Origin of the sequence: Amycolatopsis camponoti (assembly GCF_902497555.1) — a bacterium.
In the GTDB taxonomy this organism is placed as follows: Bacteria; Actinomycetota; Actinomycetes; order Mycobacteriales; family Pseudonocardiaceae; genus Amycolatopsis; species Amycolatopsis camponoti.
In genome coordinates this window covers 840977-896311 of record NZ_CABVGP010000001.1, presented here as the reverse complement: position 1 = coordinate 896311, position 55335 = coordinate 840977, and the positions used below count along the sequence as shown (strand labels likewise).

The 55335-nt window shown below is 70.3% G+C and carries 58 protein-coding genes and 1 tRNA gene (2 of these 59 only partly in view); 21 read left to right on the top strand and 38 right to left on the bottom strand.

From position 1 onward, the window contains the following. The 3 genes from AA23TX_RS04325 to AA23TX_RS04315 form a co-directional block, all read right to left on the bottom strand. On the bottom strand, positions 1–1664 hold the 5' portion of the coding sequence (locus tag AA23TX_RS04325; protein WP_155541289.1) for a protein meaA. The gene continues 355 nt to the left of window position 1, outside the view; the window shows 1664 of its 2019 coding nt (coding positions 1–1664); it begins with the start codon at positions 1662–1664; its stop codon lies beyond the left edge, outside the window. Positions 1665–1748: 84 nt separating this feature from the next. Continuing rightward, on the bottom strand, positions 1749–2240 hold the full coding sequence (locus tag AA23TX_RS04320) for a hypothetical protein (RefSeq protein ID WP_155541288.1): 492 nt from the start codon (positions 2238–2240) through the stop codon (positions 1749–1751). 59 nt (positions 2241–2299) lie between these two features. After that, on the bottom strand, positions 2300–2818 hold the full coding sequence (locus tag AA23TX_RS04315; protein WP_155541287.1) for a PH domain-containing protein: 519 nt from the start codon (positions 2816–2818) through the stop codon (positions 2300–2302). 144 nt (positions 2819–2962) lie between these two features. Here AA23TX_RS04315 and AA23TX_RS04310 point away from each other — a divergent pair, with 144 nt between their 5' ends. Next, positions 2963–3586, top strand: coding sequence for a LysE family translocator (locus AA23TX_RS04310; protein WP_155541286.1), 624 nt, complete (start codon positions 2963–2965; stop codon positions 3584–3586). Next, the gene (locus tag AA23TX_RS04305) at positions 3586–4209 is read left to right on the top strand and encodes a LysE family translocator (RefSeq protein WP_155541285.1); all 624 of its coding nucleotides are present in this window, start codon (positions 3586–3588) and stop codon (positions 4207–4209) included. The genes AA23TX_RS04310 and AA23TX_RS04305 overlap by 1 nt, the downstream gene beginning before the upstream one ends. Here the strand turns inward: AA23TX_RS04305 and AA23TX_RS04300 are convergent. Genes AA23TX_RS04300 through AA23TX_RS04290 form a run of 3 tightly spaced genes read right to left on the bottom strand, consistent with a single transcriptional unit; the run spans position 4206 to position 6629 of the window. After that, the gene (locus AA23TX_RS04300; RefSeq protein WP_155541284.1) at positions 4206–5396 is read right to left on the bottom strand and encodes an alpha/beta hydrolase family protein; all 1191 of its coding nucleotides are present in this window, start codon (positions 5394–5396) and stop codon (positions 4206–4208) included. The genes AA23TX_RS04305 and AA23TX_RS04300 overlap by 4 nt on opposite strands. Continuing rightward, the gene (locus AA23TX_RS04295; RefSeq protein WP_155541283.1) at positions 5393–6211 is read right to left on the bottom strand and encodes an NmrA family NAD(P)-binding protein; all 819 of its coding nucleotides are present in this window, start codon (positions 6209–6211) and stop codon (positions 5393–5395) included. Before AA23TX_RS04295 ends, AA23TX_RS04300 begins: the two co-directional genes overlap by 4 nt. Then, positions 6204–6629, bottom strand: a complete 426-nt coding sequence (locus tag AA23TX_RS04290; protein WP_196425176.1) for a nuclear transport factor 2 family protein — start codon at positions 6627–6629, stop codon at positions 6204–6206. The genes AA23TX_RS04295 and AA23TX_RS04290 overlap by 8 nt, the downstream gene beginning before the upstream one ends. Positions 6630–6722: 93 nt before the next feature. Here AA23TX_RS04290 and AA23TX_RS04285 point away from each other — a divergent pair, with 93 nt between their 5' ends. Beyond that, the gene (locus tag AA23TX_RS04285; RefSeq protein ID WP_155541282.1) at positions 6723–7316 is read left to right on the top strand and encodes a TetR/AcrR family transcriptional regulator; all 594 of its coding nucleotides are present in this window, start codon (positions 6723–6725) and stop codon (positions 7314–7316) included. A 1-nt stretch (position 7317) separates the two neighbouring features. Here AA23TX_RS04285 and murA read toward each other — a convergent pair whose 3' ends face one another. After that, positions 7318–8592 (bottom strand): UDP-N-acetylglucosamine 1-carboxyvinyltransferase, encoded by a 1275-nt coding sequence (gene murA / locus AA23TX_RS04280; protein ID WP_155541281.1) that lies wholly within the window; start codon positions 8590–8592, stop codon positions 7318–7320. Positions 8593–8653: 61 nt separating this feature from the next. On the opposite strand from murA, the gene AA23TX_RS04275 reads away from it, so the two are divergent. Beyond that, a complete protein-coding gene (locus AA23TX_RS04275) occupies positions 8654–9226 on the top strand; it encodes a cob(I)yrinic acid a,c-diamide adenosyltransferase (RefSeq protein WP_155541280.1) in 573 nt (190 codons plus the stop codon). Here AA23TX_RS04275 and aroA read toward each other — a convergent pair. The 14 genes from aroA to AA23TX_RS04205 all read right to left on the bottom strand — a co-directional run bounded on the left by aroA (position 9223) and on the right by AA23TX_RS04205 (position 21294). After that, positions 9223–10461 (bottom strand): 3-phosphoshikimate 1-carboxyvinyltransferase, encoded by a 1239-nt coding sequence (aroA, locus tag AA23TX_RS04270; RefSeq protein ID WP_155541279.1) that lies wholly within the window; start codon positions 10459–10461, stop codon positions 9223–9225. The two genes, AA23TX_RS04275 and aroA, sit on opposite strands and share 4 nt — an antisense overlap. Positions 10462–10471: 10 nt before the next feature. After that, the gene (locus AA23TX_RS04265; protein WP_155541278.1) at positions 10472–10792 is read right to left on the bottom strand and encodes a putative quinol monooxygenase; all 321 of its coding nucleotides are present in this window, start codon (positions 10790–10792) and stop codon (positions 10472–10474) included. 56 nt (positions 10793–10848) lie between these two features. Beyond that, on the bottom strand, positions 10849–11283 hold the full coding sequence (locus AA23TX_RS04260; protein WP_155541277.1) for a DUF2550 domain-containing protein: 435 nt from the start codon (positions 11281–11283) through the stop codon (positions 10849–10851). A gap of 25 nt (positions 11284–11308) precedes the next feature. After that, positions 11309–11674 carry a F0F1 ATP synthase subunit epsilon gene (locus tag AA23TX_RS04255; protein WP_155541276.1) on the bottom strand — a complete coding sequence of 122 codons (366 nt, stop codon included), beginning with the start codon at positions 11672–11674 and terminating at the stop codon, positions 11309–11311. 114 nt (positions 11675–11788) lie between these two features. Continuing rightward, entirely contained in the window at positions 11789–13216 is a 1428-nt protein-coding gene (gene atpD / locus AA23TX_RS04250) for a F0F1 ATP synthase subunit beta (RefSeq protein WP_155541275.1), read from the bottom strand. Continuing rightward, positions 13216–14154: a F0F1 ATP synthase subunit gamma gene (locus AA23TX_RS04245; protein ID WP_155541274.1), complete on the bottom strand. Its 939-nt coding sequence runs from the start codon at positions 14152–14154 to the stop codon at positions 13216–13218. The genes atpD and AA23TX_RS04245 overlap by 1 nt, the downstream gene beginning before the upstream one ends. An 11-nt stretch (positions 14155–14165) precedes the next feature. Continuing rightward, the gene (gene atpA, locus AA23TX_RS04240) at positions 14166–15806 is read right to left on the bottom strand and encodes a F0F1 ATP synthase subunit alpha (protein WP_155541273.1); all 1641 of its coding nucleotides are present in this window, start codon (positions 15804–15806) and stop codon (positions 14166–14168) included. Positions 15807–15863: 57 nt separating this feature from the next. Then, positions 15864–16688 (bottom strand): F0F1 ATP synthase subunit delta, encoded by an 825-nt coding sequence (locus AA23TX_RS04235; protein WP_155541272.1) that lies wholly within the window; start codon positions 16686–16688, stop codon positions 15864–15866. Between the two features lie 6 nt (positions 16689–16694). Next, the gene (locus tag AA23TX_RS04230) at positions 16695–17240 is read right to left on the bottom strand and encodes a F0F1 ATP synthase subunit B (RefSeq protein WP_439328765.1); all 546 of its coding nucleotides are present in this window, start codon (positions 17238–17240) and stop codon (positions 16695–16697) included. Between the two features lie 44 nt (positions 17241–17284). Beyond that, positions 17285–17545, bottom strand: coding sequence for an ATP synthase subunit C-like protein (locus AA23TX_RS04225; RefSeq protein WP_155541270.1), 261 nt, complete (start codon positions 17543–17545; stop codon positions 17285–17287). Between the two features lie 55 nt (positions 17546–17600). Next, positions 17601–18386 (bottom strand): F0F1 ATP synthase subunit A, encoded by a 786-nt coding sequence (gene atpB / locus AA23TX_RS04220; RefSeq protein ID WP_155541269.1) that lies wholly within the window; start codon positions 18384–18386, stop codon positions 17601–17603. A gap of 532 nt (positions 18387–18918) precedes the next feature. Continuing rightward, the gene (locus AA23TX_RS04215; RefSeq protein WP_155541268.1) at positions 18919–19362 is read right to left on the bottom strand and encodes a Cg1360 family ATP-synthase-associated protein; all 444 of its coding nucleotides are present in this window, start codon (positions 19360–19362) and stop codon (positions 18919–18921) included. 49 nt (positions 19363–19411) lie between these two features. Next, positions 19412–20569, bottom strand: coding sequence for a glycosyltransferase family 4 protein (locus AA23TX_RS04210; protein WP_155541267.1), 1158 nt, complete (start codon positions 20567–20569; stop codon positions 19412–19414). Positions 20570–20643: 74 nt separating this feature from the next. After that, on the bottom strand, positions 20644–21294 hold the full coding sequence (locus tag AA23TX_RS04205) for an L-threonylcarbamoyladenylate synthase (RefSeq protein ID WP_155541266.1): 651 nt from the start codon (positions 21292–21294) through the stop codon (positions 20644–20646). Positions 21295–21475: 181 nt separating this feature from the next. Here AA23TX_RS04205 and AA23TX_RS04200 point away from each other — a divergent pair, with 181 nt between their 5' ends. After that, complete coding sequence (locus tag AA23TX_RS04200; protein WP_155541265.1) at positions 21476–23449, top strand: M6 family metalloprotease domain-containing protein; 1974 nt, start codon at positions 21476–21478, stop codon at positions 23447–23449. Between the two features lie 473 nt (positions 23450–23922). On the opposite strand, the gene prmC is transcribed toward AA23TX_RS04200, so the two are convergent. Beyond that, the gene (gene prmC, locus AA23TX_RS04195) at positions 23923–24789 is read right to left on the bottom strand and encodes a peptide chain release factor N(5)-glutamine methyltransferase (protein ID WP_155541264.1); all 867 of its coding nucleotides are present in this window, start codon (positions 24787–24789) and stop codon (positions 23923–23925) included. Between the two features lie 245 nt (positions 24790–25034). Between prmC and AA23TX_RS04190 the strand changes: the two genes are divergently transcribed. The 4 genes from AA23TX_RS04190 to AA23TX_RS04175 all read left to right on the top strand — a co-directional run bounded on the left by AA23TX_RS04190 (position 25035) and on the right by AA23TX_RS04175 (position 28441). Then, the gene (locus AA23TX_RS04190) at positions 25035–26036 is read left to right on the top strand and encodes a glycosyltransferase (RefSeq protein ID WP_155541263.1); all 1002 of its coding nucleotides are present in this window, start codon (positions 25035–25037) and stop codon (positions 26034–26036) included. Next, positions 26033–26464, top strand: a complete 432-nt coding sequence (locus tag AA23TX_RS04185; protein WP_155541262.1) for a GtrA family protein — start codon at positions 26033–26035, stop codon at positions 26462–26464. The genes AA23TX_RS04190 and AA23TX_RS04185 overlap by 4 nt, the downstream gene beginning before the upstream one ends. An 18-nt stretch (positions 26465–26482) precedes the next feature. Then, on the top strand, positions 26483–27946 hold the full coding sequence (gene wsfD / locus AA23TX_RS04180) for a glycan biosynthesis hexose transferase WsfD (RefSeq protein ID WP_155541261.1): 1464 nt from the start codon (positions 26483–26485) through the stop codon (positions 27944–27946). A gap of 75 nt (positions 27947–28021) precedes the next feature. Continuing rightward, entirely contained in the window at positions 28022–28441 is a 420-nt protein-coding gene (locus tag AA23TX_RS04175) for a hypothetical protein (protein WP_155541260.1), read from the top strand. On the opposite strand, the gene prfA is transcribed toward AA23TX_RS04175, so the two are convergent. From prfA to argS, 8 genes are all read right to left on the bottom strand, one after another. Next, the gene (gene prfA, locus AA23TX_RS04170) at positions 28333–29403 is read right to left on the bottom strand and encodes a peptide chain release factor 1 (protein WP_155541259.1); all 1071 of its coding nucleotides are present in this window, start codon (positions 29401–29403) and stop codon (positions 28333–28335) included. The genes AA23TX_RS04175 and prfA overlap by 109 nt on opposite strands. Positions 29404–29479: 76 nt before the next feature. Continuing rightward, positions 29480–29710, bottom strand: coding sequence for a 50S ribosomal protein L31 (gene rpmE, locus AA23TX_RS04165; protein WP_155541258.1), 231 nt, complete (start codon positions 29708–29710; stop codon positions 29480–29482). Positions 29711–29891: 181 nt separating this feature from the next. Beyond that, positions 29892–31889: a transcription termination factor Rho gene (rho, locus tag AA23TX_RS04160; protein WP_155541257.1), complete on the bottom strand. Its 1998-nt coding sequence runs from the start codon at positions 31887–31889 to the stop codon at positions 29892–29894. A 399-nt stretch (positions 31890–32288) separates the two neighbouring features. Then, a complete protein-coding gene (gene thrB, locus AA23TX_RS04155; RefSeq protein WP_155541256.1) occupies positions 32289–33176 on the bottom strand; it encodes a homoserine kinase in 888 nt (295 codons plus the stop codon). After that, entirely contained in the window at positions 33173–34234 is a 1062-nt protein-coding gene (gene thrC, locus AA23TX_RS04150) for a threonine synthase (RefSeq protein ID WP_155541255.1), read from the bottom strand. The genes thrB and thrC overlap by 4 nt, the downstream gene beginning before the upstream one ends. 76 nt (positions 34235–34310) lie before the next feature. Further along, complete coding sequence (locus tag AA23TX_RS04145) at positions 34311–35624, bottom strand: homoserine dehydrogenase (protein WP_439328743.1); 1314 nt, start codon at positions 35622–35624, stop codon at positions 34311–34313. Between the two features lie 5 nt (positions 35625–35629). Then, a complete protein-coding gene (gene lysA, locus AA23TX_RS04140) occupies positions 35630–37060 on the bottom strand; it encodes a diaminopimelate decarboxylase (protein ID WP_155541253.1) in 1431 nt (476 codons plus the stop codon). Positions 37061–37063: 3 nt separating this feature from the next. Further along, the gene (gene argS, locus AA23TX_RS04135; RefSeq protein ID WP_155541252.1) at positions 37064–38719 is read right to left on the bottom strand and encodes an arginine--tRNA ligase; all 1656 of its coding nucleotides are present in this window, start codon (positions 38717–38719) and stop codon (positions 37064–37066) included. A 196-nt stretch (positions 38720–38915) separates the two neighbouring features. On the opposite strand from argS, the gene AA23TX_RS04130 reads away from it, so the two are divergent. Beyond that, positions 38916–39743: a thioredoxin-like domain-containing protein gene (locus tag AA23TX_RS04130; RefSeq protein ID WP_155541251.1), complete on the top strand. Its 828-nt coding sequence runs from the start codon at positions 38916–38918 to the stop codon at positions 39741–39743. Next, positions 39740–40450, top strand: coding sequence for a DUF305 domain-containing protein (locus AA23TX_RS04125; RefSeq protein WP_155541250.1), 711 nt, complete (start codon positions 39740–39742; stop codon positions 40448–40450). Before AA23TX_RS04130 ends, AA23TX_RS04125 begins: the two co-directional genes overlap by 4 nt. Here the strand turns inward: AA23TX_RS04125 and AA23TX_RS04120 are convergent, their stop codons facing one another. Both AA23TX_RS04120 and AA23TX_RS04115 read right to left on the bottom strand, forming a co-directional pair. Then, positions 40451–41371 carry a cation diffusion facilitator family transporter gene (locus AA23TX_RS04120; RefSeq protein ID WP_155541249.1) on the bottom strand — a complete coding sequence of 307 codons (921 nt, stop codon included), beginning with the start codon at positions 41369–41371 and terminating at the stop codon, positions 40451–40453. Positions 41372–41525: 154 nt separating this feature from the next. Continuing rightward, on the bottom strand, positions 41526–41945 hold the full coding sequence (locus AA23TX_RS04115) for a MarR family winged helix-turn-helix transcriptional regulator (protein ID WP_155541248.1): 420 nt from the start codon (positions 41943–41945) through the stop codon (positions 41526–41528). Between the two features lie 106 nt (positions 41946–42051). On the opposite strand from AA23TX_RS04115, the gene AA23TX_RS04110 reads away from it, so the two are divergent. Then, positions 42052–42882: an SDR family oxidoreductase gene (locus AA23TX_RS04110; protein ID WP_155541247.1), complete on the top strand. Its 831-nt coding sequence runs from the start codon at positions 42052–42054 to the stop codon at positions 42880–42882. Here the strand turns inward: AA23TX_RS04110 and AA23TX_RS04105 are convergent. Then, the gene (locus AA23TX_RS04105) at positions 42879–43979 is read right to left on the bottom strand and encodes an epoxide hydrolase family protein (protein ID WP_155541246.1); all 1101 of its coding nucleotides are present in this window, start codon (positions 43977–43979) and stop codon (positions 42879–42881) included. The genes AA23TX_RS04110 and AA23TX_RS04105 overlap by 4 nt on opposite strands. A 150-nt stretch (positions 43980–44129) precedes the next feature. On the opposite strand from AA23TX_RS04105, the gene AA23TX_RS04100 reads away from it, so the two are divergent. Continuing rightward, positions 44130–44202, top strand: a tRNA-Arg gene (locus AA23TX_RS04100). Between the two features lie 280 nt (positions 44203–44482). Here the strand turns inward: AA23TX_RS04100 and AA23TX_RS04095 are convergent. Together AA23TX_RS04095 and AA23TX_RS04090 are read right to left on the bottom strand one after the other, a co-directional pair. Next, entirely contained in the window at positions 44483–46075 is a 1593-nt protein-coding gene (locus AA23TX_RS04095) for a hypothetical protein (protein WP_230862335.1), read from the bottom strand. A gap of 834 nt (positions 46076–46909) precedes the next feature. After that, positions 46910–47332, bottom strand: a complete 423-nt coding sequence (locus tag AA23TX_RS04090) for a MarR family winged helix-turn-helix transcriptional regulator (RefSeq protein WP_155541245.1) — start codon at positions 47330–47332, stop codon at positions 46910–46912. Positions 47333–47424: 92 nt separating this feature from the next. On the opposite strand from AA23TX_RS04090, the gene AA23TX_RS04085 reads away from it, so the two are divergent. Genes AA23TX_RS04085 through AA23TX_RS04075 form a run of 3 tightly spaced genes read left to right on the top strand, consistent with a single transcriptional unit; the run spans position 47425 to position 49365 of the window. Then, complete coding sequence (locus AA23TX_RS04085; protein WP_155541244.1) at positions 47425–48201, top strand: alpha/beta fold hydrolase; 777 nt, start codon at positions 47425–47427, stop codon at positions 48199–48201. A 16-nt stretch (positions 48202–48217) separates the two neighbouring features. Next, complete coding sequence (locus AA23TX_RS04080) at positions 48218–48973, top strand: MBL fold metallo-hydrolase (RefSeq protein WP_155541243.1); 756 nt, start codon at positions 48218–48220, stop codon at positions 48971–48973. After that, positions 48970–49365, top strand: coding sequence for a putative quinol monooxygenase (locus AA23TX_RS04075; RefSeq protein WP_230862334.1), 396 nt, complete (start codon positions 48970–48972; stop codon positions 49363–49365). Before AA23TX_RS04080 ends, AA23TX_RS04075 begins: the two co-directional genes overlap by 4 nt. A gap of 30 nt (positions 49366–49395) precedes the next feature. Here the strand turns inward: AA23TX_RS04075 and AA23TX_RS04070 are convergent, their stop codons facing one another. Together AA23TX_RS04070 and AA23TX_RS04065 are read right to left on the bottom strand one after the other, a co-directional pair. Next, a complete protein-coding gene (locus tag AA23TX_RS04070; RefSeq protein ID WP_155541242.1) occupies positions 49396–49989 on the bottom strand; it encodes a maleylpyruvate isomerase mycothiol-dependent enzyme family protein in 594 nt (197 codons plus the stop codon). Then, a complete protein-coding gene (locus AA23TX_RS04065; protein WP_155541241.1) occupies positions 49986–50864 on the bottom strand; it encodes an AraC family transcriptional regulator in 879 nt (292 codons plus the stop codon). The genes AA23TX_RS04070 and AA23TX_RS04065 overlap by 4 nt, the downstream gene beginning before the upstream one ends. A gap of 81 nt (positions 50865–50945) precedes the next feature. Between AA23TX_RS04065 and AA23TX_RS04060 the strand changes: the two genes are divergently transcribed. Together AA23TX_RS04060 and AA23TX_RS04055 are read left to right on the top strand one after the other, a co-directional pair. After that, positions 50946–51860: an MBL fold metallo-hydrolase gene (locus AA23TX_RS04060; RefSeq protein ID WP_155541240.1), complete on the top strand. Its 915-nt coding sequence runs from the start codon at positions 50946–50948 to the stop codon at positions 51858–51860. Between the two features lie 61 nt (positions 51861–51921). Then, the gene (locus AA23TX_RS04055; protein ID WP_155541239.1) at positions 51922–52197 is read left to right on the top strand and encodes a YggT family protein; all 276 of its coding nucleotides are present in this window, start codon (positions 51922–51924) and stop codon (positions 52195–52197) included. Here the strand turns inward: AA23TX_RS04055 and AA23TX_RS04050 are convergent. Then, positions 52194–52856 (bottom strand): TetR/AcrR family transcriptional regulator, encoded by a 663-nt coding sequence (locus AA23TX_RS04050; protein ID WP_155541238.1) that lies wholly within the window; start codon positions 52854–52856, stop codon positions 52194–52196. The genes AA23TX_RS04055 and AA23TX_RS04050 overlap by 4 nt on opposite strands. Before the next feature lie 114 nt (positions 52857–52970). On the opposite strand from AA23TX_RS04050, the gene AA23TX_RS04045 reads away from it, so the two are divergent. From AA23TX_RS04045 to AA23TX_RS04035, 3 genes are all read left to right on the top strand, one after another. Beyond that, positions 52971–54161 (top strand): FAD-dependent monooxygenase, encoded by a 1191-nt coding sequence (locus AA23TX_RS04045; RefSeq protein WP_155541237.1) that lies wholly within the window; start codon positions 52971–52973, stop codon positions 54159–54161. 69 nt (positions 54162–54230) lie between these two features. Beyond that, positions 54231–55217 (top strand): MCE family protein, encoded by a 987-nt coding sequence (locus tag AA23TX_RS04040; protein WP_196425174.1) that lies wholly within the window; start codon positions 54231–54233, stop codon positions 55215–55217. Positions 55218–55239: 22 nt separating this feature from the next. Further along, positions 55240–55335 carry the 5' portion of a YciI family protein gene (locus AA23TX_RS04035; protein ID WP_155541236.1) on the top strand. The gene runs 255 nt beyond the window's last position, so the window shows 96 of its 351 coding nt (coding positions 1–96); the start codon lies at positions 55240–55242; its stop codon lies beyond the right edge, outside the window.

Genomic DNA, 55335 nt, shown 5'->3' with positions numbered 1-55335 from the left:
CCGTTGGAGTGCCCGTCGAGGCCCGGCTTGCCGACCAGGATCCGCAGCCGCTCGCCCAGTTCCGCTTCGGTGGCGCGGACGCGTTCGCGCACCCGCTCGATCTCCGGGTCGCCCCCGCCGCCCGCCGCGGCCGCGGAAACCCCGGTGGGCGCCCGGTATTCGCCGAACACCTCGCGCAGCGCGCCGGACCACTCGCCGGTGGTCACGCCGGCCCGCGCACAGTCCACAGTGGCCTCGAAGAGGTTTTCCGTGGTCCGCGCGCGTTCCTTCAGCGTGGCCAGTGACCGCTCGACGGCGGCGTCGTCGCGCTGGGTGCGCCACTCCTCGATCGCGGTGACGGCGGCCTTCTCGACGGCGGGGTCGATCGTCTCGATCGCCTTCGCGCCTTCGGCCTGCAGCGGCGACGGCTCGGTCGTTTCGAACTTGTTGACGCCGACCAGGATCCGCTCGCCGTTTTCCATGCCCCGCCGGTACTCGGCGAGCGAACCGACCAGCTGTGACTTCATGTAGCCGCTCTCGACCGCGGCGACCGCGCCGCCGAGGTCCTGCACGCGGGCGATCTCCTCGCGCGCGCCGGTCATGATCTCGTCGACCTTGGCCTGGATGACGTGCGAGCCGTCGAAGATGTCCTCGTACTCCAGCAGGTCCGTCTCGAACGCGAGCACCTGCTGCATCCGCAGCGCCCACTGCTGGTCCCACGGCCGGGGCAGGCCGAGCGCCTCGTTCCAGGCGGGCAGCTGGATCGCGCGGGCGCGGGCGCCGCGCGAAAGCGACACCGCGAGCATCTCGAGCACGATCCGCTGGACGTTGTTCTCCGGCTGGGCTTCGGTGAGCCCGAGCGAGTTGACCTGGACGCCGTAGCGCAGGCGGCGCGCCTTCGGATCCGTTACGCCGTAACGGTCCCGGGTGAGCTCGTCCCAGAGCGCGGTGAACGCGCGCATCTTGGACATCTCCTCGACGAACCGCACCCCGGCGTTGACGAAGAACGAGATCCGCGCGACGACCTTCGCCATGTCGGCCGCGTCGACCTGCCCGGAGTCGCGCACGGCGTCGAGGACGGCGATCGCGGTACACAGTGCGTAGGCGACCTCCTGCGTCGGCGTCGCGCCGGCTTCTTGCAGGTGGTAGCTGCAGATGTTGATCGGGTTCCACTTCGGCACGTGGTGCACGGTCCACGCGATCATGTCGGTGATCAGCCGCAGGCTCGGCCCCGGCGGGAAGATGTAGGTCCCGCGGGACAGGTACTCCTTGATGATGTCGTTCTGCGTGGTGCCGGTGAGCTTCGCCAGGACCTCGTCCACGTCGCGGCCCTCGGCCTCGGCCTGCTCGCGCGCCACGGAGACGTACAGCGCGAGCAGCCACATGGCGGGCGCGTTGATCGTCATCGACGTGTTCGCCTCGGCGAGCGGGATGCCGTCGAAGAGCCGCCGCATGTCGCCGATGTGCGACACGGGCACGCCGACCTTGCCGACCTCACCGCGGCTGAGCTGGTGGTCCGGGTCGTAGCCGGTCTGGGTCGGCAGGTCGAAGGCGACCGAGAGGCCGGTCTGGCCCTTGGCGAGGTTGCGCCGGTAGAGCTCGTTCGACGCGGCCGCCGAGGAGTGGCCCGCGTAGGTCCGCATCACCCACGGTCGGTCTCGCTCGCGGTCCGTTGGGTACGGCACTGGGCACCTCCGGCGGTGGACGTTTCGCTGAGTGTACCGATCGGTAACTTATGGTGGCAGTGCAATCGGACACGTCCGGGTGACTCAGTCCACGTCCTGCGCCTGCACGATCAGGTCGCGAAGGCCCCCGGCGTCCGGCACGGCGAACAGGACGATCGGGCGCTGCTGGTTCCGGCTCGGCAAGCCGAAGCCGAAGATGTCCACCGTGACGACCGGCGGGTGGAAGGTGAGCGTGCCGAGGCCGCCGCGGGCGGGGGAGGTGACCGGGGTGGTCAAGTCCATCCACGTGCGGGTGTAGCCCGAGACGCGGTCGGCCACGACGACCCGCTGATCGGTCACCGCGTACACCGCGCGATGCGTCGTCCACAGCCGCCAGAGCACCGGCCCCCAGACGGCGGCGAGTGCCAGGACGACGAGCGTCAAGCCGCCCGGAAAGGTGACGACGGCGAACACCGCCGCCGGGACCGTGCCGAAGACGAGGCGGAGCCACTCCAGGCCGGTCGGGACGACCCGCTGCGGCCGGCCCGACCACAGCAGCCACTCGCCCGGCTCCAGGACGATGATCGGCTCATCCACGGCACTCTCCCCGGTCGTCTTTGCCGGGCTGACGCTCCGGAAGGCCGTGCCGGTTGCCTTCAGGCGGCCGAAGTGCCGGTTTCCGGCGGCGCCTGACGCGCCTTGGCCTCGTCGATGGCCTTGGTGAGCAGGTCGCGGACGCGCTTGGGTTCGCCGACGCCCATCAGCGTCACCGCGCCCGGTCCGAAGGTGATGGTGCCGGCGCGGGACGGCCCCGGCTTGAGGACCGGCGCCGGGAGCCCGGCCAGCTCGCTCGCGCGTTCCTTCTGCCGGAACAGCCCGGACCGCGCGATGACCCGGCTGTCGGTCACGGCGTAGGTGGTGCGCCCGAGCGCGAGGTACCGGACGGCGGACCGGCCGACGGCGCCGTACAAGCCGATCACCAGCACCACGACGGCCCCGGCCATGGCACCTCCGCTGGGCTGCTTCGCGAGCAGGAACCAGAGCGCGGCGATGGTGACGATGAGTCCGGCAGGGGCGATCACCCCGTCCGCGGCGACGTAGAACGGGCGCTGGACCGGCTCTCCCGCCCAGAGCACGCGCTCACCGGGCAAAAGCTCGATTTCCCCTGCTGACATGGCCGAACACTACTCTGCGGAGACCACTCCCGCCGAGCCTCGAGCGCGCTGTACGCACTCGCGCACGCTCCGTGCCCGCAAGGCCGGCGATGTGACGGAAATCCGCGAGACCGCACCGGTACCCCTCGATTAGCGTGGGCAGCCGTGACGTGGAGTACTTACGGAAGTTACCTGCTCATCGTGGTGCTGATCGTGCTCGCGCCGGGCCCGGACACGATGGTGATGCTCAAGAACGCGCTGTCCGGCGGGTTCCGCGGCGGGCTGCTCGCGTCGCTCGGCATCTTCGCCGGCAACGCCGTCCAAGGCAGCGCCGCGGCGCTCGGGCTGGGCGTGCTCATCGCACGGTCGCAGCCGGTGTTCCTCGCGCTCAAGTGGGTCGGTGCGGCCTACCTCGTCTTCCTCGGATTCCAGGCGCTGCGCGGGGCTTTCCGCGGGAACTACGACGTCGTCGAGAACACGCAACGGCGTAAAGCGAGCGGGTTCCGGCGGTTCCGCGAGGGGTTCCTCTCCAACATCACGAACCCGAAGGTGCTGGTGCTGTACCTGTCCGTGCTGCCGCAGTTCCTGACCCCGCGGTCGAGCATCGGGGACTCGCTGGTGCTGGCCTACACCGTCGCGGTGCTCGGCGGCCTGTGGCTGCTGGTGCTGCTGGTGTTCGTGCACCGCGTCCGCGCGTGGCTGGGCCGCCGCCGGGTCCGCCGTACGCTGGACGGCGTCACCGGCACCGCGCTGCTCGGGTTCGGCGCCGCCCTCGCCCTGGAGTCCTGATGACGTGGAGCACCTACCTCGGCTTCGCCGGGATGATGGCGTTCCTGGCGATGATGCCGGGCCCGGACACCATGGTGGTGCTGAAGAACGCCCTGACCGGTGGTGCCCGCGGCGGCGGCTGGGCGTGCGCGGGCATCAGTGTCGCGAACTTCCTGCAGGGCACGGCGGTGGCGCTCGGCCTGGGCGCGGTGATCACGCGCTACCAGCCCCTGTTCGAGACCGTGAAGTGGCTGGGCGCGGCCTACCTGCTCTTCCTGGGGGTCCAGGCGTTGCGCGGTGCTTGGCGCGGGAACTACGAAGCCCTCGACGACGTCCGCCGCGCTCGCGGCACGCGGGGACGCCGGTTCCGCGAGGGGTTCCTGTCGAACATCACCAACCCCAAGGTGATCGTGCTGTACCTGTCGGTGCTGCCGCAGTTCCTCACGCCGGCGTCGACCTTCGCCGATTCGCTCCTGCTGGCCTACACGGTCGCGGCGCTCGGCGTGGTGTGGCAGGTGCTGCTGTTGCTGTTCGTGCACCGGGTGCGCGGGTGGCTGCGGCGGCGCCGGGTCCGCCGGACTCTCGACGGGATCACCGGCGCCGCCCTGCTCGGCTTCGGGGCCGCGCTCGCCGTCGAAGGCTAGAGCGTCCGGTCGAGCCAGTCGTAGATCCGGCCGGCCGCGAGCCGCTGGGCGCCGACGTGGCAGTGCGCGTCCGCGCCTTCCTCCGCGGTGAACGTCATCAGCGTCTTCGGTGCGTTCAGGTGGTCGTACAGCCGGCGCGGCTCGGTTTCGGTCTCCCCGCCGAAGAACAGGTCGTCCGCCGCCTCGCACACGAGCGTCGGGCAGGTGATCTTCTCCGCGATGCCGTCCTCCAGCGTGTACTCGAGGTACTTCGCGATGAACTCGCGGTCGGTCGCCGCGCCCAGGACGTACCGGCCGTGGTCGCACGCCCAGCGCAGCGTCGGGCTGGCTTCGCGGCCCGCGGCGAGGATCGCGTCGAACTCCGCGTCCTCCGGGGCGTTCGCCCGCCGGACGATCTCTTCGCGCGGCCACGGCAGCAGCGAGGTCACCGCCGAACCCGCGTCGTACACACCGTCCACCGCGACGACCGCCGCCAGCCGGGGTTCGAACGCCGCCGCGCGCGGGGCGAGCACGCCACCGAGGCTGATGCCCATCAGCGCGATCCGCGACGCGTCGACGCCGTCGAGTCCCAGCGCGAAGTCCACCACCGGCGTGACGACGTGCTCCCAGTCCGGCCGGAACACCAGCTTGTCGCGCCGGATCGCGCTCGGCTGGCCCGGGCCGTCGAACGTCAGCACGTGGTAGCCGCGCTCCGCTCCGGTCGCCGCACCCATGAAGTGGCATTCCTCGGCGCTGCCGTCGAAACCGCTGTGGATGATCAGCACCGGCTTCGACCCCTCGCCCGGCGCGCGGTAGAAGTACCCCTGCAGAACCGTTCCCTCGTAAGGGATTTCGACCGGTTCCGCGACACCCGCGCGCCGGAAGCACTCGACGCTGCGGTCGTAGGCCGCCGCGATGCGCGGGTCGGCCGGGTCGCCGTGGAGGAAGAACTCCGACGAGAAGTAGTACGTCGACGCGCGCAGCAGCAGGTCCCGCGCGGTGATCGGCCCGGCGTCCGCGGCCTCGGCGTAGAGCCGATCGGCCAAGGCGCGGTAGGCGTCGTGCCAGCTGTCGTAGTCGCCGGCCGTCACGGTCGACGCCGCCGCGACGACCTCGCCGAAGTCCGAACCGCCGTAGGACGAGTGACCGAACAGGCGCAGGGTCTCGAACCAGAACTGCGGGTCTTCGGTGAACATGATCTGCTTCATCGGATCTCCTCCTCCACAAAGGTTTCGAACGGGCGGGCGGGCCGGCCGGTGACCTCTTCGACGGCCGGGGTGACGCGGTCTTCGGCACCGCGCCGGATGTCCTCGTCGAGGGCGGCGAGCACGGCGGCGAACTCCGCCGGGATCCCGGACGCGCTCACGCGGGCCGCGAACTCGGCGGTGCTCACCGCGCGGTGCCGCACCGGGCGCCCGGTGCGCGCGGCGATGATCGATGCGGCTTCGGAATAGCTCAACGCACCGGGACCGGTGAGCACGTGTTCGGTGTTGTGCGGTTCGGGGTCGGTCAGCGCGCGGACGGCGACCGCCGCGATGTCGCCGGCGTCGACGAACGCGACCCGCGCGTCCCCGGTGGCGGTGACGATCTCGCCGTCCCGGACCCCCTGGGCGACCAGGTGCTCGCCGGTGAAGTTCTGCATGAACCAGGACGGCCGCAGCACGGCCCACTCCGGCGCCCCGCGCACCAGCCGCTGCAGGTCGCCGAGCCCGGGCGTGTCCGCCGTGACGGCCGACGAGCTGAGCAGGACGACCCGGCGGACGCCCGCGGCGAGAGCGTCGTCGAGGAACGGCTCGACCAGGCCCACGGGCTCAGCCTCGCCGATCGGTGCCAGCAGGTACACCGCGGAGACGTCGCGCAGTGCGCCGGCGTGGGTCGAGCGGTCGGCCCACTCGAACCGGACCTGACCGGGCTCGCCCGGCTTGCGCGTGGCCGCCCGCGCCGCGAACCCCGCGGCACGCAGGCCCGCGACGACCCGGCGCCCGGTGGTGCCGGTAGCGCCGAGAACCAGGACGTCAGCCACCGAAGGCCGCCGTCAGCTCTTCGACGCCGCCGAGGACCTCGGCCGCGGCGAGCGGGCTCCAGTAGTCGCGGTAGTGCCGGATTTCGCCGTCTTCGACGGTGATCACGGCGATGTACGACAGCTCGTACGGCTTCCCCGTGGCCACCACGACGCCGCCGACGGTGAACTCGGCGACGACCACGGCCGGGTCGGTCGTCTCGTGCACGGTCTTCGCGACGACCTCGCGGATGTCCAGCAGGTTCGGGTAGTCGCGCAGGTACTCGGTGATCGCGGTGCGCCCTTCGACGCGCTTCGGGTAGCCCGGGCCGGCGAACGGGAACTCGAGGACGCCGTCCTCGGCCCAGAGCCCGGCGAACCCGGACATGTCGTGCTTCAGCAGCAGATCGATCCCCTGATCGACGAGGTCGCGCAGCTCCATCGGAGCCTCCTTGAACATGTGGACGATACGGTACCGTCCCGACGTAACTCTAGACGGGACGGTACCGTCCCGTCCACCCGCTACACTGCGTCCATGGCACGCACCCCGACCGGCGCCGCGGTCCTCCAGCCCGAGGTCACGCAGGCGATCGCCGACGCCGTCATGTGGGAACTCGCCGAGCAGGGCTACGGGCGGCTGTCGATGGAAGCCGTGGCGAAACGCGCCGGCGTCGGCAAGAGCGCGCTGTACCGGCGGTGGGTGTCGAAGGAGCAGATGATCGCGTCCGTGGTGACGGAGTTCAGCGTGAGCCGCGCGGCGGAGGTCGACACGGGTTCGCTGCGCGGAGACCTGCGCGAAACGATGCAGGCCTTGATCGACTGGCTGACGCACCCGCTGTTTTCCCGGATCCTGCCGGACCTGGTCGCGGAGGACGCCCGCAAGCCGGACCGCGGCCGCGGCCTGCGCGAGGCCATCGGCGGCCCCCGCCGCGAGGTCGGCGAGGCGATGCTGCGCCGCGCGATCGCGCGCGGCGAGCTGGCCGAGGACCTGGACATGGAACTGGCGCTCGACATCCTGGCGGCGCCGATCTACTGGCGCCTGGTGGTCCGCCTCGCGGAAGCGGAGCCGGACTACGTGGACCGGCTGGTGGAGTTCGCCCTGCGCGCACTGGGCGCGCAGGGCGGGTGACTCACGTCCGGGCCGGTTCGCCCGCGACGCGCTCGATGTTGGCGCCCAGGCGGTTCAGGTTCTCGACGAAGTGCGGGTAGCCGCGGTCGATGTGGAAGACGTCCCAGACCTCGGTGATGCCGTCCGCGCACAAGCCGGCCAGCACCAGGCCGGCGCCCGCGCGGATGTCGGACGCCCAGACCGGCGCGCTCGACAGCGCCTTCACGCCGCGGACCACCGCGTGGTGGCCGTCCGTGCGCGCGTCGCCGGACAGGCGGATCATCTCTTCGATGAACCGGAAGCGCGCCTCGTAGACGTTCTCCGTGATCATCGACGTGCCCTCGGACACCGCCGACAGCGCCACCGCGAACGGCTGCAGGTCGGTCGCGAAACCGGGGTACGGCAGCGTCACCCAGTCGACCGCCTTCGGGCGCTCCGGCTGGACCACGCGGAAACCCTTGTCCCCGAACGTCTCGACGTCCGCGCCGGCCAGCTGCAGCTTGTTCAGCACCAGGTCGAGGTGGTGCGGGTTGACGCCGCGGACCGTGATGTCGCCGCGGGTCATCGACGCCGCGAACGCCCAGGTCGCGCCGACGATCCGGTCGCCGATCACGCTGTGCTCGGTCGGGTGCAGCTGCTCCACGCCGTGGACGGTCAGCGTCGACGTGCCGGCGCCCTCGATCTTCGCGCCCATCTCGGTGAGCATCGTGCAGATGTCGACGATCTCGGGCTCGCGTGCGCAGTTGTCGATGACCGTGGTGCCCTCGGCCAGCACGGCCGCCATCAGGATGTTCTCGGTCGCGCCGACGCTCGGGAAGTCCAGCCAGATCTGCGCGCCGACCAGCGTCTCGGCCTTCGCGACGACGCAGCCGTGCTCGATCGTGCTCGTCGCGCCCAGCTTGCGCAGGCCGTTCTGGTGCATGTCCAGCGGGCGCGAGCCGATCGCGTCGCCGCCCGGCAGCGCGACGACGGCCTGCTTCAGCCGCCCGACCAGCGGGCCCAGCACGCAGACGGACGCGCGCAGCTTGCCCATCGCGGCCGAGTCGGCGCGGTGCGACAGCTCGGCCGGCGTCGTGATGGTGGCGGTGTCGCCCTCGATGACGACCTCGCACCCGACGCTCCGCAGCACGTCGCCCATCAGCGGGACGTCCAGGATCTGCGGGCAGTTCGTGATGGTCGTGGTGCCCTCGGCCAGCAGGGCCGCGGCCATCAGCTTCAGCACGCTGTTCTTCGCGCCGACCACGTCGACCTCGCCGACCAGCCGGGCTCCGCCATGCACGTCGAAGTGCTCGCTCATGGCCGCCAATCATGCCCTCTCGCCCGGATTCGGCCCGGGCGGGGGCCGCTATGGTGGGTTCATGGTCGTTCGCATCAACCGCGTCTACACGAAGGTCGGCGACAGCGGCACGACCGCGCTCGGCGACGGGTCCCGCGTGCCCAAGACGTCGCCCCGCCTGGGCGCGTACGCCGACACGGACGAGACGAACTCGGTGCTGGGCCTGGCGATCGCGATGGGTGCCCTGCCCGCCGAAGTCACGGACGTGCTGCGTGCGGTGCAGAACGATCTCTTCGACGTCGGCGCGGACCTGTGCCTGCCGATTTCGGACGACCCGCCGTACCCGCCGCTGCGGATCACCGAGAAGTACGTCGAGCGGCTCGAAGGCTGGTGCGACGAGTTCAACGAACGCCTGCCGAAGCTGACGTCGTTCATCCTGCCGGGAGGTACGCCTGGTGCGGCGTTCCTGCACCAGGCGCGCACGGTGTCGCGGCGCGCGGAGCGAAGCGCGTGGGCGCTGCACGAGGCCGAGCCGGAAACGACCAACCCGATCGCGGTGAAGTACCTGAACCGGTTGTCGGACCTGCTGTTCATCCTCGCCCGGCTGGCGAACCCCGAGGGTGACGTGCTGTGGCAGCCGGGCGGGCAGCCCTAGATCCCCCAGCTCTCCCGCAGCGATCCCAGCGCCTGGTGGAAGCCGGGGAACGTCTTCTTCACGCACTCCGGGTCGTCCAGGGTGATGCCGGGCGTCCGCAGGCCCGTGATGCTGAACGCCATCGCGATCCGGTGGTCGCGCCGGCACTTGACCAGCGCGCCGGTGGGCTCCCCCGGCTGGATCTCGATCCAGTCCCGGCCGGTCTCGACGGCGATGCCCATCGCGCGCAGGTTCTCCTCGCACGCGTCGAGCCGGTCGCACTCCTTGATGCGCGTGTTGTAGACGTCCTCGATGCGCACCGGGCCCGAAGCGAACGGCGCGATCGCCGCCAGTGTCGGGACGGTGTCCGAGATGTCGCGCATGTTCACCGTGACGCCGCGCAGGCCGTCCGACGGGCCCGCGACCGTCACCGAGTCCTCGGTCAGCTCGACGTGCGCGCCCATCTCCCGCAGCACGTCGGCGAACTTCACGTCGCCCTGCAGGGCGGACGAGCCGAGGCCCGGAATGGTCACCGTGCGGCCCGTGACTGCCGCCGCGGCCAGGAAGTAGCTGGCCGTCGACGCGTCCGGCTCCACCGGGTACTCGCACGCCTGGTACGGCTGCGCCGGCACCACGAACGTCTTGCCCTCGCGCCGGACGTCGACGCCGAAGCGCCGCATCATCTCCAGCGTGATCTCGACGTACGGCACCGAGACCAGGTCCGTCACGGTGATCCGCAGGCCCTCCGCCGTCAACGGCCCGAGCAGCAGCAACGCCGTCAGGAACTGGGACGACAGCCCCGCGTCGAGGGTCAGCGGACCGCCCTTGACGCCGTTCGCGCGGATCGTCAGCGGGTGGTGGCCCGGCTCGCCCTCGAAGGTCAGATCGACGCCCAGCTCCCGCAGCGCGTCGGTCAGCGGGCCGAGCGGGCGCCGGCGCATCTGGTCGGACGCGTCGAAGTGGAACGTCCCGGTGCCGGCCGCGGCCAGCGCGGGCAGGAACCGGGCCGTCGTGGCGCCGTCGCGGCAGAAGACGTCGGCCGAAGCGACGCCCGGACCCGACGGACGCCCCTCGATCGTCCACGCGCCCGGTTGCCGGTCGACGCGGTAGCCGAGCTTGACGAGTCCCTCGGCGAAGCCCTCGGTGTCGTCCGAGTGCAGCGGACGGCCGAGGGTCGTGGTGCCGTTCGCGGCGGCGGCCAGGAACAGGCCGCGGGCGGTGACGGACTTGGAGCCGGGGATCTCGACGAGGGTCACGGACCCCAGTTTAGTGGGGCGAGATCTCGGCCATCGGGCCCCAGTCGGAGGCATCCTGGACGTTGATGATCTGCGGGTTGTCGCTGATGTAGGCGCCCAGGTTCGCGACCGCCCACTTGAAGTGGTCGGAGCCGACGTGCGCGACCGCGGCGTCCTGGCCTTCGAAACCCTCGACCAGCACGTAGGTGTTCTTGTCCTCGAGGCTGCGGGACCACTCGAAGAACCGGTTGCCGTCCTCGGCGCGGGTGTTCCGGGTGTAGTCGGCGACGATTTCCGGCCAGTTTTCCGCGTGCTCGGGCTTGACCGGGAACTTGACGACGATGAAGATCATGCGCTCAACCCTAAGGCCTGAAGCGGGGGTCCGGCTGTCCCAGTTTGAGACAGGGGTCAGGACGCGCGCGGGAGGCGTCGCCCGGGCGGGGCGGATTCGAGCCACGAAAGAAACCCGGTCAACGCGCCCGGCCCCATGGCGATCTCGATCGCCTCCTGGGTCTCCGACTCGCAGCGCAGCACGGTCGAGCCCTCGGGAACGGCGTAGGCCTCGGTCCCGGACGGGTCGCGCCGGTCGGCGATCTGCATGCTTTCGCGCTGGAAGACGCGGTCCGGGCCGGTCCGCAGGCTCCACACGCGGTACCAGACGAACTCGTCGCCCTCGTAGCGGCCCAGCCCCAGGTGCCAGCTGGACCGCGCGGCGTCGGGACGCCACCGCAGCGCGACGCTCACGCCCCCGCCGCGGCGCATCCGGATCCACCGCTGGCCGTACCAGGCGACCAGCACGGCGAGCACGATCAGGAGCCCGGCTACCACCACGGTGATCTTCACGGCCCGGCTCCTGCCCGTCTCCCGCTCAGGCCGACTGACCTGCCGCGCGGAGCTGGGCCGTGGCCCTCGTCCGCTCGGTCTCGTCGTCGGCGCTCAGTGCCGCCTTCGCCGCGTCGACGTCGATTTCGTCGGACAGCTCGGCGCTCTCGGCGAGAATGCTCACCCCGGTACCGGTCACGGAGAGGAATCCACCGTGCACGGCCGCGCAGACCGTCTCGCCGTCGGTGGTCGTCACCTTGACGACGCCACCCTCGACGAGCTGCCCGAGCACGGGTTCGTGGCCGGCCATGACGCCGATCTCACCCTCGGTGGTCTGGGCCACCACGAAAGTGGCGGTACCCGACCAGAGACGGCGCTCGACGGCCACCAGCTCCACGGACATCTCAGCCACGTAGCACTCCTTCGCTCGGGGTGTTACCACCGAGTGTAATAGGTCTGTCGTCGACTACGAGAACGGCGGGGGCGCGCATCCACAGTGGACACTGCCCCCGCCGTGCTCACGGAGTCACTTCTTGGTGATTTCCTTGTACTTCTTCTCGAGGTCCTCGAGGCCACCGATACCCAGGAACGCCTGCTCCGGGTAGTGGTCGAAGTCACCCTTCGAGATGCGGTCGAACGACTCGATGGTCTCCGAGAGCGGCACCGTCGAGCCCGGGATCTGCGTGAACGCCTCGGCGACCAGCATGTTCTGCGACAGGAACCGCTCGATGCGGCGCGCGCGCTGAACGGTGAGCTTGTCCTCTTCCGAGAGCTCGTCCATACCGAGGATCGCGATGATGTCCTGCAGTTCCTTGTACTTCTGCAGGATCCGGATGACCTCGGAAGCCACCCGGTAGTGGTCCTCGCCGACGATGGCCGGGTCGAGGATCGTCGACGTCGACGCCAGCGGGTCCACCGCCGGGAAGATGCCCTTCTGGAAGACACCACGCGAGAGCTCGGTGGTGGCGTCCAGGTGAGCGAACGTCGCGGCCGGGGCCGGGTCGGTGTAGTCGTCCGCGGGGACGTAGATCGCCTGCATCGAGGTGATCGACCGGCCCCGGGTCGAGGTGATCCGCTCCTGCAGCTGGCCCATCTCGTCGGCCAGCGTCGGCTGGTAACCCACGGCCGAAGGCATGCGGCCCAGCAGGGTCGACACCTCGGAACCGGCCTGGGTGAACCGGAAGATGTTGTCGATGAACAGCAGCACGTCCTGGTTCTGCACATCGCGGAAGTACTCCGCCATGGTCAGCGCGGACAGGGCGACGCGCATGCGCGTGCCCGGCGGCTCGTCCATCTGGCCGAACACGAGGGCGGTGTCGTTGATGACGCCGTCTTCGCTCATCTCCAGGAAGAGGTCGTTGCCCTCACGGGTGCGCTCGCCCACCCCGGCGAACACCGACGTACCACCGAAGTTCCGGGCGACACGGGTGATCATCTCCTTGATGAGCACCGTCTTGCCGACGCCGGCCCCGCCGAACAGGCCGATCTTGCCACCTTGGACGTACGGGGTGAGCAGGTCGACGACCTTCAGGCCGGTCTCCAGCATCTCCGTCTTGCCTTCGAGCTGGTCGAAGGAAGGCGGGTTGCGGTGGATGCCCCAGCGCTCGAGGTCGTCACCGTAGCCGGGCTCGTCGAGGCACTCGCCGAGCGCGTTGTAGACGTGGCCCTTGACCTTGTCGCCGACCGGGACCGTGATCGGGCCGCCGGTGTCGGTGACCTCGGCGCCGCGCACCAGGCCGTCCTGCGGCTGCAGGGAGATGGTGCGGACGAGGTTGTCGCCCAGGTGGCTGGCGACCTCGAGGGTCACCGTCTTGCGCAGCTGCTCGAACTCGATCTCGACCTTGAGGGCGTTGAACTGCTCGGGAACGGAACCGCGCGGGAACTCGACGTCGACGACCGGACCGGTCACCGACACGATGCGCCCCTTGGCGCGCGGGGCTTCAGTACTGGTCATCAATCATCACTTCCTGCTGCGGTGAGCGCGTTCGCGCCACCGACGATTTCGGAGATCTCCTGGGTGATCTGGGCCTGGCGAGCCTGGTTCATCTCCCGCGTCAGGTTGCCGACCAGGTCGTTCGCGTTGTCCGACGCGGCCTTCATCGCCGTCCGGCGGGCGGCCAGCTCGGACGCCGCGGACTCGAGCAGCGCCGCGTAGAGCCGCGTGTTGATGTACTTCGGCAGGAGCGCGTCCAGCAGCTTGTCGGCACTCGGCTCGAACTCGTAGCTGGGGAGCAGCCCGGCGGGCTTCTCCTCTTCGCCCTCGGAGTACTCGACCTCGAGCGGCGCGACGCGCTTGGCGGTCGGGCGCTGCGTCAGCATCGACACGAACTCGGTGTAGACGATGTGGATCTCGTCGACACCCTCGATACCGTCGGTGTTGCCGTGCTCGTCGTCGACGCCGGCCATGAACGACCGGACCAGGGCCTCGCCCGCCTCCACCGCCGCGGTGTAGGTCGGCTGGTCGGAGAAGCCCGTCCAGCCGTCCACCACGTCGCGGTTGCGGAACCGGTAGTAGTTCAGGCCCTTGTTGCCGGTGACGTAGACCTGCGCTTCCTTGCCCTCGGAGCGGAGCAGGGCGAGCAGCTCTTCGGTCGCGCGCAGCACGTTGGAGTTGTAGCCACCGCACTGGCCCTTGTCACTGGTCACGACCAGGACAGCGGCCCGCTTCGGGTTCGGGCGCTCGACCAGCATGGGGTGGTCGAGGTTGGCCGCCGCACCGGCCAGCGCCGAGAGCACCTTGGTGATCTCGTCGGCGTACGGCCGGGAAGCGGCGACCTTCGCCCGCGCCTTGGTGATGCGCGCGGTGGCGATGAGCTCCATCGCCTTGGTGATCTTGCCGATCGACTTGGTCGCCTTGATGCGCGACCGGAGTTCCCGGAGTTGTGCGGCCATGAGCTATCAGCTCACTTCTTCGGGGCGGGCTTGTTGACCTTGACGGTCTCGTGCCCGACCTTGTCGGCGTCCATGGCGTCGGCGTCCGCCTCGACGAGGGACTTGCCCTCGGACGTGGTGAACTCCTTCTTGAACTCGTTCACCGCGGCGACCAGCTTCTCGGCCGTCTCGTCCTCGAACTTCCCGGTGTCGCGGATCGCGCCCAGGACGTCGGCGTGCTTGCGGCGGGCCGAGTCGAGGAACTCGTGGTTGAACCGGCGCACGTCCTCGGTCGGGACCGAGTCGTAGTGGCCGTTCGTCCCCAGCCACACCGTGCAGACCTGCTCCTCGACCGGGACCGGCGAGTACTGCGGCTGCTTGAGCACCTCGTACAGCCGGGCACCGCGCTCGAGCTGCGCCTTCGAAGCGTCGTCGAGGTCCGAAGCGAAGGCGGCGAACGCCTCCAGCTCGCGGTACTGCGACAGGTCGATCCGGAGCGAGCCCGAAACGTTCTTCATCGCCTTGACCTGCGCGGCACCACCCACGCGGGACACCGAGATGCCCACGTCGATGGCCGGGCGCTGACCGGCGTTGAAGAGGTCCGACTGGAAGAAGCACTGGCCGTCGGTGATCGAGATGACGTTCGTCGGGATGTAGGCCGACACGTCGTTGGCCTTCGTCTCGATGATCGGCAGCCCGGTCAGCGACCCGGCACCCAGCTCGTCCGAGAGCTTGGCGCACCGCTCGAGGAGACGGGAGTGCAAGTAGAAGACGTCGCCGGGGAAGGCCTCGCGGCCCGGCGGGCGGCGCAGCAGCAGCGAGATCGCGCGGTACGCGTCGGCCTGCTTGGTCAGGTCGTCGAACACGATGAGGACGTGCTTGCCCTCGTACATCCAGTGCTGGCCGATGGCCGAGCCGGTGTACGGCGCGATCCACTTGAAGCCGGCGGAGTCCGAAGCCGGGGCGGCGACGATGGTGGTGTACTCCATCGCGCCCGAGTCCTCGAGGGACTTCTTGACCGCGGCGATCGTGGAGCCCTTCTGGCCGATCGCGACGTAGATGCAGCGAACCTGCTTCTTCGGGTCGCCGGTCTCCCAGTTGGCCTTCTGGTTGATGATCGTGTCCACGGCGACGGCGGTCTTGCCCGTCTTGCGGTCACCGATGATCAGCTGGCGCTGGCCGCGACCGATCGGGGTCATCGCGTCGATGGCGGTGATGCCGGTCTGCAGCGGCTCCGACACCGGCTGGCGCTCGACCACCGAAGCGGCCTTGACCTCCAGCGGGCGGCGGTCGGTGGTCTCGATGTCGCCGAGACCGTCGATCGGGGCGCCCAGCGGGTCGACGACCCGGCCGAGGTAGCCGTCGCCGACCGGCACGGACAGGACCTGGCCGGTGCGCTTGACCTGCTGGCCCTCTTCGATGCTTTCGAAGTCGCCGAGGATCGCGGCACCGATGGAGCGCGCGTCCAGGTTCAGTGCGACGCCCAGGACGCCGCCGGGGAACTCGAGCAGCTCGTTGGCCATGGCCGAGGGGAGGCCCTCGACGTGGGCGATACCGTCACCCGCGTCGATCACGACGCCAACTTCTTCCCGGCTCACGTCCGGGGCGTAACTCGAGACGTAGTTCTCGATCGCGCTACGGATCTCATCCGAGGAGATCGTCAGCTCGGCCATGTCTTTCCCGCTCTCGCTTCGTTCTTGCCAGTATGCAAAGTCTTGTGTGACCTGGGGCTATGCCCGGGCCAGCCGCCGGCGCAGGGCCGCCAGCCGACCCGCCGCGCTCCCGTCGATGACCTCGTCGCCGACGCGGACGACGAGCCCGCCGCCGAGACCGGGGTCGACCTCGACGTGCAGCGCGATCGACCGCCCGTAGATGTCGTTCAGCTTCGCGCCCAGCCGGGCGGCCTGCTCGTCGGTCAGGGCGCTCGCGCTGGTCACGTAGGCGACCGAGCGCTCACGGCGGTCCGCGGCCAGCTTGACCAGCGCGTCGAGCCCGGCGCCGACGCCGCGGCCCTTGGCCCGGCGGACGACCTGCTCGACGAGGGTCTCGGTGACCACGTCCACCTTGTCGGCGAACAGCCCGCGCACCAGCGTCCGCTTGGCGTCGGCCGGGGCGGCCAGGTCCGCGAGCGCCGTCTCGAGCTCCGGGTGGTTGGCGACGACCCGCGAGACCTGGAACAGCTGGGTCTCGACGGCGTCGATGTTGCCGGTCTTCTCGGCCGCGGTGAGCAGCGCGGAGTGACCGAGCGACTCGAGCCCGTCGACCAGCTGACGAGGGCTGGACCAGCGGCTGCCCGCCACGGCGTCGAGCACCTTCAAGGCCGGTTCGGACAGCTTGCCGTCGAACAGCCGGCGCACCAGCGCGGCGCGCGCCTCCGGTGTCGTCGAAGCGTCGCTCACCGCCCGGCGCAGGCCGCTCTCCCGGTCCAGCAGGTCGACGACCGAGAGCAGCTCGTCGCCGACCGTGGCGGAGTCGGCTCCTGCGTCGGCCAGAACCTCGCCGAGGCGTTCCTCGGCGAGGCCGAGCGCTTCACGGCTCGCAGCATGCAGCGTCATTCCGGTCTACTTCCCCGCTCCACCAGCGGCACCGGCGGTGTCCAGCTCCGCGAGGAACCGGTCGACGGTGCCACGACGGCGCGCCTCGTCTTCGAGCGACTCACCGACGATGCGGCTGGCCAGCTCCACGGCGTTGCGGCCCATGTCGGCCCGCAGCTCGGCGATGATCTGCGCCTTCTGAGCCTGCAGCTGAGCCTGGCCCTGGGCGATGATCCGCTGGGACTCGGCTTCCGCGTCGGCCCGCAGCTCCGCCTTGATCTGCTCGGCTTCGAGCCGGGCGTCGTCGCGGATCTTCGCGGCCTCGCTACGGGCTTCCTGCAGCTGCGCCCGGTACTTCGCGAGCGCGTCTTCGGCTTCGGCCTGAGCCTTCTCGGCCTTCTCGATGCCACCCTCGATCTTCTGCGCACGCTCGTCGTACGCGGCCTCGAAGCGAGGGACGACGTACTTCTTGAGGATGAACAGCAGGATCAGGAAGGCGACGATGCCGAGGATCAGCTCCGAGATGTCGGGGATGATCGGGTTGTGCGTCTCGCCTTCTGCGGCGAGGAGCATTGCACTCTTCAGCACGGCGTCTCCTTAAGCGATGAGCTGCTGACTCAGGCGGCGGAGGCGATGAAGTAGATGACGATGCCGATCAGGGCCAGAACCTCGGTCAGCACGAAGGTCGAGAAGCCGATGCCCTGCAGCTTGCCCTGGGCCTCCGGCTGACGCGCGGTGCCGTTGATGACGGCGGCGAAGATCAGACCCACACCGATGCCCGGGCCGATCGCGCCCAGGCCGTAACCGATGGCGGCGAGGCCGGGGTTGATGTTGGCGGCCTGCTCGGCGGCGGCCTGGGCCAGAACGATGTTGCTCACGTGCGTTTCCCTTCACTTCGGTCCACGCGCTCGCGTGGATCGGGGGCTTGTGTTCTCAGTGCTCCGACGCCAGCGCGGCGCCGATGTACCCCGCCGAAAGCAGGGCGAAGATGTAGGCCTGCAGGACCTGGATGAAGGCCTCGAGGAAGGTCATCCCGATGGCGAAGATCCAGGCCACGAGCGAAACCGGCTTGAGCGCCCAGCTCGACGTCTCGGTCAGCAGGAACGTGCCGCCGAGCGTGAACACCGCCAGGATCAGGTGACCGGCGAACATGGCGGCGAAGACACGGATGGCGAGCGTGAGCGGGTTCAGGAAGAACTTCTCCGCGAACTCGATCAGCGAGAAGAGCGGGAGCACCGCCTTCGGCACACCCGGGGGCGCGAGTTCCTTCTTGAAGTAGCCGGCGAAGCCGTGCTTCTTGAAGCCCGCGTAGTGGTACACCGGGTAGACGACGAGGACCGCCAGAGCGACCGGGAAACCGAATCGCGCCATGGTCGGGAACTGGAGCAACGGGATGATCCCGTAGAGGTTGTTCACCAGTACGAAGGTGAACAACGAAAAAACGAGCGGCACATACCGCTTGAAGTCCTTCGAGCCGATCTGTTCGCGCGCGATGTTGTTGCGGCTGAAGTCGTAGATGGACTCGGCGACGAACTGCCCCTTGCCGGGTACGACCTGAAGCTTGCGGGTCGCGAGCAGGAAGTACGTCGCGATGATGACCACCGAGAGCACGACGAGCAGCATCGGCTTGGTGACTCCGCCGAACAACGCCGGCAACTCGAAGCTTTCGGCGCCGGGCGGTGCGAACACAGCACCCTCGGCCAATACCAGCGCGCCCACTGGGCTCCTTCCGGTTCTCCCGGCCGGCGTTCACTCCGCCGGGGGAATCGTCACGATCTGGACTTAACGTACCCGATACGCATCGGGACGCCGGAGGCGGCTGCCCCACTGTGCGATGAACACGGCTTCACGTTCTGCACACGGGGTTGTCTCGCGTGAACACTGCCCTGCGGTCTACTTCGGACCAGCGGCGGAGAGGCGGAACTACACGGTCGCCACACTGCTGATCGCGGTTCGTCTTAGGGAGCGTGCAGCCGAGGCCGCCACCCTTGACGCGGACCATACCAGCAGGTCAATCAGTGCCGTACAGGCGTACTCCATACCAACCGATCAGCCCAGGACCTAAGTCCCGGGTCGACCCGGGACCCTGGTCCGGGCCCGGGAGGGACCGGATTCGCAACGGTGCAGGCGGCAGCTTCGGCGCGGTCCCGGGGCACGCACGAAAGCGCATGCCTGTGGCCCCGGTCACACCCGGGCGGCCGCAGCCTGATTTACCGTGAGTAACGGAAGGTCACGACAAAACGGACCGTCGTCAGGAGGGGATGATCGTCGGGATCTTGGTCTTGCGGAAGGCGGCGAACTCGGCCGCGGCGGCGACCATGATGGCCACGATCATGGTGATGCCGAGCGACATCGGGTGCAGCGCGGTGACGCCCTTCAGCAGGGTCAGCGCCCCGAACAGCAGGACGACCTTCACGACGTAGCCGCCGAGCGCGATGACCATGACGAACATCGGGTCCTGGCCGGCGCTGAACCGCATCATGCCGAGCGTGGACAGCGACGCGAGCATGGCGAGCACGCCGCCGACGAGCGAGCCCAGGAAGCCGGGCATGCCGTTGAGGATGCTGAAGAGCGCGATGCAGACGATCACCGCGGGCGGCGTGACGAGCAGCGAAGCCTTCGTCATCGCACGGGCGGCCTGCAGCACCACCTTGGCGTGCGGGTTCTCCTGCTCGGGCGTTTCGGTCTCGCTCACGGCCTGCTCCCTGCTCGGTTCGGCTTCCGAGTGTAGAGAACGCGGCCGGTCAGGTCCCCGGCTGGTTGCGCGAACGCAGGCGGGGGACGATCGAGACCACCACCGCCAGCACCAGCCCGATCCCGATGATCCACAGCGCCGCCGCGTCGTCGAACAGGGTCACCGAGACCGCACCGAACGCCAGGATACCGGCCCACAAGTAGATCAGCAGCACCGCGCGGCGCTGGGAGTGCCCGATCTCCAGCAGGCGGTGGTGCAGGTGCATCTTGTCCGCCGCGAACGGGCTTTCGCCGCGGCGGGTGCGGCGGATGACCGCCATGATCAGGTCCAGCAGCGGCACGAACAGCACCGCCGCCACGACCACCAGCGGCGACAGCAGCGCGATCGCGTCCTTGCCGCTGAACTGCGGGTACGGCACGCGCCCGGACGCGGACGTCGTCGCGCCCGCGAGCATCAGGCCGATCATCATCGAGCCGGAATCGCCCATGAAGATCTTCGCGGGCTGGAAGTTGTACGGCAGGAACCCCAGACACGCTCCGGCGAGCGTGGCCGCGATCAGCGCCGGCGGGTACGTGCCGACGTCGCCGCCCGAGCTGTCGAGCAGGCCGAGGGAGAACGCGCACGTCGCCGCCGCCGCGATGAACCCGAGGCCGCCCGCCAGCCCGTCGAGGCCGTCGACGAAGTTCATCGCGTTGACCATCACCACGACCATCACGACGGTGAGCAGCGCGCCCTGGTTCTTGTCGAGCACCAGCACCGAGCCGAACGAGTCGCCGCTGCCGCCCCACGGCACCCAGAACGACACCCACTGCACGCCGAAGATGACCAGGATCCCGGCGCACATGACCTGGCCGGCCAGCTTCGTCCAGGCGTCCAGCTCGAACCGGTCGTCGAGCGCGCCGATCAGCGAGATGACCCCGGCCGCGAGCAGCACGCCGACCGAGTCGAACGAGGCGTCGAAGCCGTGCGACAGCGCGGGCAGCTGGTGGGCCAGGCCCATCGCGCCCGCGACGCCGAGGAAGATGCCGATCCCGCCCATCCGCGGGATGGGGGCGACGTGGACGTCGCGCGCACGCGGGTTGGCGATCGCGCCGACGCGGATCGCGAGCCGGCGCACGACGCCGGTGAGCAGGTAGGTCACCGCCGCCGCGGTCAGCGCGACGAGGATGTATTCCCGGATGGGGAGAAGACCGGATGTGGGCGGCACGGGTGCGTCACGCTCGCGGGGTCGGGGTCACCCGCGACACGCTATCGTGCCGCGCCCGGCGCCTTGATCCGGCTTCACGCCAACGATTCCGCGGGAACACCGAGCACCTCCGCGATGGCGTCCTTGCCCACGGCGCCTTCGCGCAGCACCACCGGCTCGGTGCCGGTGAGGTCCACGATGCTCGACGCGACGGCCTCGCCGCTCGACCCGCCGTCGAGGTACACCGCGACCGAGTCGCCGAGCTGCTCCTGCGCCTCCTGCGCGGTGCTGGCCGGCGGGCGGCCCGAGACGTTCGCGCTCGACACGGCCATCGGGCCGACGTCGCGCAGCAGCTCCAGCGCCACCGGGTGCAGCGGCATCCGGAGCATCACGGTGCCGCGGGCGTCGCCGAGGTTCCACTGCAGACTCGGCGCGTGCGGGAGCACGATGGACAGATCGCCGGGCCAGAACGCTTCGATGAGCGCACGGGCCTGCGGGGGCACGCCGAGCACCAGACCGTCCACAGTGGACCACGAGCCGACGAGCACGCCGACCGGCATGTCCGGGCCGCGGTTCTTCGCGCGCAGCAGCGCCTGGACGGCGCCCGCGTCGAACGCGTCGGCGCCGATGCCGTAGACCGTGTCGGTCGGCAGGACGACCAGCCTGCTCGACCGCACCGCCCCGGCGGCCGCCGACAGCCCGTCGGCCCGGGACTCCCGCTTGCTGCAGTCGTAGACCACGCTCATGAGCGCCAAGAGTAGTCCGGGCGCCGGAGCGGGCGTTCGCCGCGTCACACACACCCGCCCGACTTTCGTCGTGGGGCAAGCGGGTAAACCTCGCCCCGAGGCAGAACCGGGACAGCGTGGCTCAATACGGTCGATCACTGGGAACCACCACCCCCGTGGGTTCCCAGTGAAGGAGCCGCAGATGCGCCCCAGAACCTCGAAAGCGCTCGCCCTGCTCGCCGCGGTCACCGTCCTCACCGGGCTCGGCACCGGCACCGCCGCCGCCGAGCCCCTGACCCGCGGCTGGCCGGCCCCGATCGACGCCGCGCACTGGGAGAACCAGGACCACATGACGTGGTCCGACTACAAGAAGGTGCCCGGCACGAACTGGGCCGACCCGTCGCTCAAGCCCACTCAGCGCACCTTCAAGGGCGCCGTCGTCCTCGCCGACTACCCCGACCAGGACTTCGTCGTCACGCAACCCGCGCACTCGACCGTGTTCGGCAACCCCGCGCCGACCGCCGCCGACCTCCCGCGCGCGACCGTCGCGCAGTACTACCAGGACTTCCTCAACAAGCCCGAGGCGCTCAACAACGGGCACACCATCAACGAGTACTGGATGGAGGACTCCGGCGGCCGGTTCGGCGTCCAGCTGACCGCGTTCGGGCCGTACCGGATGCCCGGGCAGTCCTACGAGTACGGCATGGAGTTCCAGCCGAGCGCCTGCCCGCCGGGCGCGAACTGCAACCGCGACATCCGCAAGGACGCCGGCGACGCCTGGCGCGCCGACGTCGGCGACACCGCGAACCAGTTCGACTTCGTCTTCTACCTCTCCGCCGGCCAGGACGAGAGCTCGACCTGGCAGGAGTTCGGCGAGATGAAGTTCGGCGCGAAGGAGAACGTGCCGGACGCGTTCGGCCCGCCGAACCACGACCTGCCCAACTACGCCGCGACGCGGTACGTGCCGTGGACGTCGTGGAAGTCGGCCGCCAGCATCTGGCCGAACGCGCAGGACGGCAGCTCGGTGCAGGCCGAAAGCTCCGGCCAGTCGACCTACGCCCACGAGTTCAGCCACATCCTGGGCATCGGCGACAACTACAACAACCCGTTCGGCGTGCCGCCGTCACGCAGCTACAGCGGGCCGTGGGACATGTTGTCGCGCGGCACGTTCAACGGGCCCGGCGGCCCGCACACGCGCTGGCAGATCCCGGCGACGCAGGGCAGTTCGATGGGTGCCCAGCACCAGCTGCGCAACAAGCTGAAGCTCGGCATCGTCGACCCGGCGGACGTGCTGCAGCTGGACCGGAACGCGCTGGCGTCCTCCGGTCCGGTGTCGGCCCGCCTGACCGCGCGGGAGACGGAGGCGCAGCCGGGAGCGTTCACCGGCCTGAACATCAAGCTCACCGGCGGGGACAAGGCGCCGAAGTGCGACCGCGCGAAGGACCCGTTCTGCGACGGCGGCGGCTACGACAACTACACCGTCGAGGTCGTCGACCGGATGGGCGCGGACTCCTTCGCCCCGGACTCCGGCGTCATGATCACCAAGACGAAGAACAAGGACAACGCGCCCTTCGACTGGGTGATCGACGCGAACCCGCAGGACATCGGCATCACCGACTACACCAAGCCGGACGGAACGCCGGTGAAGATCACCATCGGTGACTACCGGCAGCTCAACGACGCGCTGTTCAAGGCGGGCACCGAGGCGTCGAGCCCGTACGAGTACACCGACCAGGCGAACCGGCTGCGGTTCCTGATCACCGACCTGGCGCGGGATCGTCGCGGCGTGCTGTCGTACACGGTGACGGTGGCCTCGCTGGACGGCGCGGGCAGCCAGGCCCGAGGGGCGGCGCTGACCCCGGCGCTGCCGGCGTTCGCCCGCGGCGGCCTCGCGACCTGCGACTTCGGCCTGCTCAACACGGGTGCGGCCCGGGGAGCGCAGGCACCGTACGACACGGACACGTACCGGCTGAGCGTGTCGACGGACGCCCGCGGCTGGGAGGTCCGGCTGCCGAACGAGCTGGCCACGGCGAAGTTCGGCGGGCACGTGAAGGTGCCCGCGTACGCGAAGCGCGGGGCGGGCGGTGACCTGGCGGCTCGGGTGAAGCTGACGGCGACGTCGGTGAGCGACCCGTCCAAGACCGCTACGGCGAGCTGCACGGCGTTCGGCTTCTGAGCGTGACGGCCTCGTTGTCCACAGCCTGGTCAGGTTGTGGACAACGAGGCCGCAGCGGCGGCTTTCGCGGTTCTTCGGCGGTGGGGGCCGATACGCTGGAGCCGGGGACGCCCCCGTTACCTTTTTCGTGGCTCCCGACCAGGGAGTTGTGGTCACCAGGCCCGGCATGACCGACGCCCCCAGTCGCACGCATGATCCGGGGGTGGTGTCACCGGGTCTGGTGGCATCGAGGGACCGCTGATAGGGACAAGGCCACCACTGGGTAGGTCTCGTCGTAACGCCCGCCGCCGCTGCGACGGCCTCGTGTCCACAGCCTGGTCAGGTTGTGGACAACGAGGCCGCAGCGGCGGCTTTCGCGGTTCTTCGGCGGTGGGGGCCGATACGCTGGAGCCGGGGACGCCCCCCCCCTGGGAGTGGCGGGGGCTGTTTGAGGGAGTGGCGGGGGCTGCTTGAGAGTCTCCCGGGCGGCCCGCTCAGCCCAGCCGGCGAGCCGTGACGAACCGCGCCCGCCCCGTCAGGTCGGCGTGGTCCTCGACGCCCGTCAGCACCCGCCGGGCGCGGACCAGCGCCGGAACCGCCGATCCGTGCGTGTCGTCGTGCTCGATCGCCAGCCCGCCTCCCGGGCGCAGCAACCTCGCGCCCGCCGCGATCGCGTGGCGGATCACCGCCAGGCCGCTCTCCTCCGCGAACACCGCGCGCGGGGGGTCGTGCTCCGCGACCTCCGGGGGCACCGGGGTTCCCTCCGGAACGTACGGCGGGTTGCACAGCACCAGGTCGACCAGGCCGTCGAGCTCGGCGAACATCGTCGGGTCGCCGATATCACCCGAGTACAGGCGGATCGGGGTGTTGCCCGCGTCCGCGTGGACGTCGGCGTTGTGGCGCGCCCAGGCCAGCGCCTGCGGGTCGACGTCCACCGCGTACACCACCGCGTCCGGCCGGGCGTTGGCCACCGCCAGCGCCAGCGCCCCCGAACCGGTGCACAGGTCCACCACCACCGGGAACTCGCGCCCCTGCAGGAACTTGACGCCCCATTCGAGCAGCAGCTCGGTCTCCGGCCGCGGCACGAACACCCCCGCGCCGACCGCCACCGTGATGTCCCCGAGCGCCGCCCAGCCGGTCAGGTACTGCAGCGGGATCCGCTTCGCGCGCTGCTGGACAAGCTGGCCGATGGCCTCGATCACCGGCGGGTCGACCAGCGGCACCATCGGCAGCCTGCCGCGTTCGACCCCCAGCACGTGCGCCGCGATCACCTCGGCGTCGAACCGCGGCGAGGCGACGCCGGCGCGGTCGAGAATCCGGGTGGCCTCGATGATGGCCAGGCGCAGCGGCTGCCGATTCACTCGTCGTCCTTCACCTCGTCAAGCCTGGCACACCAGGCGGAACTCCCCTGTCAGGACACGCGCCGGTCCCACGCCGTCCAGCGTATCGAGGCCCCGTCACGGGCATGACAAACAGCCACGAAACACGGCTCACCGCCAGAATGGATCCGCACGGGGAAGCTTCCGGTGCCGGCCCGCGCGGATATCCTGGCCGGGGCGTCGCCGATCTCCACCGATGCCCGAGACGCCGACCCCCGGGAGCGCCAGTGCCGACCGATCCGACCCCGCGCCGCCGGGTCGCGTTCATCTTCCCCATCTACAACGAGGAAGCGAACATCGACCTGCTGCACCGCACGGTCGACGAGGTCACCGCGCCCCTGGCCGGGCGGTACGACTTCAGCTTCATCTACGTCGACGACGGCAGCCGCGACGCCTCCCTGGACCGGCTCACCGAGCTGGGCGCGCGCGACCCCCGCGTCACGGTCGTGGAGCTGTCCCGCAACTTCGGGCACCAGATGGCCGTCACCGCCGGGCTCGACCTGGTGGACGCCGACGCCACCGTCATCATGGACAGCGACCTGCAGGACCCGCCGCGGGTCGCCCTCGAGCTGCTCGAGAAGTGGGAAGAGGGCTACGAGGTCGTCTACGCGCAGCGCCGCTCGCGCCGGGATTCGCCGTTCAAGCGGTTCACCGCGAGTGCCTTCTACTGGTTCCTCCAGAAGATGGCCGCGGTCGAGATCCCGAAGAACACCGGCGACTTCCGCCTGGTCGACCGCAAGGTCGTCGACGAGCTGCGCAAGTACCGCGAGCGCGACCGGTTCCTGCGCGGCCTCGTCAGCTACGTCGGGTTCCGGCAGACGGCGGTGCTGTTCGACCGCGACCAGCGCCACGCCGGCGTCACCGGCTACCCGCTGACGAAGATGCTGCGCTTCGCCGCCGACGGCATCCTCGGGTTCTCGACGACGCCGCTGCGGATGATCACGCGGATGGGGTACCTCATCTCGATGCTGAGCTTCCTCGGCGTGCTCTACGTCGTCGGCGTGAAGCTGTTCGCGCCGGAGACGGCGGTGCCCGGCTGGGCGTTCATCACCATCGCGATGTTCTTCCTCGGCGGCATCCAGATCATCATGCTGGGCGTGCTCGGCAGCTACATCGGCCGCACGTATTCGCAGGTCCAGAACCGGCCGCTGTACACGGTGGCGTCGGTGCGCACGGGCGTCCCGTCGGCCGCCGAAGCGGGCGAAGACAGCCGGAGCGCCGCCCGATGAGGTTCGTCACGGCCACGCAGGTGCGCTTCGGGATCGTCGGGATCGGCAACACGCTCGTCGACGCGCTGGGGTACGCGCTGCTGGCGACGCTCGGCGTGCCGACGTTCGTCGCCAACTTCATCTCGACGACGGCGGGCATGCTGCTGTCGTTCACGCTGAACCGGAACTTCACCTTCCGCGCGAAGGACGGCGACATCCGCCGGCAGGCCCTGCTGTTCTTCGGCGTGACGGCGTTCGGGCTCTGGGTGATCCAGTTCGGCGTCATCACGCTGGTGAGCCACCTTTTTCCGGGCGTCAACCTGCTGGTGCCGAAGGGCGCGGCCATCGTCGTCGGGCTGTTCTGGAACTACCTGCTCTACCACTACGTGGTGTTCCGCCACCGGCCGGTTTCGCCCGTTCCCGGTGCGGCGCCGGTCGACTCTGCGTGATCTCGTACGCTGTTCCGAGTGCGATTCCGTGAACTGCGCTTCGGCCTGGGTGTCTTCGTCCTTTCCCTGGGCGTCCTGCTGGTCCGGTTCCTGGTGCCGAGGCCGGTCGGGATGGCCGACAACGGCGACGGCTGGCGCCTGCTGTGCGACCTCGGCGGCCGGCACCCGGAGCTCAGCTCCGAGTTCTACGTGCACTTCAGCTACGGGCCGGGTTCGGCCTGCAAGAGCGACTACATCTCGAGCCAGGCGTGGCTCGACTGGTTCGCGAGCAAGCTGGGCAAGGTGCTCGGCTCGTCGGCGGAGCTCAACCTGCTGGTCCTCGGCGCGATCACGTGCGTGCTCATCGCCGCCGGCATCGCGGCCACGGTCCTCGGCCTGGAGCTGAGCACCCGCAACCGCGTCATCGCGGCGGTGCTGCTGCTGCTCGTGATGGCCGATTCGGCCTTCTTCGGCTACTTCGCGTCGGTGCTCAGCGAGGGCGCCGGGTTCGTGGGAATGCTGCTGATGGCCGGCGGGCTGCTGCTGATGAACCGCACGGGTGCGTGGCGGTACTGGGGCGCCGCGCTGACCGTGGTGGGCGCGCTGATCGGCATCAACGCGAAGTCGCAGACGCTGCTGCTGATCCCGCTGTTCGTGGTGGCGCTCGCGCTGATCCGGCCGGTGGGCAAGCGCGGCTGGGCGAGGTGGCTGCTGCCGCTGGGCGTGCTGGTGGTCGTGGGCGCGGGGACGGCCGCGGTGCAGTCCCACGGCGACCCGGCCAACGCCGAGTACCGCGAAGCGAACATGTACCACGTGGTGTTCGACAGCATCGTGGACGGCAAGCACGACACGGACGCCGACCTGGCGGCGCTGGGCCTGCCGCCGAGCGCGAAGAAGTTCATCGGCACCGGCTGGTGGGCGGCGCACCCGTGGACGGACGCGGACTACAACGGCTTCCGCGACAAGATCAGCCGCCGCAACGTCGTCCAGTACTACGCGGCCCACCCGACGCGCACGCTGCAGATCCTCCAGCAGGGCGCGACCGACACGCTGACGGCGCGCCCGGCCCGGCTGGGCAGCTTCGCCGAGTCGGCGGGGTTCCCGAAGATGGCCCAGGAGTACCGGGTGCCGGTGTTCTCCGGGCTGTCGAAGCTCGCGGCGCCGCTGGGGCTGTTCGTGCTGGTGCCGTTCTGGCTGCTGATCGGCTGGGCCGGCGTGCGGGCGTTCCGGCGCCGCAAGCGCGAGTACGGCGTCGTCGTGTTCTTCCTGCTGCTGTTCGCGGTGGGCCAGTTCGGGCTGTCGGCGCTCGGTGAGGGCGTCGAGGGCGTGAAGCACCAGCTGCTGACGCTGTTCCCGACGTTCCTGGCGTTCGTGTTCGCGGTGCTCAGCCTGTTCCCGAAGCCGGCGCAGCCCGAGCCCGCGCCGGAAGAGGCCCCGGACGAGGAGCCGGCGACCGAGGTCTTCGAGGCCTTCCGCGAGCCGGAGAAGCCCGGCGTCCGCTAAACCGTTCCGGCCTCCCGCACGTGGGGACGGCGGTGGTCCGGGACCAGCCCGGGCACCGCTGGTTGTGGAAGCAAGATGCGGTCATTCGTGCGGAAGTTCGCCGTCGTCGCCGGTGTCGTGGTGGCCGGGGTCGTCGTGGCGCCCGTCACGCAAGCTCAGGCGACGGTGGCGACCTGTCCGGGCAGCGAGGTCTCCGGGTTTCCGAAGTCCCTGAAGAACCAGCTCGGGGACCTGGCCGGCTCGCTGCACCTCTGGTACTCCAGCGCGAGCGGCGGCACCAACTGCGCCAAGGTCTACGACGACGCGTCCGGGTCGCACTCGATGTCGGTCAGCATCCGCCGGTCGGACCAGTCCACTCCGGTGACCGACTCGGGCCGTGGGGCGGCTCAGCCCGCCGAAGCGGCCAGGCGCTCTTCGCGGTCCGCCGTCGCCAGCGCGTCCAGCACGCCGTCCAGGTCGCCGTCCAGGACCTGGTCCAGGTTGTACGCCTTGTAGTTGACTCGGTGGTCGGAGATCCGGTTCTCCGGGAAGTTGTACGTCCGGATCCGCTCCGAGCGGTCCACCGTCCGGACCTGCGAACGACGGGCGTCGGACGCCTTCGCCGCCGCCTCCTCCTCCGCGATCGCCTGCAGCCGGGCCTGCAGCACCTGCAGGGCCCGCGCGCGGTTCTGGATCTGGGACTTCTCGTTCTGGCACGACACGACGATGCCCGTCGGCAGGTGCGTGATCCGGACCGCCGAGTCGGTCGTGTTGACGCTCTGGCCGCCCGGGCCCGAGGACCGGAAGACGTCGATGCGGAGGTCGTTCGGGTCGATCTCGACCTCGACCTCCTCCGGCTCCGGGTAGATCAGGACCCCGGACGCCGACGTGTGGATCCGGCCCTGCGACTCGGTCGCCGGCACGCGCTGGACGCGGTGCACGCCGCCCTCGAACTTCAGGCGCGACCAGACGCCGTCGACGACCGCCGACTTCGTCTTGATCGACAGCGTGACGTCCTTGAAGCCGCCCAGGTCGGAGTCCACCGAGTCGAGGACCTCGGCCTTCCAGCCGTGGCGCTCGGCGTAGCGCAGGTACATCCGCAGCAGGTCGCCGGCGAACAGGGCCGACTCTTCGCCGCCTTCGCCGGACTTGATCTCCATCACGACGTCGGAGCCGTCGTACGGGTCGCGCGGCAGCAGCAGCTCGGTGAGCTTCGACTCGAGGTCGGGGATCCGCGCGCTCAGCTCCTCGGCCTCGGCGGCGAACTCCGCGTCCTCCGAAGCCATCTCCCGCGCGGCCGCGAGGTCGTCGCGGACGGTGTCCAGGTCCTGGACGGCCCGCACCACCGGCGTCAGCTCGGCGTAGCGGCGGCCGAGCTTGCGGGCGCGCGCCTGGTCGGCGTGCACCGCCGGGTCCGCGAGCTGGGTCTCCAGCTCCGCGTGTTCGGCGAGCAGCCCCTTGAGCGAGCTCGAATCCACCTCTGCCACCTCTCAGCCCGGTTCCGCACAAAGAACGGCGCCCACCCGCGCGTGCGGGTGGGCGCCGTGGAAAAAGCTACTTGGCGTCGGCGTCCTTCTTCTGACGCTTGCCGTAGCGAGCCTCGAAGCGCGCGACCCGGCCACCGGTGTCCATGATCTTCTGCTTGCCCGTGTAGAACGGGTGGCAGTTCGAGCAGATCTCGACGTGGATGTCGCCACTGGTCTTGGTGCTGCGCGTGGTGAAGCTGTTTCCGCAGTCGCAGTTCACGGCTGTGACCACGTACTCGGGGTGAATACCGCTCTTCATGGTGTCCTCTCTCGTTGGCTCCGGGTCCCCAGTCGTTCTCGCGGGGTGAACCGGTGCCGGACTTCAGCGGGTAATTCTGCCAGACGGGCTGACGATCACTGGAACGCACCCCGCTGACCAGGTATTCCGAACGCGCCGGAGGCCTCCCCGCGGGTGGCGGGGAGGCCTCCGATGAGCACGTTCAGTCGTCCTCGCCGCCGCCGAGGGCGGTCTTGGACACCTGCATCAGGAACTCGACGTTCGTCTTCGTCTTGCGCAGCCGCGAGATCAGCAGGTCGATGGCCTGCTGCGAGTCGAGCGCGTGCAGCACCCGGCTCAGCTTCACGGTCACGGCCAGCTCGTCCGGGTTCAGCAGGAGCTCGTCCTTGCGAGTACCGGACGGGTTGACGTCGACGGCCGGGAACACGCGGCGCTCGGCGATCTTGCGGTCGAGCTTGAGCTCCGCGTTGCCGGTGCCCTTGAACTCTTCGAAGATGACCGTGTCCATCGTCGACCCGGTCTCCACCATCGCCGTGGCGAAGATGGTCAGCGAACCGCCGTTCTCGATGTTGCGCGCCGCGCCGAGGAACCGCTTCGGCGGGTAGAGCGCGGTCGAGTCGACACCACCGGACAGGATCCGGCCGGACGCCGGGGCCGCCAGGTTGTACGCGCGGCCGAGACGCGTGATCGAGTCGAGCAGCACGACGACGTCGTGGCCCATCTCGACCAGGCGCTTGGCCCGCTCGATCGACAGCTCCGCGACCGAGGTGTGGTCCGCCGGCGGCCGGTCGAAGGTCGAGGCGATGACCTCGCCCTTCACCGAGCGCTGCATGTCCGTGACCTCTTCCGGACGCTCGTCGACCAGGACGACCATCAGGTGGCACTCGGGGTTGTTCGTGGAGATCGCGTTCGCGATGTCCTGCATGATCGTGGTCTTACCGGCCTTCGGCGGCGACACGATCAGGGCGCGCTGCCCCTTGCCGACCGGCATGATCAGGTCGATCACGCGGGTCGTGAGCTTGTGCGACTCGGTCTCGAGGCGCAGCCGCTCGTTCGGGTACAGCGGGGTCAGCTTGGTGAAGTCGGGACGCCGCTTGGCCTCGTCCGGCTCCAGGCCGTTGATCGAGTCGACGCGCACCAGCGGGTTGAACTTCTGCCGCTGCTGCTCGCCGTCACGCGGCTGGCGCACGACGCCGGTGATGGCGTCACCGCGGCGCAGGCCGTACTTGCGGACCAGCGAAAGCGAGACGTACACGTCGTTCGGGCCGGCGAGGTAGCCGGAAGTCCGCACGAACGCGTAGTTGTCGAGCACGTCCAGGATGCCCGCGACGGGCAGCAGGACGTCGTCCTCGCGGATCTCGGTGTCCGGCGAACCGCCGTCACGCTGGCCGCCGCCACTGCCCCGGCGGCGACGGTCGCGGAAGCGACGGCCGCGACGGCCGCCTTCCTCGTCGTCGTCCGGCTGCTGGGCGCGGTTGTCACGGTTGTCGCGGTTGTCCTGGCCGCCGCGGCTGCCGCCGTCCTGCTGGTTGCGCTGACGGTTGCCGTCCTGGCGGTTGTCGTTGCGGCCGCCGCCCTGGCGCTGCTGGTCGCGGTTGCCGCCGCCACCCTGCCCCTGCTGGCGGTCGCCCTGCTGACGGTCCCCACCGGCCTGACGGTCACCCTGCTGACGGTCGCCGCTCTGCTGGCGGTCACCGCCCTGCTGGCCGTCGGGCGACCCGGCGGCGCGGTTCGAGCCGCGACGACGCCGGCTGCGGCCGCCCTCCTCGGGCTGGCCGTCCTGGCCCTGCTGGCCGTCCTGCTTGTCCTGCTGCGGGCGCTCGGCCTGCTGCGGGGCCTCCACGGCCGGGGCGCTCGCCACCGGGGCCTCGGCCTTCGGCTCGGTCTCGGCCGGCGCCGCGGGCGCCTCGGCCTTGGCCTTCGGCGCGGCCGCCTTCGGCGGCTCGCCGACGCCCTCGAGGGGCAGCGTCTCGGCGGCCGGACGCTTGCGCGACTTGCCCTGACGCTCACGGATCGCGGCGATCAGATCGCCCTTGCGCATGCCCGTCGTCTCACCGACGCCGAGCTCCCCAGCCAGCGAACGCAGTTCCGCCACGGTCTTCCCGGTCAACCCGCCGACCGTCTTCTTGGGAGCGGGGGTGGTGCCGTTCGACTCCGCGGCGCTGCTACCCACGTCGCTCAAAAGATCGGTGTTGCTCACACATGTCCTTCCTGACCGATCCACGCCTCCAGGCGGATCAGCGGACTGCCGCTCGCTTCTGATCGCGAACCGGCGTATCTGCCCCCCGATACGGGAGATGAGCTCTTCGGCCGTGCGAAACACAGCTGGAGCGCCTCCACCACAGGGGTTTGCGTCCTCCATTCGGAGGACACGGAATTCGGCACCGCCGAAACCGGAAACCCGCCTACGTTCCTCCGCGTTACCCCGCTTGCCAGGCGGTGCGGATTCGGCGGATCAACGAAGGATGCGATCCGGAGACCGGCATCGGGTGCGGAAACGCACGGTGATCGAACGCCCCCGAGGGTAGACCGCGCCGGTGCCGGGTGCAACAACCACCCCCCGCGTGGCGGGCGGGGCGGCGAGCACGTGACCCAGCCTTTACTGAGCCGCAACCTGCACTCCCGCGAGATCCACGGGCAGCTCGAAGACGTCGAAGCCCTCAACGTCGACCCCTGGCGGCAATATTCCCGTCGTGGTCAGCGCGAGCACCGTCGGACCGGCTCCGGAGACCGCGGCGGCTACTCCGCGTGTACGCAGCGTCGCCACCAGCTCCCCGCTCGCCGGGTACGCGGGAGCCCGGTAGTGCTGGTGCAGGCGGTCTTCGGTGGCCGCGAGCAGCAGCTCCGGCTTCGCCGTCAGCGCGTGCACGGCGAGCGCGGCGCGACCGGCGTTGTGCGCGGCGTCGGCGTGCGGCACGGTCGCCGGCAGCAGGCCGCGCGTGGTCGCGGTGGCCGAGCGCACCGACGGCACCGCCACGACCGGCCGGATCGACGGGTGCGGCAAGAGCCGCTCGGCGTGGAACTCCGAGCCTTCGCACCAGGCCACGACGAGGCCGCCGACCAGGCTCGCCGCGGCGTTGTCGGCGTGGCCTTCGAAGCCGGCGGCCAGCTGCAGGGCCTCGAAGGCGTCGATCTCGCGGCCCGCGAGGGCGTACCCGGCGGCGACGCCGGACACCACCGCGGCCGCCGACGAGCCGAGCCCCCGCGCGTGCGGGATCGCGTTGTAGCAGCGCAGGTGCAGGCCCGGCGGCTCGACGCCGAGGTGCGCGCAGGTCCGCCGGATGGCGCGCACGACGAGGTGGGTCTCGTCGGTGGGGACGTCCTCGACCCCGCCCGCGCCGGCGTCGATGACCTCGACCTTGAGCCCGGCGTCGATGACCCGCACCTCGACGACGTCGTGCAGGCCCAAGGCCATGCCGAAGGCGTCGAAGCCCGGCCCGAGGTTCGCCGTCGACGCCGGGACGGTGACCTTGAAACCGCCGGTCACCGCAGGTCCAGCGCCGCCGCGACCGCCGTGGGGTCCACCGCGAGGGGTTCCACCTCGACGTTGCCCGCCAGGGCCGTCTGCGGGTCCTTCAGGCCGTGCCCGGTGACGGTGCAGACGACGCGCGAGCCGCGCGGCAGCCTGCCGTCGGCGGCCGTGGCCAGCAGGCCGGCCACGCTGGTGGCCGACGCCGGCTCGACGAACACGCCCTCGCGCCCGGCCAGCAGCCGGTAGGCCTCGAGGATCTTCTCGTCCGTCACGGCTTCGAAGAGCCCGCCGGAGGAGTCCTTCGCCTTCACCGCGGCGGTCCACGACGCCGGGCTGCCGATCCGGATCGCCGTCGCGACGGTCTCCGGCTCCGCCACCGGCTCGCCGTGCACCAGCGGTGCCGCGCCGGCCGCCTGGAAGCCGAACATCCGCGGGGTGTTCTTCACCACAGAGTCGGCCGCGTACTCCGAATACCCCGCCCAGTAGGCGGTGATGTTCCCGGCGTTGCCGACCGGGAGGCAGTGGATGTCCGGTGCCGCGCCCAGCGCGTCGCAGATCTCGAACGCCGCGGTCTTCTGGCCGGCGATGCGCACCGGGTTGACCGAGTTGACCAGCGTGACGGGGTAGTCGGCGGCGGTCTTGCGCGCCAGCTCGAGGCAGTCGTCGAAGTTGCCGTCGACCTGCAGGATCCGCGCGCCGTGCAGGACGGCCTGGGCGAGCTTGCCCATCGCGATCTTGCCCTGCGGCACCAGCACGGCGCAGGTGAGCCCGGCGCGGGCGGCGTAGGCCGCGGCCGAGGCGGACGTGTTGCCGGTCGACGCGCAGATCACCGCCTTGAGCCCGCTGGCGAGCGCGTGCGTGATGGCCACGGTCATGCCGCGGTCCTTGAACGAGCCCGTCGGGTTCGCGCCCTCGACCTTGAGGTGGACCTCGCAGCCGGTCAGCTCGGACAGGTACCGCGCGGGCAGCAGCGGCGTGTTGCCTTCCCCGAGCGTGACGACCTGCGCCCCGTCCGGGACCGGGACGCGGTCCCGGTACGCCTCGATGATTCCCGGCCAGGGTTGACTGCTCATGCGATCGCCTCGCTCCGCGAGACAGTGTCTGATCCTGTCTGGCGCATGATTTCCATGGTTCGCTCGCAAGCGTCGCTCACTGGTCTTCGCCTTCCACCCGCATCACGCTGACGACTTCGTGGACGACGTCGAGCTTGGCGATCTCGTCCACAGTGGACTGCAAGGCCGCGTCCGGGGCCTGGTGGGTCACCACGACCAGGCTCGCGCGGTCGCCGACGTCGCTCTGCCGGACGGCCGCGATGCTCACCCCGTGCCCGGCGAACGCCTGCGCCACCTGGGCGAGCACACCGGCGCGGTCGGCCACGGAAAGGCTTACGTGGTACCGGGTCGGCGTCTGGCCCATCGGCCGCACCGGCAGCGCCGCGTGCGCGGACTCGCGCGGCCCGCGGCCGCCGGCGACCAGGTTGCGGGCCACCGCGACGAGGTCGCCGAGCACCGCGCTCGCGGTCGGCGCGCCACCGGCGCCCTGGCCGTAGAACATCAGCTCGCCGGCGGCGTCGGCCTCGACGTAGACAGCGTTGAACGCGCCGCCCACCCCGGCCAGCTGGTGGCTGCGCGGGATCATCACCGGGTGCACGCGGGCGGAAACCGACTCGACGCCGTCGTCGTCGGCCACGCGCTCGCAGATCGCCAGGAGCTTGACCGTGCGGCCGAGCATCCGGGCCGCGCCGAGGTCGGCGGCGGTGACGTCGGCGATGCCCTCGCGGTGCACGTCCGACGCGGTCACTCGGGTGTGGAACGCCAGCGACGCGAGGATCGCGGCCTTCGACGCGGCGTCGTAGCCGTCGACGTCGGCGGTCGGGTCGGCCTCGGCGTACCCGAGGCGGCTGGCCTCGTCGAGCGTCTCGGCGTAGCCGGCGCCGGTCGAGTCCATCGCGGAGAGGATGTAGTTCGTGGTCCCGTTGACGATGCCCATCACGCGCGTGATGCGGTCACCGGCGAGGGACTCGCGCAGCGGGCGCAGCAGCGGGATGGCCCCGGCGACCGCGGCCTCGAAGTAGAGGTCGGCGCCCGCGGCGTCGGCCGCCTCGAACAGGTCGGCGGAGTGCTCGGCCAGCAGGGCCTTGTTCGCCGTGACGACCGACTTCCCGGCCTTCAGCGCGGCCAGCAGCCAGCCGCGCACCGGCTCGATGCCGCCGACCAGCTCGACCACGACGTCGACGTCGTCGCTGGTCACGAGCTTCTCGGCGTCGGCGGTCAGCAGCTCCGGCGGCAGCTCGGGGTGCTTGTCCGGGCGGCGGACGGCGATGCCGGCCAGCTCGACCGCCACCCCCGCCCGGGCGGCCAGCTCGTCGGCCTGCTCGGCGAGCAGCCGGGCGACCTCGCCGCCGACGGTCCCGCACCCGAGCAGGGCGACCTTGACGGCCCGTCGTTCCTCTGGGGCAGTCACTGTGTTCAGACCTCCAGGCGCAGCATGTCGTCGGTCGTCTCGCGCCGCAGCAGCAGCCGGGAGCCGCCGTTGCGCACGGCGACCACGGCCGGCCTCGGCTGCCGGTTGTACGTGCTCGCCATCGAGTAGCAGTAGGCACCGGTCGCCGCGACCGCCAGCAGGTCGCCGGGAGCCAGCGTGTCGGGCAACCAGCAGTCTCGTACGACGATGTCGCCGGACTCACAGTGTTTTCCCACCACCCGGGACAGTACGGCCCCGACCGGCTGGCCGGCCTCTTCCGCGGAGCGGGAAACGAGCCGGACGTCGTACACCGCGTCGTACAGCGCGGTCCGGATGTTGTCGCTCATCCCGCCGTCGACGCTGACGTACCGGCGCGACAGGTCGTCGCCGAGCGAGACGTCCTTGATGGTGCCGACTTCGTACAGCGTGACCGTGCCGGGACCGGCGATGGCGCGGCCCGGCTCGCCGGCGATGCGCGGCACCGGCAGGCCCGCGTACGCGCACTCCTTGCGGACGATCTCGCGGATCTGCGTGATCATCTGCGCCGGCGGCGGCGGGTTGTCCTTCTCGGTGTAGGCGATGCCGAAGCCACCGCCGAGGTCGACCAGGCTCAGCTGGTCGAGCAGTTCGGGGCCGTGCTCCTTGGCGAGATCGGCGAGCAGCCCGACGACGCGGCGGGCGGCGACCTCGAAGCCGTCGGCGTCGAAGATCTGCGAGCCGATGTGGCTGTGCAGGCCGACGAGCTTGAGCGAGCGCGCGTTGAGCACCCGGCGCACCGCCTCCGCGGCGTCGCCCCCGGCCAGCGAGAACCCGAACTTCTGGTCCTCGTGGGCGGTCGCGATGAACTCGTGGGTGTGCGCTTCGACGCCAACGGTGACCCGGATGAGCACCGCCTGCACGACGTCGTGGCGCGCGGCGATGTCGGCCAGCCGGGCGATCTCGAAGTACGAGTCGAGCACGATCGTGCCCACCCCGGCGACGACCGCGGCCTCGAGCTCCGCGGGCGACTTGTTGTTGCCGTGGAAAGTGATCCGCTCGACCGGGAAGTCCGCGCGCTGCGCCACGGCGAGCTCGCCGCCGCTGCAGACGTCGAGGCTCAGTCCCTGCTCGGCCACCCAGCGGGCGATCTCGATGGACAGGAACGCCTTCGACGCGTAGTGCACGAGCGTCGGGTCGTCGAACGCCTCGGCGTAGTCGGCGCAGCGGGACTTGAAGTCGGCCTCGTCGACCACGAACAGGGGCGTGCCGTGCTTTTCGGCGAGCTCGCGGACGTCGACCCCGGCGATCCGGACGACGCCGTCGGCGGCGCGGAAGGTGTTGCGGGGCCACACCTTCGCGGGGAGCTTGTCGAGCTCCTCGGCTCCCGACGGCTGGAGCCCGGAGGTGTCGGCGTGGGGGTAGACGTCGGCGTGCCTGGGGCCCGCGGGGTGAGCCATTTCTTACATCCGTTCCGGAGCGGAGACACCGAGGAGCGCGAGGCCGTTCGCCAGGACCTGGCGGGCGGACTCGCACAGCGCGAGGCGGGCGTACGTCAGAGGGGTCGCCTCCTCGTCGCCCATGGGCAGCACCCGGCCCACGGTGTAGAACTTGTGGTAGGCGCCCGCGAGTTCTTCGAGGTAGCGCGCGATCCGGTGCGGCTCCCGCATTTCGGCGGCGCGACGCACGGTTTCCGGGAACTCGCCGATGGTGCGGATCAGGTCGCCCTCGGCGGGCAGGGTCAAGAGTCCGAAGTCGACGTCCGAAGTGGACTTGAGGCCGAGATCGGCGGCGTTGCGCTGCAGGGACGCCAGCCGCGCGTGCGCGTACTGGACGTAGTAGACGGGGTTGTCGTTGGAGTGCTTGCGCAGCAGGTCCAGGTCGACGTCCAAAGTGGAGTCCACGGAGTAGCGGATCAGCTCGTAGCGGGCCGGGTCGACGCCGACTGCCTCGACGAGGTCCTCCATGGTGATCACGGTGCCCGCGCGCTTGGACATCCGCACCGGCTTGCCGTCGCTGACCAGGTTGACCATCTGGCCGATCAGCACCTCGACGGTCGCCGGGTCGTCGCCGAACGCGGCGGCGGCGGCCTTGAGGCGGGCGATGTAGCCGTGGTGGTCCGCGCCGAGCATGTAGATGCACAGGTCGAAGCCGCGGTTGCGCTTGTCCTTGAAGTAGGCCAGGTCGCCGGCGATGTAGGCCGGGTTGCCGTCCTGCTTGATGACGACGCGGTCCTTGTCGTCGCCGTACTCCGACGACTTCAGCCACCAGGCGCCGTCTTCGAAGTACAGGTTCCCGGAGTCCTTCAGCTGCTGGACGGCGGCGTCGACCGCGCCGGACTCGTGCAGCGAGTTCTCGTGGAAGTAGACGTCGAAGTCGGTGCCGAACTCGTGCAGGCTCTGCTTGATCTCGGTGAACATCAGGCCGATGCCGATCCGGCGGAACGTCTCGTGCCGCTGCTCCTCCGGCAGCGAGAGCGCGCTCGGCTCGGCCTTGATGACCTCGGCGGCGATGTCGTTGATGTAGCCGCCCGCGTAGCCGTCCTCCGGCGCGGGCTCGCCCTTCGCGGCGGCGATCAGGGACCGGACGAACCGGTCGATCTGGGCGCCGGCGTCGTTGAAGTAGTACTCGCGGGTGACCTCGCCGCCCTGCGCGCCCAGCACCCGGCCCAGCGCGTCGCCGACCGCGGCCCAGCGGGTGCCACCCAGGTGGATCGGGCCGGTCGGGTTGGCCGAGACGAACTCGAGGTTGATCTTCGTGCCGGCCAGCGCGTCCCCGCGGCCGAACGCGGCGCCGGCCTCGAGCACCTGGCGGACGATGTCGCCCTGCGCGGCCGCGGCGAGCCGGAAGTTGAGGAAGCCGGGGCCGGCGACCTCGGCCGAGGCGACGCCGTCGTCCGCGGAGACCGCTTCGGCGAGCGCTTCGGCGAACTCGCGCGGCTTCAGCCCGGCCTTCTTGGCCACCTGCAGGGCCAGGTTCGTCGCGTAGTCGCCGTGGTCGGGGTTGCGCGGGCGTTCGATGGTCACCTGCTCCGGCAGCACGGCGTCGTCGATGCCGCGTGCGGCGAGCACCTGCACGGCGGAGCTGCGGACCAGGTCGGCGAGAGCGGCGGGAGTCACCTGCCGAATTCTAGGTGTGCCCAGGTGGGGCGCTCGCATCGGTCTCGGCCACGTCACGGCGGGCATCCACGTGAGGCGTTAACGGTGATCAGACGGCCGGTCTCTACACTGGCCGGGGCGGGAATCCGTCCGCAGCCACCAGAGGGAGAACGCGGGAGCCATGGCGAACGGGACAACTCGGAAAAAGGGGTCGGCGGTGAAGGCGGCCCGCGGTTCCGTGGTGAGCAAGAAGGGCACGCCGTGGGGCACGATCATCGCCGTCGTGGCCATCGTCGCACTGGCCGGCGCCGTGATCACCTACTACATGGTGGCGTCCGCGCCGAAGCGTGAGCAGAAGGACCGCGAAGCAGCGGCCGCGTCGTTCGCGCCGACGGCGTCCGACCCGGACCCCTCCAAGCGCATCCCCGGCGTGGTGACGGCCACCTACACCGGCAGCGTGCACGTGCTCCCGACCGAGCGCGTCGCCTACGACAAGACCCCGCCGTTCGGCGGCCCGCACGACGGTTACTGGGCCACCTGCACCGGCACGGTGTACCCGAACGCCGTCCGGACCGAGAACATGGTCCACGCGCTGGAGCACGGCGCCGTCTGGATCGCCTACAACCCGCAGCAGGTCACCGGGGACGCGCTGAACCTGCTGAAGGTCCGCGCCGAGGGCAAGCCGTACACGATGCTTTCGCCGTACCCGGGCCTCGACAAGCCGATCTCGCTGCAGTCGTGGGGCCACCAGCTGAAGCTGGACGCCGCCGACGACGCCCGGATCGACGAGTTCATCGCCGCGCTGCGCAGCAACCCGAACGGTGTCTACCCCGAGGTCGGCGCCTCCTGTGACGCCCTCGGCCCCGGCCAGTTCGACCCGGACAACCCGCCGCCGTTCGACCCGTCGAAGCCGGGCCCGGACGCCAAGGCGATGGACTACAAGGGCAGCACGGGTGCGCAGGCCGACCAGACCGGCGGCATGGGCCAGCAGCAGCCCGCTCCTTCGACCGGCGCCCCCGCGCCTTCGGCGACGCCCACCAAGTGAGCACCGAAGCCGACGTCGAGACCGACGCCCCCGAGCAGCCGACCTGGTCCCGCTGGGTGATCATCGGCGGGACGCTGCTCGCGGTGCTGCTCATCGGCGCGACGGCAGGGATGTTCCTGACCCGCACCATCGACGACGACCCCGCCGCCGCCACACCGGTGGCGGGGTCGGTCGAGGTCGGCTTCTCCCAGGACATGTCGACGCACCACCTGCAGGCCGTCACGATGGCCGGCTGGGCGCGCGACCACTCGACCGATCCGGAGATCCGCCAGCTGGCCTTCGACATCGAGCGCACGCAGCTCGAGCAGGTCGGCCGGATGAAGGGCTGGCTCATGCTGTGGGACCAGCCGGAGCAGGCCATCGGCGCGCCGATGAAGTGGATGACCGAGCCGATGGCGGGCCACGACGGCATGGCGATGGGCACGTCCTCGGTCAACCCGGGTGCCGGTGCCCTGATGCCGGGCATGGCGACCGAGGCGGAGCTGGCCAAGCTGCGTTCGCTGTCGGGCAAGGAGCTGGACGTGTACTTCCTCCAGCTGATGCTCCGCCACCACCAGGGCGGCACGGCGATGGCCCAGTACGCGGCGTCGCACTCCTCGATGCCGGCGTTGCAGGCGCTGGTCCGCAGCATTCTTACGTCGCAAGGCGCGGAGATGGACCAGATGAAGCTGATGCTTTCGGGCCGGGGCGCGCAGCCGCTGCCTTAGCTACCAGCTGAGCTCCTGGCACCGCCGGGCGCAGTGCGGTGCCTCCACCTGCAGCGTCGCGTGCTCGATGGCGTACCGCGAGGACAGCAGGTTCTGCGCATCCAGCAGCACGTCCGATTGCTGGGCGGGCGGCGCCAGCGTCAGGTGCGCCGAGGCGACCTCCATGCCCGACGTCAGCGTCCACACGTGCAGGTCGTGCACGTCCGCCACCCCCGGCAGTGCGGCCAGCTCGGCGTTGATCGCGCCGACGTCGACGCCCTGGGGCGCGTGCTGGAACAGGATGCGCAGCGCGCGGCGGGCCAGCGTCCACGTGCGGGGCAGCACGAACAGCCCGATCGCGACGCCGATGATCGGGTCGGCGTAGCGCCAGCCCGTCAGCAGCGTCAGCGCGCCGCTGATCAGCACACCGACCGAGCCGATCAGGTCGGCCAGCACCTCGAGGTAGGCGCCGCGGACGTTGAGGCTTTCCTTCGCTCCCGAGCGCAGCACGGCGAACGACACGAGGTTGGCCGCGAGACCGGCCGTGGCGGCCAGCAGCACCGGCAGGCCGGGCACCGCGGGCGGGTCGCCGATCCGGCCGACGGCCTCGACGAGGACGTACCCCGCGACACCGAACAGCAGGACCGCGTTGGCCAGCGCGGCCAGCACTTCGGCGCGGTAGAGCCCGAACGTGCGGCTGACCGTGGGGCCCGTGCGCCGCGCCAGGATGATCGCGGCGAGCGCCATCCCCACCCCGAGGACGTCGGTGAACATGTGCGCCGCGTCGGAGATCAGGGCCAGCGAGCCGGTCGTGAAGCCGACGATGAACTCGAGCACCATGAAGCCGAAGCCGATGCACAGGGCGATGGTCAGGCTCCGCACGTACCGGCCCGACGCGCTCGCCGGCGCGACCGCTTGGCCGTGCCCGTGGCCGTGTCCCATTACGCCTCCGTTCGCGGTTCACCGTCGGGGCCAAACATATAGTCGGATGCGCATATGTGCAACAGAGGGAACCCTAAGTTCACCCGTCCGAAAGCTACTCCGCGGACTCGCGGCGTCCAATCCACCAGGCGGGGTTTCCCAGCGGGCGGACCGGTCACGCTTCGACGTCGACCATCCGCCGCAGCAGGTCACGCAGGTGCACGCGATCGTCCGGGCCCAGTGCGGCGAGCGGTTCGGCCGCGAACCCCAGCGAACGCCGGAAGTCGCGCGCCAGCACGGCTCCCGCGGGCGTGGCCACGATGTTCTTGATCCGCCGGTCGCGCTCGTCGGACCGGCGTTCGACGAGGCCGCGCGCTTCGAGGCGGTCGATGATCCCCGTCACGTTCGAGCGCTCGGAGTTCAGCTTCTCGGCGATCCGGTGCATCGGCAACGGCTCCCCGAGCGCTTCGAGCACCTTGGCCTGCACCGTCGTCAGCCCCTGCGCGGCCGCCGCGGACTCGTAGGAGCCGACGAACCGGTCGACGATCCGCGCGAGCAGGGCGACGACGTCGTCGGTGATCGGGTCAGCGCTCATCCGCCGAGTGTAAGCCGATAGTTGACTACATGAACCATCCATGCCTATAGTCATTTTAGTTCACTACATTAATCATCATCCCCCTGAATCACATCGAGGTCCTCAGATGAGCAACGACCGCGTCGCCCTGATCACCGGCACGTCCACCGGGATCGGCCTCGCCACGGCGGTCCGGGCGGCCCGCGCGGGCTTCCGGACCGTCGCCACGCTGCGCGACCCCGCGCGCGCCGACCGCCTGCGTCGCGAGGCCGGCGACCTGGACCTGGGCATCCGCGCGCTCGACGTGACCGATCCCGCGTCCGTCCGCACGGCGTTCGAGGGCGTCCTCGCCGACTACGGCCGGCTCGACGTGCTGGTGAACAACGCCGGCGCGGGGCACGTCGGCACGCTCGAGCAGGAGCCGGTTTCGGCGGTGCGCGAGACCATGGAGGTCAACTTCTTCGGCGTCGTCGAGACGACGAAGGCCGCGCTGCCGGCGTTGCGCGCGAGCGGCGGCCGCGTGATCACGGTGACCAGCATCGGCGGCGCGGTCGGCCAGCCGTTCAACGAGGCCTACTGCGCGGCGAAGTTCGCCGTCGAAGGCTTGATGGAGTCCCTCGCGCCGGTCGCCGCGGCCCAGGGCGTCACGGTGTGCGTCGTCGAGCCGGGCGCGGTCGCGACGGAGTTCGTGAACAACATCGGCGTCGGCGAACAGCTCTTCGCCGACGCCGGCCCCTACGCCGAGTCCCTGGGCAAGTACATCGCGAACGTCACGAACTCGTTCGAGGGCGCCCAGACGGCCGACGAGGTCGCCGCGGTGATCCTGGACGCGATGACGGCCGACGCACCGGCGTTCCGCATCCAGACGTCGAAGCAGGCCGAGGAGTTCGTCGGGCTCAAGTTCGCCGACCTCGACGGCTCGGCCGTGCAGCGGCTGACGACCGGCTGGCTCGCCTAGCGCACCAGCCGGAAGAACCCGCGGACCTGCTCGACGAACAGCCCGGGCTGCTCCAGCGCGGCGAAGTGCCCGCCGACGGGCAGCTCCTCGAACCACCGCAGATCCGTGTAGCGCTGCTCGGCCTGCCGCCGCGAGGGCCGCATGATCTCCTTGGGAAACACCGAAACCCCGGCCGGAACATCCACAGTGGACAAGTCCCGGTCGTTGTTCTCCCAGTACATCCGCGCCGACGACGCCGCCGTCGCGGTGAACCAGTAGGCCGAGATGTCGTCGAGGATCTTCTGCCGGTCGACGGCGTCCTCCGGGTGGCCCTTGTTGTCGGTCCAGGCCCAGAACTTCTCGACGATCCAGGCGGCCTGGCCGGCGGGCGAGTCGGTGAGGCCGTAGCCGAGCGTCTGCGGCCGGGTCCCCTGCTGGGCGGAGTAGCCGGCCCCGGAGCGCCGGAACTCTTCGAGGTCGGCGAGGGCCCGCCGCTCCCCGGGCGTCGGATCGTCCCGCGTCATCCGCACGGGCGCGAAGTTGACGTGCACCCCGGCGATCCGCCCGGACCGCGCGAGGGCGTTCGTGATGGCGGCACCCCAGTCGCCGCCCTGGGCGCCGTAGCGGTCGTACCCGAGCTCCTGCATGAGCCGGTCGAAGAGCTCGGCGACCCGCGCGATCTTCAAGGCGGGCTTGTCGCTCCACCCGAACCCGGGCAGCGACGGAGCGACGACGTGGAAGGCATCGGCGGGATCCCCGCCGTGCTTCGCGGGATCGGCGAGCGGCCCGAAGACATCGAGGAATTCGAGAACGGACCCGGGCCACCCGTGCGACAGCACGAGCGGCAGCGCATCCGGTTCCGGCGACCGCAGGTGCACGAAGTGCAGCCCGACCCCGTCGACCTCGGCCCGGAACTGCGGGAAGGCATTGAGCCGGGCGGCGAACCCGAAGTCGTACTCCTCACCCCAGTCCCGGCAGAGCTCCTGGACGTAGGCGAGCGGAACACCCTGCGACCAGTCCCCGACGGTCTCGGCCTCCGGCCACCGAGTCCGCCGAAGCCGCTCCCGCAGGTCGGCGACATCGGCTTCATCGAGAGAGACCTGGAACGGCTTGACCATCTCGGCTCCTTCAAGCGGGCCTCTTACGCTAGCGACGTCCCGGCGAATGGATCAACTTTTATAGCTCTGACCAGCGGATCTTTTACTGGGGCCACCTGCCCGCGAGGGGTCCGGAGGATGCGCTAAGCTTCTGGAGTCGCCCAGCGATGGGCCCTCGTAGCTCAGGGGATAGAGCACTGCCCTCCGGAGGCAGGTGTCGCAGGTTCGAATCCTGCCGAGGGCACCCTCTTTGAACACGCAAAACCGGCCCCTACCAGCGAAAACGCGGTAGGGGCCGATTCATGTCTTACCCGGCTGACCACGGTGGACCACGGCCGAATACGGGGGCCAGCGGCCAATGTACGGCCACGCTCACCGGCGCGTGCCCAGCGCCGTTTCGACAGTGTGGCGGGTGAGGGATTCGAACCCCGTAGGCGTAAGCCAACTGGTTTACAGTCTGTCCCCGGGCGCTGTGCGTATCAGGGATCCCCGCTTCGAATCTCGCTTAAGTCAGGTGGCGGTGGTCAGGTGGGTTTGCGAACGAGGCCGGTGTAGGCGGCGATGGCGAGGGTGGCCAGGCCCCAGAGGAGGGCTTGGAGTGCCCAAAGGGTGGCGGTGAAGGTTTGGCCCCAGCCGGTGGTGGTGTCGAGGTCGCAGTGGGCGCGAATGCCGGTGGTGCCGAGGGGGAGGCCGCGGTCGATGCCGAGGCCGATGAGTTCGACGGGTGAGCAGGGTGTGCCGGGGTCGGTGGGTTTTGCGGTGGTGGGTGGGACGCGTTCGGCGGCGAGGTGGCCGGGGTGGGTGGTGACGTGTCCGGCGATGAGGCTGAGTGTGGCGGCGAGGGTGAGGACGACGGCGAGGGCGGTGACGAGGCGGTGGGCGCGGTAGCCGTAGCGGCCGAGCCAGCCCCAGAGTGCGTGTCGTCCGCGCGCGAGTCGGTTGCCCAGAGCCTCAGGGGTGCGGCGGCGAAGTTCGTTTTGCTGGGTGATCAGGACTTCGCGGGCGTTGTTGTCATGGCCGGCGGCGCGTTCGGTCGCAGCGAGTTGCTGGAAGGGTTGGGGTGTGTAGGCGGGGGTGTGGTGGACGAGCAGGTGCAGCCATTGACGCCACGAGAGGTCGCGCAGGCTGGGGTAGGTCAATCCGAAGGTCGTGAAGGTGCGGTCGCCGTCAGGGCAGTCACGGCGGCTCATCCCCTGTCGGCCGGCGGGACACACCACCGTCGGCGGGAACAGCAAGCCCCCGGTGATCTGCGCTTCCTGCAGGATGAGGAGCGGACCTGAACTGTTGTCCAACCTGGACATCCGCAGGGAAATTTGGCCGCCGATGTGGGCGCCGAGCAGCCGGATCGCACCGTGTTCTCCGGTGCCGACAATGGTGGAATCGTCCATGAACAGGGCGCTCCCGGTGCGGAGGCGATCGGCGTCCAGCGCGGGGTCGGTGGTACTGGTGATGGTGGCTCGCTCAAGGTCGATTGAGCCGCCGATGCGGGCGTCGATCAGCCGGATCGCGGCGGGTTCTCCGGTGCTGGTGATGGTGGTGTCCCGCATGAGCAGGTCGCTGTCGGTGCGGAGACCATCGGCGGCCAGTGCGGGGCCGGTGGTACTGGTGATGGTGGCTCGCTCAAGACAGAGTTGGCCGCCGATATGGGCATCGAACAGCCGGATCGCGCCAGGTTCTCCGGTGCTGGTGATGGTGACGTCCCGCATGAACACGTTGCTGTCAATGCGGAGGCCGTCGGCGTGCAGGTGGGCGAGCTGGCTGTCATTCAGGTTCAGGTCCGGCAAGTGCGCGTTTTGGCAAACGATGCCATTCGGGATCGCACATCGAACCAGATTCAGACCGGTGACAGCGGTGACACAATAGAGGTCGAGCCGTCCGACGACCCGCACCCCCACGATTTGGATCCCGTGTGGGTCGAGGTCACCGTGTAGGCCACGAAGCAGCTCACGGATCAGGTCAGCTCGCACTCGCAGTTCGGGATCGCCGGTGGCTGCCAGATCTTCCACGCTCATCGTCGTGGCGGATGCAGCGACTGCCCCGCAGCGGGCGGCGTCGACCACCTGTTGCTCAAGCTCGGTCAGGTCGGTTAGTACGGGTGAGGCCTTCGTCTCGTCCACACCACCAAAGTCGATGACACGCTGCGGAATGTGACACCTAAAACGCAGCGGTCCGGCGGAGCACGACGCCCCGGAGCGGGAACCGCCTTTCGAACATGCCCTCAGCCCCAGCAATGGCCAGAATTTCACCGTCTGAGAGCGCCGTACGCGGCCACAGAGCGTCCCTGGCGTCGCCGGACATGGGGACCGGCACAGGCACGCAGAGAGCCGGTTTCGCGGGTCGGTGGAGCGTCGCTACGCCTTGCAAGTCAGGGAGTGACCCTCGTGGCCGTGTCGAGACTGTTACACCTGCAGCTCCGTCACTCTGACCGACCCGAAATGCGGTTTCGGGAGTGACAGCCAATTGACACCCCTGACGACAGCTCTCTTCCCACACTAATTCTCTGTCTCTGTAATCACGGAGCAGGAAAACGAGCTGAAACAGGAGACAGCCCTCCTGGTTCAGCTCGTTGACCCTTCACCCCAGCGGACGGCCAATCAACGACCAAACGGCGGTTGATCGCGAGCAAGGGAAGTGACAACGTGCAGTTCAGAGCCGCACATCCCCTCATTCCAGCCCGTCCCTCCGGAGGCAGGTGTCGCAGGTTCGAATCCTGCCGAGGGCACCTCCAAGGAAGCGGGAAACCGCTTCCCCTTACCGTTTCCACACTCCAAGCGGTTCTTCGGCCACTCCGGCCGCACTCATTTCGTGCCCACGGCAGCAGGTCCGCGACGCACTCCCCGGCCGGCGACTTGCGGCCAAAGATCGATCCGCGCCCGGTCGGCGGCCTACCGCCGCAAGCGGGACAGCCACCGTCTCACCCGCCGTTCTCCTACGGCAAGCGGCCCGCCCCCTCAAACCGTCGGGTCGGGACCGAGGGCGCGATCCAGCAGCTCGCCCAGCTGGTCGAGCTGCGCGCCCGACAGGTCGCGAAACGAGGACTCGGCGACGGCGTCCACCAGGCTCTGGCCCTCGGCGCGCAGACGCGCGCCCTCTTCGGTGAGCCGGTGCCGTACCGCCCGGCCCGGCCCCGGCACCCGTTCGATCAGGCCCCGCTCGGCCATCCGCGCGGCCAGCGAACCGAAGGACTGGTCGGTCTGGAACGTCAGCACCGCCAGGTCGTGCAGCGACGCGTCCGGCTCGCGGTGCAGGTGCCGCAGCGTGTCCCACTGCACGAGCGACAGCCCCAGCGGCGCCAGGGCGCGGCTCAGCGCGCGGTGGTGGCGGTACTGCAGGCGCTTCACGGCCAACGAGACATCACCGGGGCGGTACTTCATGCGTACACCCTAACCGGCCGGAGACAGCTTGCTTATCTAAGGAACCTTATATAAGGTTCCTTAGGTAGCGAGTCCACGACCGAGAAGGACCCATGACGACTCTCCCCACGGCCGGCTCACTCCGGCCCACCCGCACCGAAACCCACACCGTCGGCACGGTCGAGGTGACCCTCCAGGACCGCGACCGCACCCGGCCGTTCCTGCTCCTGCACGGCGGCGGTGGCGTCGCCACGATGGCCGGCTTCGCCGATCTGCTCGCCGAGCGCACGCACTCCCGGGTGCTGCTGCCGACCCACCCCGGTTTCGGCGGCACCCCGAAGGACGACAGCCTGACCGGCGTCACCGAACTGGCGCAGGCGTACGTCGCGCTGCTGGAGGAGCTCGACCTCACCGGCGTCACCGTGATCGGCAACTCCTTCGGCGGCTGGCTGGCCGCCGAGATCGCCCTGCGGAAAAGCCCGCGGGTCAGCGGCGCCGTGATCATCGACGCGGTCGGCATCGAGGTCGACGGCCACCCGCTGACCGACGTCAGCGGCCTCTCGCCCACCGAGTTGCGCGCGCAGTCCTTCCACGACCCGAGCAAGGCGCCCGTCCCGCCGGGCGGCGGCACCCCGGACGTCCTGGCCCTGATCGGCTACACGGGCCCGGCCATGGCCGACCCGACGCTCGTCGACCGGCTCGGCGCCATCGACATCCCGGTCCACGTGCTCTGGGGCGAAAGCGACGGCATCGTCGACCCCGAATACGGGAAGGCCTACGCCGCCGCGATCCCGCTCGCGACGTTCACCCTGCTTCCCCGCACCGGCCACCTGCCCCAGGTCGAGACACCCGAAGAGCTGCTGGGCGCACTGCTCGACCTCGGCAACTGACCCCAGGAGAACCAGCATGAGCACCTCGTTGACCGTGACCCGGATCGGGCACGCCTGCCAGCTGATCGAGATCGGCGGGATCCGCGTCCTGACCGACCCGTGGTTCACCCAGGCCGCGACCTACTACCAGGGCGAACCGGTCAGCTCGGCCGTCGAAGCCCTCGGCCGTCTCGACGCGGTCGTCATCAGCCACGAGCACTACGACCACTGCGACCTCGACGCCCTCGTCACCGGCGGCTTCGACCTCACCACCCCGCTGATCGGCCCCGGCACGGTCGCGACCATCGCGCGGGACAAGGGTTTCCGCGACGTCCGCGTCGTCGAGGCCTGGGAAGCCGCCACGGTCGGCGACCTCACCGTGACCGCCACCCCGGGCAAGCACGGCGTCCACGAAGTCACCTTCGTCCTCCAGTCCGGGGGCCGCACCGTCTTCTTCGGCGGCGACTCGTTGCGCGTCCCGGAGCTCGACACCATCCCGGACCGGTTCGGCCCCGTCGACCTGGCCATCCTGCCGACGAACGGCCTGTGCATCCGGCCGATGAACCTCGCGCAGGTGGTCATGGACGCCGAGGAAGCAGCCGGGCTGACCGCCGCGCTGAAGCCGGCGATGGCCGTGCCGCACCACTACGCCTTCCACAGCGGCCGTCTGGGCGATCAAATGATCACCAAGGGCGATCGAGACCCCCGGCACTACGCCGACGCGGTCGCCCGGCTCGCCCCGGAGATCGACGTCCGCCTGGTTCTGCCCGGGACCACGGTGGTGGTCCCGTGACCGACCGGCGGTTCACGCCCGAGGTCGGCGACGACCTCCCGCCCGGTGAGCGGCCGATGATCGCCGTCGTCCGGGCGATCCCCGGCCACGAAGACCGGCTCGCCGCCGCCATCGCGGTGCTCACCACCGCGGTGCGGCGCGAGCCCGGCTGCGTGGAATTCCGGTCGTTCCGGGACATCGGCGACCCCGGAACCTTTCGCCTCTACGAGATCTACGCCGACACCGACGCGTTCCGGGCCCACCTCGAGACCGCGCACGTGGCGCACTTCTTCACCGAACTGGCCCAGCACAGCACCTCCGACGCCGGCGCGCTGACCCAGCTCGCCGAGTTGCCCGCACCCGGATCTCGGACCGTGCCCGCCGGTCACGCGAACGAAGACGACGAGCGGTAGAAATCCCCGCCGCCGCGGCCCAGGTGCGGCTCACTCTTCCGGCGGGGCCCCGCGCCAACGCCACCCTGTCTGCTTCGCGCGGCCCGGGACCTCCACCCGATCCATCGCCCACGACAACGCTGTCCACGGATCCAGGTCCGAGACGTCGCCCAGGTGCGGGAACAGCCGGGCCACCGTCCGCGCGCAGACGTCGCGTGGCGGATCCAGTGCCAAGCCGAGGCCGCGGGCCACGTCTTCCCCGTGGACCAAGACCTCCGCGCAGCCCATTGCCGCGAAGCCACCCGGGTCCGCCGTGCCCGTCGGGTGGTACGCGCGGGCCTCCGGTGGGGACGTCCGGACCACCGCCGCGAGGATTGCGCTGCCCGCCAACGCGAACTCCAGCGCGTCGGCCGATGACGCGTCCTTCGCCAACGAAGCCAGGAAAGGCAGGTACCCGCTCGGACGGCGTGAGACGAGCTGAGCCGCGTACGACAGCAAGCAGTCGCCGATGTGCTCCGCCGTGTGCCAGGCGTCCAGGTCGCCCGTGCCCGCCGCGGTCGTCCAGTCCTTCGACGCCGCCGGGCGCAAACCCCCGGCCAGGCTGGCGATGGCCGCGTCGAGATCAGCGGCGGAAACCGGATTCATGATCGGGACCCTAGCCGGTAGCTTCCCGGCGCGGCACCGAACTCACGCTTGAACGCGTGCGAGAACGCGAAAGGCGAGCCGTAGCCGACCTTCGACGCGATCGACGGCAGGGGAAGATCCGTGTCCTGCAACAGTCCCGCCGCCGTCGTGAGGCGCCACCACGTCAGGTACGCCATCGGCGACCGGCCGGTCAACGCGGTGAACCTGCGGGCGAGCGTCGCGCGGGACAGGCCTGCCTTGGCCGCCAGGTCCTCGATTCGCCACGGCGCCTCGGGGTTCTCGTGCAACGCTGCCAACGCCGCCGCGATCGCCGGGTCGCGCAACGCCTGGGGCCAGCCCTCACCCGGGTTTCCCGCCAGCCACACGCGGATCAGGTAGACCAGCAACAGATCCAGTAGTCCCGTCAGGACCGTGGCCGAGCCCGGCCGGGAAGACGTCACCTCCGCGCCGAGCAGGTCGATCGCCGACCGCAGCTCCGGAGAACCGCCGACCCGGGCGGGGATGTGCACCACCTCCGGCAGGCTCGCCAGCACGGGATGGCGGCGCGCGCGGGACAAGCGGTACTTGCCGCACAGGAACTCCGTGCGGCCGTCCGGCTCGGGCACCGCCGTCTCGAACGGCACCGCGCCCGCCGCGTCCGGCCGCGACGACAGCGTGTGCGCGCTGCCGTGCGGGACCAGGACCGCGTCGCCCGCGCCCAAGGCGACCGGCTCGCCGTCGGACGGGATCAGCCAGCCGCTGCCGCGCAGCAGCACGTGGAAGCCCGCGCCCTCGTACGGCGCGAAGCCGTAACACCACTCGGCGCCGGCGCGCAGCCGGTTCGACGTCGGCTGCCCGATCCGGACCGCCGCGATCGCGTCACTCAACAGGTCCACAGCACCACTATAAGACGTTCGCGCATCAAAATGAGCAATCGAAGCATTGGAATGCTCACCGATGAGCTGCAGAGTGGAGACATGCACATCGGTGACGTCGAAGTCGTGAAGGTCCTCGAGTGGCAGGGTGAGATCGCCCCCGCGCGGACCATCGTCCCCAGCCCGCCCGAGCTCTGGCAGGACAACGCCGACTGGCTCGCGCCCGACCACTGGAACCCGGAGACCGGGGGCTACCGCGGCACGGTCCAGACCTGGGTGCTGCGCAGCGAAGGACGCGTCGTCCTCGTCGACACCGGTGTCGGCAACGACCGGCACCGCCCGCAGATCCCGCTCTTCGACCACCTCGCGACGGACTTCCTCGACCGGCTCGCCGGCGCCGGCGTCCGGCCCGAAGACGTCGACGTCGTCGTCAACACCCACATCCACTACGACCACGTCGGCTGGAACACGGTGCGGCGCAACGGCGAATGGGTTCCGGCCTTCCCCAACGCCACCTACCTGATCCCCCGGGCCGACCAGACGTACTTCGACCCGCGCAACGCCCACCGGCGCCCTGCCCCGCGCACCGAGCACGACCGGCTGCGCCGCGAAGGCAGCCTGCTCGTCTACGCCGACAGCGTCGCGCCGGTGCTCGGCAAAGCCGTGTTGTGGGAGGGAAACCACCGCATCGACCGCAACCTGACGCTCGAACCCGCGCCCGGGCACACGCCCGGCTCGTCCGTCGTCCGCCTGGCCTCGGGTGGGGACCGCGCCGTGTTCGTCGGCGACCTGCTGCACAGCCCCGTCCAGATCCTCGAACCCCGGCACAGCAGCTGTTTCTGCGAAGACGAACAGCAGGCGGCCGTCACCCGGCGCCGCGTCCTCGAGCGCGCCGCGGACGAGCACGAGCTCGTCGTCCCGGCCCACTTCGCCGGTCCCGGCGCCGCCGAGGTGCGGCGCGACGGCAGCCGGTTCGCCATCAGCCGCTGGGCGGGCGATCCTGTCGAAAACCTGTGAACCGGACGGATCCGGCACCGCGGGGCACCTCCGGACGTTGTCAGGGGGACAAGGAGGAACCATGGGTGCACTAGGGACGCTGCTCGGCTTCGCGCTGAGCCTGTACCTGCTCGTGCTGATCGCGCGGATGGTGCTGGACTGGGTGGGGATGCTGGCCGACAGCCCGCCGTGGACGCGGCGGGCGCGGAGTCTCGCCTACTCGGCCACCGAGCCGGTCATCGGGCCGGTGCGGCGGGTCGTACGGCCGGTGCGGATCGGCGGGATCTCGCTCGACCTCGCCTTCACGCTGGTCTTCATCGGGGTGATCGTGCTGCGCGGGATCGTGTTCGCGCTCTAAAGGCTGCCGCGGAAGCCCGCCGCGAGCCGGTCGATGCCGCGCTCCAGCTCGGTGCGGACGCCGCGCAGGTCGATGCCGTCGGGGTCGATCAAGGCCTGCATCGAGATCCCGCGCAGCTGTGCCAGCATTGCCGACGCGTACGCGTCGGCGTCGCGGACGCCGGTGATGGACCCGTCCGCGACGCCGCTGGCCAGGGTCTGGGCGATGGCGAACCGGAACCGGCGGTCGGCCTCGGTCAGCGCGCCGCGCAGGGCCGAGTACTCGGCCGCCGCGTCGCCCCAGAGGGCCAGGAAGGCTTGGTTGAGCGTCGGCATCGTGCGGATCAGCTCGAAGATGATGTCGACCAGCGCGCGCAGCAGGTCCATCGGCGTCGCGGTGGCCGAGCCGGTCCGGGCCGCGACGGCCTCGCTGTAGGAGTTGGTGAACTCCTCGACGGCGTACTCGACCAGCCGCTTCCCGAGGCCGTCCTTGTCGCCGAAGTGCTGGAAGATGACTGACCGCGCGTAGCCGGAGCGGGCGCAGACGGCCCCGATCTTCAGCCGGCCGAACCCCTCGTCGGCGATGAGGTGCGCGGCGGCGCTGAGGATGCGCGCCTCGACGGCGGCTTCCTCGCCGTCCTGCGGGATCCGGTCTTCGGCGGAGCGGTCCACGCGCGTCATGCTAGCCACTCGAACCGGACACCACCGGCCGAACGGTCAGCGGATCGTGCGCGGACCGTCAGCGCGGCCGGGCAGCTTGGGGTCGTCAAGCAGCGACTCCGAGAGGAACCTCCGATGACCGCCAAGACCGTGCTCGTGTCCGGGGCCAGCATCGCCGGCCCGTCCGCGGCCTACTGGCTGCACCGCCAGGGCTACCGCGTGACCGTCGTCGAGACCGCGCCCGCCCTGCGGCCCGGCGGGCAGGCCGTCGACTTCCGGGGCGAGCAGGTGAAGCTCCTGAAGGCCATGGGCATCTTCGACGACGTCCGGCGGCTCGAGACCGCCATGGGCGACCAGACCGTGCTCGGCCTCGACGCGCGGCCCCGGCTCACCGTGGCCGGCGCCGCCTGGAGCGGGGAGGTCGAGATCCTCCGCGGCGACCTCGCGCGGATCCTCCACGACCACACCAAGGACTACACCGAGTACGTCTTCGGCGATCGCGTCACGAGCCTCACCGAAACCACCGACGGCGTCGACGTCACCTTCCGGCACGGTGCCCCGCGGCGGTTCGACCTCGTCGTCGGGGCCGACGGCGTGCACTCCGGGGTGCGGGCCGCCGCCTTCGGGCCCGAGCCGGACTTCCGGCGCGACCTCGGCTTCGGCATCGCCGGGTTCACCGCGCCGAACCACCTCGGCCTCGACCACACCAGCGTGATGTACAACGAACCCGGCCGCGGCCTGACCGTCGGCAGCCACCGGCTCCCGAACCGGCTGCACGTCAGCCTGGTCTTCGCCGCCGACGGCGTCGAGTTCCGCCGTCGTACCCCCGACGAACAGCGCGCCCTGGTCGCGCGGCTCTTCGCGGACACCGGCTGGGAGACGCCGAAGCTGCTCGAGGCGTTGCCGGCAGCGGACGACCTGTACGTCGACTCGATCAGCCAGATCCACCTCGACCGCTGGTCGAAGGGCCGGGTCGTGCTGCTCGGCGACGCCGCCTGGTGCGCCGGCCCCGGCGGGTCCGGCACGGGGCTCGCCATGATGGGCGCGCAGGTGCTGGCCGGCGAGCTCGCGGCGGCCGGCGGCGACCACCTTACGGCGTACGCCAAGTACGAGGAGCGCCTCCGCAAGCCGGCCACCGTCGGGCAGAAGAACGGCAAGGGCTCGGGCAACTTCCTCGCCCCGCGCACCGCCGCGAAGATCCGCAGCCGCAACCGCGCCTACCGGATGCTGAGCACCCGGGTGTTCGGAAAGGTGTTCACCTGGATGACCGATCGCGCGGCCAACGCACTGGAATATCGTGAGTACCCCGCGCTCACGTCCGCGTGAGGCGACGATCTTCGTCTCATCGGGGGACTCGGCTGGCGACCCGGCGTGGCGTACGTCACTCTTGACGCCATGTCAACACGTCGGGCCGCCGACGTCCCGGTCAGGACGGCGCTCATCGGCCTGACCGTGCTGGCCCTGGGCGTGCTCACGGCGCTCAACGCGCGCTCCCTGCCGGTCATCGGCGACGGCACCACCTACGCCGCCGAGTTCAGCGAGGCGGCCGGGCTGTTCGAGGGCAACGACGTCCGCATCGCCGGCGTCGAGGTCGGCCGCGTTTCGGACGTCCGGCTGCGCGGCGACCGCGTGCTGGTTTCCTTCCGGGTCAAGGGCGCGTGGCTCGGCGACGCGTCGGGCGCGGCGATCCGGCTCAAGACCGTGCTCGGCCAGAAGTACCTCGCGCTGGACCCGCAGGGCGAGGGGACGCTCGACCCCGGACAGCCGATCCCGCGGTCGCGCACGACCGTGCCTTACGACGTACTGACGGCCTTCGGCAAGCTTTCGTCCACTGTGGACAGTATCGACACCACCCGGCTGGCGAAGAGCTTCGACACGCTGTCGGCGACGCTCGCGAACACGCCGCAGAGCGTCCGGGCCGCGCTCACCGGACTGTCGCGGCTGTCGGACACACTCGCCTCGCGCGACCAGCAGCTCGCCACCCTGCTGGGCAACACGCGGGTCGTCTCGCAGACGCTCGTCGACCGCGACGCCGCCGTACAGCGGATCTTGGCCGACGGGAACCAGCTGCTCGCCGAGGTTAACGACCGTGAACAGGCGATCAGCTCCCTGCTCGACGGCTCGCGCCGGCTCGCCACCGAGCTGTCCGGGCTGATCGGCGACAACGACGCGCAGGTCGGCCCGCTGCTCACCCAGCTCGACCAGCTGACGTCGATGCTGCAGCGCAACCAGGACTCGCTCGCCGCCGGCATCCGGGGGTTCGCGCCGCTGGTCCGGCTGGGCACCAACCTCACCGGGAACGGCCGGTGGGTCGACGGCTACCTGTGCGGGCTGCTCCTGCCGTCGTTCGGCCCGCTGAACGAAGGTGGCTGCCACGGCTGAGCCCGCGTGGCATGCTGGCGCCGTGCGATACCTGCTCCTGCTGTGCGGTGACGAGTCCGCGGCCGCGGCGGCCGGCCCCGAGATGGCCCGGCGCTGCCACGCATGGGCCGCCGAGGCC

Bases quoted from the DNA above. Each gene is read 5' to 3' on its own strand.
- AA23TX_RS04120 (WP_155541249.1), bottom strand. From the start codon at position 41,371: ATGGGACACGGCCACGGGCACGGCCAAGCGGTCGCGCCGGCGAGCGCG.
- AA23TX_RS04080 (WP_155541243.1), top strand. From the start codon at position 48,218: ATGAGCACCTCGTTGACCGTGACCCGGATCGGGCACGCCTGCCAGCTG.
- AA23TX_RS04070 (WP_155541242.1), bottom strand. From the start codon at position 49,989: ATGAATCCGGTTTCCGCCGCTGATCTCGACGCGGCCATCGCCAGCCTG.
- AA23TX_RS04305 (WP_155541285.1), top strand. From the start codon at position 3,586: ATGACGTGGAGCACCTACCTCGGCTTCGCCGGGATGATGGCGTTCCTG.
- AA23TX_RS04055 (WP_155541239.1), top strand. From the start codon at position 51,922: ATGGGTGCACTAGGGACGCTGCTCGGCTTCGCGCTGAGCCTGTACCTG.
- AA23TX_RS04265 (WP_155541278.1), bottom strand. From the start codon at position 10,792: ATGATCTTCATCGTCGTCAAGTTCCCGGTCAAGCCCGAGCACGCGGAA.
- AA23TX_RS04040 (WP_196425174.1), top strand. From the start codon at position 54,231: ATGTCAACACGTCGGGCCGCCGACGTCCCGGTCAGGACGGCGCTCATC.
- AA23TX_RS04235 (WP_155541272.1), bottom strand. From the start codon at position 16,688: ATGACGCTGCATGCTGCGAGCCGTGAAGCGCTCGGCCTCGCCGAGGAA.
- AA23TX_RS04205 (WP_155541266.1), bottom strand. From the start codon at position 21,294: ATGAGCGTGGTCTACGACTGCAGCAAGCGGGAGTCCCGGGCCGACGGG.
- AA23TX_RS04290 (WP_196425176.1), bottom strand. From the start codon at position 6,629: ATGGAGCTGCGCGACCTCGTCGATCAGGGGATCGATCTGCTGCTGAAG.
- AA23TX_RS04085 (WP_155541244.1), top strand. From the start codon at position 47,425: ATGACGACTCTCCCCACGGCCGGCTCACTCCGGCCCACCCGCACCGAA.
- atpD (WP_155541275.1), bottom strand. From the start codon at position 13,216: ATGACCAGTACTGAAGCCCCGCGCGCCAAGGGGCGCATCGTGTCGGTG.
- thrC (WP_155541255.1), bottom strand. From the start codon at position 34,234: ATGAGCAGTCAACCCTGGCCGGGAATCATCGAGGCGTACCGGGACCGC.
- AA23TX_RS04285 (WP_155541282.1), top strand. From the start codon at position 6,723: ATGGCACGCACCCCGACCGGCGCCGCGGTCCTCCAGCCCGAGGTCACG.
- AA23TX_RS04050 (WP_155541238.1), bottom strand. From the start codon at position 52,856: ATGACGCGCGTGGACCGCTCCGCCGAAGACCGGATCCCGCAGGACGGC.
- AA23TX_RS04300 (WP_155541284.1), bottom strand. From the start codon at position 5,396: ATGAAGCAGATCATGTTCACCGAAGACCCGCAGTTCTGGTTCGAGACC.
- lysA (WP_155541253.1), bottom strand. From the start codon at position 37,060: ATGGCTCACCCCGCGGGCCCCAGGCACGCCGACGTCTACCCCCACGCC.
- AA23TX_RS04110 (WP_155541247.1), top strand. From the start codon at position 42,052: ATGAGCAACGACCGCGTCGCCCTGATCACCGGCACGTCCACCGGGATC.
- AA23TX_RS04185 (WP_155541262.1), top strand. From the start codon at position 26,033: ATGAGGTTCGTCACGGCCACGCAGGTGCGCTTCGGGATCGTCGGGATC.
- AA23TX_RS04275 (WP_155541280.1), top strand. From the start codon at position 8,654: ATGGTCGTTCGCATCAACCGCGTCTACACGAAGGTCGGCGACAGCGGC.
- AA23TX_RS04060 (WP_155541240.1), top strand. From the start codon at position 50,946: ATGCACATCGGTGACGTCGAAGTCGTGAAGGTCCTCGAGTGGCAGGGT.
- AA23TX_RS04230 (WP_439328765.1), bottom strand. From the start codon at position 17,240: ATGCTCCTCGCCGCAGAAGGCGAGACGCACAACCCGATCATCCCCGAC.
- AA23TX_RS04175 (WP_155541260.1), top strand. From the start codon at position 28,022: ATGCGGTCATTCGTGCGGAAGTTCGCCGTCGTCGCCGGTGTCGTGGTG.
- AA23TX_RS04245 (WP_155541274.1), bottom strand. From the start codon at position 14,154: ATGGCCGCACAACTCCGGGAACTCCGGTCGCGCATCAAGGCGACCAAG.
- AA23TX_RS04045 (WP_155541237.1), top strand. From the start codon at position 52,971: ATGACCGCCAAGACCGTGCTCGTGTCCGGGGCCAGCATCGCCGGCCCG.
- AA23TX_RS04105 (WP_155541246.1), bottom strand. From the start codon at position 43,979: ATGGTCAAGCCGTTCCAGGTCTCTCTCGATGAAGCCGATGTCGCCGAC.
- AA23TX_RS04200 (WP_155541265.1), top strand. From the start codon at position 21,476: ATGCGCCCCAGAACCTCGAAAGCGCTCGCCCTGCTCGCCGCGGTCACC.
- AA23TX_RS04115 (WP_155541248.1), bottom strand. From the start codon at position 41,945: ATGAGCGCTGACCCGATCACCGACGACGTCGTCGCCCTGCTCGCGCGG.
- AA23TX_RS04090 (WP_155541245.1), bottom strand. From the start codon at position 47,332: ATGAAGTACCGCCCCGGTGATGTCTCGTTGGCCGTGAAGCGCCTGCAG.
- murA (WP_155541281.1), bottom strand. From the start codon at position 8,592: ATGAGCGAGCACTTCGACGTGCATGGCGGAGCCCGGCTGGTCGGCGAG.
- rpmE (WP_155541258.1), bottom strand. From the start codon at position 29,710: ATGAAGAGCGGTATTCACCCCGAGTACGTGGTCACAGCCGTGAACTGC.
- atpA (WP_155541273.1), bottom strand. From the start codon at position 15,806: ATGGCCGAGCTGACGATCTCCTCGGATGAGATCCGTAGCGCGATCGAG.
- AA23TX_RS04315 (WP_155541287.1), bottom strand. From the start codon at position 2,818: ATGTCAGCAGGGGAAATCGAGCTTTTGCCCGGTGAGCGCGTGCTCTGG.